This window comes from Microbacterium thalli (assembly GCF_028737325.1).
Classification (GTDB): domain Bacteria; phylum Actinomycetota; class Actinomycetes; order Actinomycetales; family Microbacteriaceae; genus Microbacterium; species Microbacterium thalli.
Genome location: NZ_JAQZCH010000001.1, coordinates 1 through 52,987 on the forward strand (window position 1 = coordinate 1; position 52,987 = coordinate 52,987).

68 protein-coding genes (1 of these 68 cut by a window edge) are annotated in these 52,987 nt (G+C 69.8%); 16 read left to right on the forward strand and 52 right to left on the reverse strand.

Annotated elements, in window-relative coordinates:
* Positions 1–209, reverse strand: a 209-nt coding sequence (locus PUW82_RS00005; protein ID WP_274220343.1) for a class II aldolase/adducin family protein, incomplete at its 3' end; no start/stop codon positions are given.
* An 80-nt stretch (positions 210–289) separates the two neighbouring features.
* Between PUW82_RS00005 and PUW82_RS00010 the strand changes: the two genes are divergently transcribed.
* The 3 genes from PUW82_RS00010 to PUW82_RS00020 are packed head-to-tail and all read left to right on the forward strand — an operon-like array spanning position 290 to position 1,843.
* Positions 290–1,390 carry a VanZ family protein gene (locus PUW82_RS00010; protein ID WP_274220344.1) on the forward strand — a complete coding sequence of 367 codons (1,101 nt, stop codon included), beginning with the start codon at positions 290–292 and terminating at the stop codon, positions 1,388–1,390.
* A gap of 20 nt (positions 1,391–1,410) precedes the next feature.
* The gene (locus tag PUW82_RS00015) at positions 1,411–1,590 is read left to right on the forward strand and encodes a hypothetical protein (protein WP_274220345.1); all 180 of its coding nucleotides are present in this window, start codon (positions 1,411–1,413) and stop codon (positions 1,588–1,590) included.
* Position 1,591: 1 nt separating this feature from the next.
* Complete coding sequence (locus PUW82_RS00020; protein ID WP_274220346.1) at positions 1,592–1,843, forward strand: hypothetical protein; 252 nt, start codon at positions 1,592–1,594, stop codon at positions 1,841–1,843.
* Positions 1,844–1,852: 9 nt separating this feature from the next.
* Here the strand turns inward: PUW82_RS00020 and PUW82_RS00025 are convergent, their stop codons facing one another.
* Positions 1,853–2,833: an alpha/beta fold hydrolase gene (locus PUW82_RS00025; protein ID WP_274220347.1), complete on the reverse strand. Its 981-nt coding sequence runs from the start codon at positions 2,831–2,833 to the stop codon at positions 1,853–1,855.
* A gap of 65 nt (positions 2,834–2,898) precedes the next feature.
* On the opposite strand from PUW82_RS00025, the gene PUW82_RS00030 reads away from it, so the two are divergent.
* The 6 genes from PUW82_RS00030 to PUW82_RS00055 all read left to right on the forward strand — a co-directional run bounded on the left by PUW82_RS00030 (position 2,899) and on the right by PUW82_RS00055 (position 7,988).
* Positions 2,899–4,014: a Gfo/Idh/MocA family protein gene (locus PUW82_RS00030; protein WP_274220348.1), complete on the forward strand. Its 1,116-nt coding sequence runs from the start codon at positions 2,899–2,901 to the stop codon at positions 4,012–4,014.
* 9 nt (positions 4,015–4,023) lie between these two features.
* On the forward strand, positions 4,024–4,956 hold the full coding sequence (locus PUW82_RS00035) for a metal ABC transporter substrate-binding protein (protein ID WP_274220349.1): 933 nt from the start codon (positions 4,024–4,026) through the stop codon (positions 4,954–4,956).
* Positions 4,953–5,723, forward strand: coding sequence for a metal ABC transporter ATP-binding protein (locus tag PUW82_RS00040; protein ID WP_274220350.1), 771 nt, complete (start codon positions 4,953–4,955; stop codon positions 5,721–5,723). The genes PUW82_RS00035 and PUW82_RS00040 overlap by 4 nt, the downstream gene beginning before the upstream one ends.
* Positions 5,720–6,595 carry a metal ABC transporter permease gene (locus PUW82_RS00045; protein ID WP_274220351.1) on the forward strand — a complete coding sequence of 292 codons (876 nt, stop codon included), beginning with the start codon at positions 5,720–5,722 and terminating at the stop codon, positions 6,593–6,595. Before PUW82_RS00040 ends, PUW82_RS00045 begins: the two co-directional genes overlap by 4 nt.
* A gap of 9 nt (positions 6,596–6,604) precedes the next feature.
* Complete coding sequence (locus tag PUW82_RS00050; RefSeq protein ID WP_274220352.1) at positions 6,605–6,853, forward strand: hypothetical protein; 249 nt, start codon at positions 6,605–6,607, stop codon at positions 6,851–6,853.
* Between the two features lie 67 nt (positions 6,854–6,920).
* Complete coding sequence (locus PUW82_RS00055; RefSeq protein ID WP_274220353.1) at positions 6,921–7,988, forward strand: spore photoproduct lyase family protein; 1,068 nt, start codon at positions 6,921–6,923, stop codon at positions 7,986–7,988.
* Here PUW82_RS00055 and PUW82_RS00060 read toward each other — a convergent pair.
* Together PUW82_RS00060 and PUW82_RS00065 are read right to left on the reverse strand one after the other, a co-directional pair.
* Positions 7,942–8,367 carry a VanZ family protein gene (locus PUW82_RS00060; protein WP_274220354.1) on the reverse strand — a complete coding sequence of 142 codons (426 nt, stop codon included), beginning with the start codon at positions 8,365–8,367 and terminating at the stop codon, positions 7,942–7,944. The genes PUW82_RS00055 and PUW82_RS00060 overlap by 47 nt on opposite strands.
* On the reverse strand, positions 8,364–9,056 hold the full coding sequence (locus PUW82_RS00065) for a universal stress protein (protein WP_274220355.1): 693 nt from the start codon (positions 9,054–9,056) through the stop codon (positions 8,364–8,366). Before PUW82_RS00065 ends, PUW82_RS00060 begins: the two co-directional genes overlap by 4 nt.
* A gap of 53 nt (positions 9,057–9,109) precedes the next feature.
* On the opposite strand from PUW82_RS00065, the gene PUW82_RS00070 reads away from it, so the two are divergent.
* Positions 9,110–10,207, forward strand: a complete 1,098-nt coding sequence (locus PUW82_RS00070) for a glycoside hydrolase family 6 protein (protein WP_274220356.1) — start codon at positions 9,110–9,112, stop codon at positions 10,205–10,207.
* Positions 10,208–10,289: 82 nt separating this feature from the next.
* The gene (locus PUW82_RS00075) at positions 10,290–11,375 is read left to right on the forward strand and encodes a response regulator transcription factor (protein WP_274220357.1); all 1,086 of its coding nucleotides are present in this window, start codon (positions 10,290–10,292) and stop codon (positions 11,373–11,375) included.
* A gap of 67 nt (positions 11,376–11,442) precedes the next feature.
* Here the strand turns inward: PUW82_RS00075 and PUW82_RS00080 are convergent, their stop codons facing one another.
* The 3 genes from PUW82_RS00080 to PUW82_RS00090 form a co-directional block, all read right to left on the reverse strand.
* Positions 11,443–12,855, reverse strand: coding sequence for a glycosyltransferase family 2 protein (locus PUW82_RS00080; RefSeq protein ID WP_274221718.1), 1,413 nt, complete (start codon positions 12,853–12,855; stop codon positions 11,443–11,445).
* A 266-nt stretch (positions 12,856–13,121) separates the two neighbouring features.
* Entirely contained in the window at positions 13,122–13,874 is a 753-nt protein-coding gene (locus PUW82_RS00085) for a fructose 1,6-bisphosphatase (protein ID WP_274220358.1), read from the reverse strand.
* A gap of 163 nt (positions 13,875–14,037) precedes the next feature.
* Complete coding sequence (locus PUW82_RS00090; protein ID WP_274220359.1) at positions 14,038–14,658, reverse strand: hypothetical protein; 621 nt, start codon at positions 14,656–14,658, stop codon at positions 14,038–14,040.
* A 70-nt stretch (positions 14,659–14,728) separates the two neighbouring features.
* Here PUW82_RS00090 and PUW82_RS00095 point away from each other — a divergent pair, with 70 nt between their 5' ends.
* From PUW82_RS00095 to PUW82_RS00105, 3 genes are all read left to right on the forward strand, one after another.
* Positions 14,729–16,528, forward strand: a complete 1,800-nt coding sequence (locus PUW82_RS00095; protein WP_274220360.1) for a DUF4012 domain-containing protein — start codon at positions 14,729–14,731, stop codon at positions 16,526–16,528.
* Positions 16,529–16,541: 13 nt separating this feature from the next.
* Positions 16,542–17,096, forward strand: a complete 555-nt coding sequence (locus PUW82_RS00100) for a cell wall protein (RefSeq protein ID WP_274220361.1) — start codon at positions 16,542–16,544, stop codon at positions 17,094–17,096.
* Positions 17,097–17,308: 212 nt separating this feature from the next.
* Positions 17,309–17,869 (forward strand): hypothetical protein, encoded by a 561-nt coding sequence (locus PUW82_RS00105; RefSeq protein ID WP_274220362.1) that lies wholly within the window; start codon positions 17,309–17,311, stop codon positions 17,867–17,869.
* Positions 17,870–17,982: 113 nt separating this feature from the next.
* Here PUW82_RS00105 and PUW82_RS00110 read toward each other — a convergent pair whose 3' ends face one another.
* From PUW82_RS00110 to PUW82_RS00120, 3 genes are read right to left on the reverse strand one after another with little or no spacing between them, the layout of a single operon-like run.
* A complete protein-coding gene (locus tag PUW82_RS00110) occupies positions 17,983–18,651 on the reverse strand; it encodes an endonuclease/exonuclease/phosphatase family protein (protein ID WP_274220363.1) in 669 nt (222 codons plus the stop codon).
* Positions 18,652–18,683: 32 nt separating this feature from the next.
* Entirely contained in the window at positions 18,684–19,517 is an 834-nt protein-coding gene (gene truA, locus PUW82_RS00115) for a tRNA pseudouridine(38-40) synthase TruA (RefSeq protein ID WP_274220364.1), read from the reverse strand.
* A 3-nt stretch (positions 19,518–19,520) separates the two neighbouring features.
* Entirely contained in the window at positions 19,521–20,405 is an 885-nt protein-coding gene (locus tag PUW82_RS00120; protein WP_274220365.1) for a carbohydrate kinase family protein, read from the reverse strand.
* A 122-nt stretch (positions 20,406–20,527) separates the two neighbouring features.
* Here PUW82_RS00120 and PUW82_RS00125 point away from each other — a divergent pair, with 122 nt between their 5' ends.
* Positions 20,528–22,429 (forward strand): acyltransferase family protein, encoded by a 1,902-nt coding sequence (locus PUW82_RS00125; protein WP_274220366.1) that lies wholly within the window; start codon positions 20,528–20,530, stop codon positions 22,427–22,429.
* Here the strand turns inward: PUW82_RS00125 and PUW82_RS00130 are convergent.
* From PUW82_RS00130 to PUW82_RS00325, 40 genes are all read right to left on the reverse strand, one after another.
* Positions 22,423–23,466, reverse strand: coding sequence for a GNAT family N-acetyltransferase (locus tag PUW82_RS00130; protein ID WP_274220367.1), 1,044 nt, complete (start codon positions 23,464–23,466; stop codon positions 22,423–22,425). The two genes, PUW82_RS00125 and PUW82_RS00130, sit on opposite strands and share 7 nt — an antisense overlap.
* Before the next feature lie 92 nt (positions 23,467–23,558).
* Positions 23,559–24,131 (reverse strand): 50S ribosomal protein L17, encoded by a 573-nt coding sequence (gene rplQ / locus PUW82_RS00135; RefSeq protein WP_274220368.1) that lies wholly within the window; start codon positions 24,129–24,131, stop codon positions 23,559–23,561.
* A 29-nt stretch (positions 24,132–24,160) separates the two neighbouring features.
* Positions 24,161–25,150: a DNA-directed RNA polymerase subunit alpha gene (locus PUW82_RS00140; RefSeq protein ID WP_274220369.1), complete on the reverse strand. Its 990-nt coding sequence runs from the start codon at positions 25,148–25,150 to the stop codon at positions 24,161–24,163.
* Between the two features lie 122 nt (positions 25,151–25,272).
* Positions 25,273–25,671 carry a 30S ribosomal protein S11 gene (gene rpsK, locus PUW82_RS00145; RefSeq protein WP_023954078.1) on the reverse strand — a complete coding sequence of 133 codons (399 nt, stop codon included), beginning with the start codon at positions 25,669–25,671 and terminating at the stop codon, positions 25,273–25,275.
* Between the two features lie 34 nt (positions 25,672–25,705).
* On the reverse strand, positions 25,706–26,080 hold the full coding sequence (gene rpsM, locus PUW82_RS00150; RefSeq protein WP_274220370.1) for a 30S ribosomal protein S13: 375 nt from the start codon (positions 26,078–26,080) through the stop codon (positions 25,706–25,708).
* Positions 26,081–26,232: 152 nt separating this feature from the next.
* Positions 26,233–26,349, reverse strand: coding sequence for a 50S ribosomal protein L36 (gene rpmJ / locus PUW82_RS00155; RefSeq protein ID WP_005050492.1), 117 nt, complete (start codon positions 26,347–26,349; stop codon positions 26,233–26,235).
* A 65-nt stretch (positions 26,350–26,414) separates the two neighbouring features.
* Complete coding sequence (infA, locus tag PUW82_RS00160; RefSeq protein ID WP_017201569.1) at positions 26,415–26,636, reverse strand: translation initiation factor IF-1; 222 nt, start codon at positions 26,634–26,636, stop codon at positions 26,415–26,417.
* Between the two features lie 159 nt (positions 26,637–26,795).
* On the reverse strand, positions 26,796–27,482 hold the full coding sequence (locus tag PUW82_RS00165; RefSeq protein WP_274220371.1) for a DsbA family protein: 687 nt from the start codon (positions 27,480–27,482) through the stop codon (positions 26,796–26,798).
* Between the two features lie 11 nt (positions 27,483–27,493).
* Complete coding sequence (gene map, locus PUW82_RS00170; protein ID WP_420792701.1) at positions 27,494–28,327, reverse strand: type I methionyl aminopeptidase; 834 nt, start codon at positions 28,325–28,327, stop codon at positions 27,494–27,496.
* Positions 28,324–28,911, reverse strand: coding sequence for an adenylate kinase (locus PUW82_RS00175; protein WP_274220372.1), 588 nt, complete (start codon positions 28,909–28,911; stop codon positions 28,324–28,326). Before PUW82_RS00175 ends, map begins: the two co-directional genes overlap by 4 nt.
* Entirely contained in the window at positions 28,908–30,233 is a 1,326-nt protein-coding gene (gene secY, locus PUW82_RS00180; RefSeq protein ID WP_274220373.1) for a preprotein translocase subunit SecY, read from the reverse strand. The genes PUW82_RS00175 and secY overlap by 4 nt, the downstream gene beginning before the upstream one ends.
* Positions 30,234–30,365: 132 nt before the next feature.
* Complete coding sequence (rplO, locus tag PUW82_RS00185) at positions 30,366–30,857, reverse strand: 50S ribosomal protein L15 (RefSeq protein ID WP_274220374.1); 492 nt, start codon at positions 30,855–30,857, stop codon at positions 30,366–30,368.
* Entirely contained in the window at positions 30,857–31,042 is a 186-nt protein-coding gene (gene rpmD, locus PUW82_RS00190; RefSeq protein WP_023954062.1) for a 50S ribosomal protein L30, read from the reverse strand. Before rpmD ends, rplO begins: the two co-directional genes overlap by 1 nt.
* Positions 31,042–31,740, reverse strand: a complete 699-nt coding sequence (gene rpsE / locus PUW82_RS00195; RefSeq protein ID WP_420792702.1) for a 30S ribosomal protein S5 — start codon at positions 31,738–31,740, stop codon at positions 31,042–31,044. Before rpsE ends, rpmD begins: the two co-directional genes overlap by 1 nt.
* Positions 31,737–32,096 carry a 50S ribosomal protein L18 gene (gene rplR / locus PUW82_RS00200; protein WP_210006223.1) on the reverse strand — a complete coding sequence of 120 codons (360 nt, stop codon included), beginning with the start codon at positions 32,094–32,096 and terminating at the stop codon, positions 31,737–31,739. The genes rpsE and rplR overlap by 4 nt, the downstream gene beginning before the upstream one ends.
* 2 nt (positions 32,097–32,098) lie before the next feature.
* Positions 32,099–32,635, reverse strand: a complete 537-nt coding sequence (gene rplF / locus PUW82_RS00205) for a 50S ribosomal protein L6 (protein WP_274220375.1) — start codon at positions 32,633–32,635, stop codon at positions 32,099–32,101.
* Positions 32,636–32,639: 4 nt separating this feature from the next.
* Positions 32,640–33,038, reverse strand: a complete 399-nt coding sequence (rpsH, locus tag PUW82_RS00210; RefSeq protein ID WP_274220376.1) for a 30S ribosomal protein S8 — start codon at positions 33,036–33,038, stop codon at positions 32,640–32,642.
* 133 nt (positions 33,039–33,171) lie between these two features.
* Positions 33,172–33,762, reverse strand: coding sequence for a 50S ribosomal protein L5 (gene rplE, locus PUW82_RS00215; RefSeq protein ID WP_274220377.1), 591 nt, complete (start codon positions 33,760–33,762; stop codon positions 33,172–33,174).
* 2 nt (positions 33,763–33,764) lie between these two features.
* On the reverse strand, positions 33,765–34,124 hold the full coding sequence (gene rplX / locus PUW82_RS00220; protein ID WP_178012758.1) for a 50S ribosomal protein L24: 360 nt from the start codon (positions 34,122–34,124) through the stop codon (positions 33,765–33,767).
* Between the two features lie 2 nt (positions 34,125–34,126).
* Positions 34,127–34,495, reverse strand: a complete 369-nt coding sequence (rplN, locus tag PUW82_RS00225; RefSeq protein WP_274220378.1) for a 50S ribosomal protein L14 — start codon at positions 34,493–34,495, stop codon at positions 34,127–34,129.
* Positions 34,496–34,499: 4 nt separating this feature from the next.
* Positions 34,500–34,832 carry a 30S ribosomal protein S17 gene (rpsQ, locus tag PUW82_RS00230; RefSeq protein WP_274220379.1) on the reverse strand — a complete coding sequence of 111 codons (333 nt, stop codon included), beginning with the start codon at positions 34,830–34,832 and terminating at the stop codon, positions 34,500–34,502.
* Positions 34,832–35,140, reverse strand: a complete 309-nt coding sequence (gene rpmC, locus PUW82_RS00235; protein WP_178012754.1) for a 50S ribosomal protein L29 — start codon at positions 35,138–35,140, stop codon at positions 34,832–34,834. Before rpmC ends, rpsQ begins: the two co-directional genes overlap by 1 nt.
* On the reverse strand, positions 35,140–35,559 hold the full coding sequence (gene rplP, locus PUW82_RS00240; RefSeq protein WP_045275476.1) for a 50S ribosomal protein L16: 420 nt from the start codon (positions 35,557–35,559) through the stop codon (positions 35,140–35,142). Before rplP ends, rpmC begins: the two co-directional genes overlap by 1 nt.
* The gene (gene rpsC / locus PUW82_RS00245; protein WP_023954045.1) at positions 35,559–36,317 is read right to left on the reverse strand and encodes a 30S ribosomal protein S3; all 759 of its coding nucleotides are present in this window, start codon (positions 36,315–36,317) and stop codon (positions 35,559–35,561) included. The genes rplP and rpsC overlap by 1 nt, the downstream gene beginning before the upstream one ends.
* Positions 36,317–36,715: a 50S ribosomal protein L22 gene (gene rplV, locus PUW82_RS00250; protein ID WP_274220380.1), complete on the reverse strand. Its 399-nt coding sequence runs from the start codon at positions 36,713–36,715 to the stop codon at positions 36,317–36,319. The genes rpsC and rplV overlap by 1 nt, the downstream gene beginning before the upstream one ends.
* Before the next feature lie 38 nt (positions 36,716–36,753).
* Positions 36,754–37,035: a 30S ribosomal protein S19 gene (gene rpsS, locus PUW82_RS00255; RefSeq protein WP_274220381.1), complete on the reverse strand. Its 282-nt coding sequence runs from the start codon at positions 37,033–37,035 to the stop codon at positions 36,754–36,756.
* A 12-nt stretch (positions 37,036–37,047) separates the two neighbouring features.
* Positions 37,048–37,887, reverse strand: coding sequence for a 50S ribosomal protein L2 (rplB, locus tag PUW82_RS00260; protein WP_274220382.1), 840 nt, complete (start codon positions 37,885–37,887; stop codon positions 37,048–37,050).
* A gap of 24 nt (positions 37,888–37,911) precedes the next feature.
* On the reverse strand, positions 37,912–38,211 hold the full coding sequence (rplW, locus tag PUW82_RS00265; RefSeq protein ID WP_274220383.1) for a 50S ribosomal protein L23: 300 nt from the start codon (positions 38,209–38,211) through the stop codon (positions 37,912–37,914).
* Positions 38,208–38,870: a 50S ribosomal protein L4 gene (gene rplD, locus PUW82_RS00270; RefSeq protein WP_274220384.1), complete on the reverse strand. Its 663-nt coding sequence runs from the start codon at positions 38,868–38,870 to the stop codon at positions 38,208–38,210. Before rplD ends, rplW begins: the two co-directional genes overlap by 4 nt.
* A 2-nt stretch (positions 38,871–38,872) precedes the next feature.
* The gene (rplC, locus tag PUW82_RS00275; RefSeq protein WP_274220385.1) at positions 38,873–39,532 is read right to left on the reverse strand and encodes a 50S ribosomal protein L3; all 660 of its coding nucleotides are present in this window, start codon (positions 39,530–39,532) and stop codon (positions 38,873–38,875) included.
* 8 nt (positions 39,533–39,540) lie between these two features.
* Positions 39,541–39,849 carry a 30S ribosomal protein S10 gene (gene rpsJ / locus PUW82_RS00280; RefSeq protein WP_017201594.1) on the reverse strand — a complete coding sequence of 103 codons (309 nt, stop codon included), beginning with the start codon at positions 39,847–39,849 and terminating at the stop codon, positions 39,541–39,543.
* Positions 39,850–40,325: 476 nt separating this feature from the next.
* Complete coding sequence (locus PUW82_RS00285; protein WP_274220386.1) at positions 40,326–40,541, reverse strand: Rv0909 family putative TA system antitoxin; 216 nt, start codon at positions 40,539–40,541, stop codon at positions 40,326–40,328.
* Positions 40,542–40,673: 132 nt separating this feature from the next.
* Positions 40,674–41,867, reverse strand: a complete 1,194-nt coding sequence (gene tuf / locus PUW82_RS00290) for an elongation factor Tu (protein WP_274220387.1) — start codon at positions 41,865–41,867, stop codon at positions 40,674–40,676.
* A gap of 146 nt (positions 41,868–42,013) precedes the next feature.
* On the reverse strand, positions 42,014–44,128 hold the full coding sequence (gene fusA, locus PUW82_RS00295) for an elongation factor G (protein ID WP_274220388.1): 2,115 nt from the start codon (positions 44,126–44,128) through the stop codon (positions 42,014–42,016).
* 69 nt (positions 44,129–44,197) lie between these two features.
* On the reverse strand, positions 44,198–44,668 hold the full coding sequence (gene rpsG / locus PUW82_RS00300) for a 30S ribosomal protein S7 (RefSeq protein WP_023954027.1): 471 nt from the start codon (positions 44,666–44,668) through the stop codon (positions 44,198–44,200).
* 5 nt (positions 44,669–44,673) lie between these two features.
* Positions 44,674–45,042, reverse strand: a complete 369-nt coding sequence (gene rpsL / locus PUW82_RS00305; RefSeq protein WP_018171438.1) for a 30S ribosomal protein S12 — start codon at positions 45,040–45,042, stop codon at positions 44,674–44,676.
* A gap of 260 nt (positions 45,043–45,302) precedes the next feature.
* A complete protein-coding gene (locus tag PUW82_RS00310) occupies positions 45,303–46,997 on the reverse strand; it encodes a DUF5684 domain-containing protein (protein WP_274220389.1) in 1,695 nt (564 codons plus the stop codon).
* A gap of 40 nt (positions 46,998–47,037) precedes the next feature.
* Positions 47,038–47,700, reverse strand: coding sequence for a spermidine/putrescine ABC transporter substrate-binding protein (locus PUW82_RS00315; RefSeq protein WP_274220390.1), 663 nt, complete (start codon positions 47,698–47,700; stop codon positions 47,038–47,040).
* A 45-nt stretch (positions 47,701–47,745) separates the two neighbouring features.
* Positions 47,746–48,219: a DUF6121 family protein gene (locus PUW82_RS00320; RefSeq protein WP_274220391.1), complete on the reverse strand. Its 474-nt coding sequence runs from the start codon at positions 48,217–48,219 to the stop codon at positions 47,746–47,748.
* Positions 48,219–49,358 (reverse strand): ABC transporter, encoded by a 1,140-nt coding sequence (locus tag PUW82_RS00325; protein ID WP_274220392.1) that lies wholly within the window; start codon positions 49,356–49,358, stop codon positions 48,219–48,221. The genes PUW82_RS00320 and PUW82_RS00325 overlap by 1 nt, the downstream gene beginning before the upstream one ends.
* A gap of 131 nt (positions 49,359–49,489) precedes the next feature.
* On the opposite strand from PUW82_RS00325, the gene PUW82_RS00330 reads away from it, so the two are divergent.
* Complete coding sequence (locus tag PUW82_RS00330; RefSeq protein ID WP_274220393.1) at positions 49,490–50,143, forward strand: hypothetical protein; 654 nt, start codon at positions 49,490–49,492, stop codon at positions 50,141–50,143.
* 34 nt (positions 50,144–50,177) lie between these two features.
* On the opposite strand, the gene PUW82_RS00335 is transcribed toward PUW82_RS00330, so the two are convergent.
* Complete coding sequence (locus PUW82_RS00335) at positions 50,178–50,759, reverse strand: hypothetical protein (RefSeq protein ID WP_274220394.1); 582 nt, start codon at positions 50,757–50,759, stop codon at positions 50,178–50,180.
* Between the two features lie 96 nt (positions 50,760–50,855).
* A protein-coding gene (locus PUW82_RS00340) for a DNA-directed RNA polymerase subunit beta' (RefSeq protein WP_274220395.1) crosses the window boundary here: on the reverse strand, positions 50,856–52,987 show its 3' portion. 1,741 nt of this gene lie beyond the right edge of the window; only the last 2,132 of its 3,873 coding nucleotides appear in the window; its start codon lies beyond the right edge, outside the window; it ends in the stop codon at positions 50,856–50,858.

A 52,987-nucleotide genomic window follows, 5' to 3' on the forward strand; every position in this document is an offset into this window, starting at 1 on the left:
AGATCGCACACGATCATGTTCTCCGGAGCCAGATCGTCATACGACACCCCCGACGGCTTGATCACGAACAGATCAGCACGGGGATCCCCACCGAGCCGAACCCGCCCCGACACGTTCCCCCCGGTCCACACGACCAGCCCGTACCGCACCAACTCCGCGTGCAACGACGCCACCTCGGCCCGAACCCGCGCCACCGACTCGTTCTCCATGGATGCTCCTTCGCTCCGGGATGATGTTACCGGTAACACCTCACCGCACCGAGGACTGACCGCTCTGGAAGACTGGCGGGATGGATGACAGCGTCTTCCTGGGCGCGATCGCGATCGGCCTGGGCGCCCTCGTGGCCGTCGTGCTCTTCGTCCCCTTCGTCGCGATCCAGTACCGCCGCACCGGATCGCTCACCGCGGCGCAGTTCGTGCTGTGGGGCGCAGCCCTCGTCTACTTCTTCGCGATCTGGACCTACACGCTGCTGCCACTGCCCGACCCGACGACTCTGCGCTGCGCCGGGGTCAACCTCGACCCGCTCGCCTTCGTCGACGACCTGCGCGCCGCCGCAGGCCGCGCCGACGGCAGCGCCCGCGCCTTCGCGACCGACGTCGTCGTGCTGCAGCTGGCGCTGAACGTGCTGCTGTTCCTGCCGCTGGGCTTCTTCCTCCGCGTGCTCGCGCGCCGCGGCATCCTCACCGCCCTCCTCGTCGGCTTCGGCATCTCGCTGCTGATCGAGCTGACGCAGCTGACGGGCGTCTGGGGCATCTACCCGTGCGCATACCGCGTCTTCGACGTCGACGATCTGCTCACCAACACCGGCGGCGCCGTCCTCGGCTCGCTCCTCGCCCTCGTCGTGCCCCGTCGCCCCGCCGTGACGACCCCCGACCGACCGCGGCCCGTGACGCGGGGGCGCCGCATCCTCGGCATGGTCTGCGACGTGCTCGCGTACACGCTCGTCGGCATCTTCATGTCGGTCGCGGTGCAGTCGGCCCTGGTGTTCAGCGGCAACCGCGACCTCGCGCTCAGCACCGACATCGCCGGGCAGGCCGGCTCGTTCGCCGCCCTCGGCGTCGTCGCGGCGACCGTCCTCATTACGGGGCGCACGATCGGCGACCTGGCCGTACGGCTGCGCTACGCCGGCGGCCCGCTGCCGACCGTCCTCACCCGCCTCACCCGCTTCGTCGGCGGCATCGGCGGCTACGCCCTGCTCGACCAGCTTCCCGACGGCTGGGGCGTGCTCGGCGGGGCCTTCGTCCTGACCGCCGGCATCCTCACCGTGACGACCCGCGACGGCCGCGGCCTGCCCGGCATCCTCGGCCGCCAGGCACCGCGCGACAGTCGCGAGGATCCTCCGACGGGACCACCCGATATCACCCGTTCGGGGGACGCGCGCCGGCCCTGAACGCCCGTAGCGTCGCAGGCATGGACGTCTCAGCCCTCGCCCACACCGCCACCGGCGCCCTCGTCGGCATCGCCCTCGGATTCATCGTCGGCCTGCTCACCCTCAACCCGATGCTCGGCGTGATCGTCGGCGGCATCGCGATGGTGGTGTTCGCGATCGCCGCACCGATGCTGCTGCCGCGGGTCAGCGCGCGCCGCTGACTTGACCCTCACGCGACGTGAGGGCACACGGTGGTCGTATGACCCACATGTACGACGCTTTCGAGATCAGCCCCGTCCCGGCACCGACGCCGATGCCGTCGCCCCCGAGCTCTACCGCGGCATCTACGGGATGCCGGCCTTCACCGCCCACTACGACGGCATCCGTCCCGGTCTTACGTCGTGGTTGCGGCGGAGCATCGACGCGAGCGCGCGGGCGCACGGCATCGACCCCGACACCGCGGCGTGGGAGTGAGCCCCGGCCTCAGCGCCGCCCGCCGGTGAACGCGCGCCACATGACCGCGGCGTGCGACTCCTTCGCGTGCTCGACGCCGACTTCGTCACCCTCTCGCGCGCTGAACCATTCCTGCACCCGGTAGCGCGCGGCACGCCAGACCAGCGCGATGCCGCCGTACGCGGGATCGGGCACGCGAGCCTCGGCCTCGGACATCTGCCCGCGCCGCGGCAGCGCGTCGGCGACGAAGGCGTTCGTCAGCTCGGCGACGCCGACCGCGCTGCCGTTGATGACCGAGTGCGCCGCGCCGTGGATCTCCCACCGCCATGCGTCACGCGCGGCCCCCACGAGCGCGGAGTGGAACGAGCGCGGCGACGAGAAGTCCCGTGCACCGCGGATGAGCAGCACCCGGGCCTCGGCCTGCGACAGCCGCGCGGCCAGCGGGTAGCGCATCATGTGCGGCAGGACGCGGATGAAGTACGCGAACCCGCACAGCAGGTACGCGCTCACCGCCAGCAGCACGAGACGGAACGGCTCGAAGAACGACGACTGCGCGAAGCGGATCGCCTGCCGCACGAGCGACCGCTCCCGGTCGTTGACGACCGGGCCGATCAGCACGGCGTGACGGATGCCGCGGCGCCGCGCCAGCACCTCGGTCACGATCTGCGTGCCGAACGAGTGCCCGAGCAGCACCGGATCATCGAGCTCGAAGCGCTCGAGCACCGCCTCGACCTGATCGGCGAAGAACGCCACCGACGGATCGGTGCGCGGCGCCCGCTGCCCCGCGAACCCCGGAAGGTCGAGGGCGTACACGCGACCGCGCTGGGCGAGCAGCGGTGCGAGCAGATCGAAGTACGTCGCCGCGACGCCGATCCCGGCGATCAGCACGAACGCACGGCCGGACTCGCGCGACCGCTCGGTCGTCACGCGGGTGACGCGCGTGCGCACCCCGTCGAACTCGACGGTCTCGACGTCGATCTCCGCCGGCTCGCCGTCGCCCTCCGTCATCATCCGTCTACCGTCTCACACGGTCCGTTTCCCGCCGCCCCCGCGCGGCCGTGGGGCAGACTGAGCCGATGAGCGTCACCTTCGGAATCGTCGGCAGCGGCTGGCGCAGCGAGTTCTTCCTCCGCATCGCCGCCGCGATGCCCGACCGCTTCACCGTCACCGGCCTCGTCACCCGCAGCGCCGACACGGCGGCCGACATCGAGGGATCCTGGGGCGTCCGCGCTCACGCCGACCTCGACGGCCTGCTCGCAGCGGGCCCGCCCGACTTCGTCGTCGTCTCGGTGCCCCGCGACGTCGCGCCCGGCATCGTCGTCGACCTCGTCGACCGCGGCGTGCCGGTGCTCACCGAGACCCCGCCGGCGGGCTCGCTCGACGACCTCGTCGCGCTGTGGGAGCGCGTGCAGCGCCCCGGCGCCCCGACGGTGCAGGTCGCCGAGCAGTACCACCTGTCGCCCCTGCTGTCCGCGCAGCTCGCGGTGGCGCACTCCGGCCGCCTCGGCCGCGCGACGCAGGCCCTCGTCGCGCAGTGCCACGACTACCACGGCGTCAGCGTCATCCGCCGCGCGCTCGGCATCGGCGCCGACGACGCCGAGGTGACGGCATCCGTCTTCCGCTCGCCCCTCGTGGCCGGCCCCGGGCGGGGCGGCGACCCCACCGAGGAGCGCACCGTGACGGCGACCCAGACCACCGCGCGCTTCACGTTCGGCGACCGGCTCGGCGTGTACGACTTCGCCGGAGAGCAGTACTTCTCGTGGATCCGCGGCAACCGGCTGCTGATCCGCGGCGAGCGCGGCGAGATCGAGAACACCGAGGTGCGCTGGCTGCGACGGTTCGACGAGCCCGCGTTCGCGTCGCTCCGGCGGGTCATGACCGGCGAGGGCGGCAACCTCGAGGGCATGTTCCTGCGCGGCATCGCGCTCGGCGACGAGTGGGTGTTCGGCAACCCGTTCCGCCCCGCCCGCATCAACGACGACGAGATCGCGATCGCGCGGATGCTCGACGGGATGCCGCGCGCGATCGCCGGCGACGCCCCGGTGTACTCCCTCGCCGAGGCGAGCCAGGACCACTACCTCGCTCTGCTCATGCAGCGCGCCGCCGAGACGGGTAACACCCTGCGATCCACCCGTCAACCCTGGGCCGACGTGATCGACGGCGAATTGCACGCCCGCGGGGTCAGCGGGTAATTTTTCGGCATGCCGAAAAATCCGCGACGCCTCACCGCCCTGGTCTCCCTCGGCGCCGCGGTCGCGCTGCTGGCGGGCTGCGGCACTGCGGCGGACGGCGGCAGCGACCCGGACGGCGGGCGCCCCGTCGTGCTGACGACGTTCACGGTGCTGGCCGACATCGCGCAGAACGTCGCCGGCGATCACCTCGAGGTCCGCTCGATCACCAAGGCCGGGGCAGAGATCCACGGCTACGAACCGACGCCCCGCGACATCGCGGCCGCGTCCGATGCCGACCTGGTCCTCGACAACGGCCTGGGTCTCGAGGCGTGGTTCTCGCGGTTCGTCGACACCGCCGACGCCCCGCACGCCGTCGTGTCGGAGGGCATCGACACGATCGACATCACCGGCGACGCCTACGCCGGCAAACCCAACCCGCACGCCTGGATGAGCCCCCACAACGTGCAGATCTACGTCGCGAACATCGTCGCCGCCTTCAGCGAGCTCGACCCCGGCAACGCCGACGCGTACGCCGCGAACGGCGAGGCCTACGCCGCAGAGCTGCAGGCGATCCACGACGAGCTGGTCGCCGAGCTCGCGACCGTGCCCGAGAACCAGCGGGCGCTCGTCACCTGCGAGGGCGCCTTCTCGTACCTCGCGCGCGACGCCGGGCTGACCGAGGCGTACATCTGGCCGGTCAACGCCGAGCAGCAGGCCACGCCGCAGCAAATCCGCAGAACGATCGAGTTCGTCGACGCCAACGACGTGCCGGCGGTGTTCTGCGAGTCGACGGTGTCGGACCGGCCGATGCAGCAGGTCGTCGAGGCGACGGATGCCGCGTTCGGCGGCGTCCTGTACGTCGACTCGCTCTCGGGCCCCGACGGCCCCGTGCCGACCTACCTCGACCTGCTGCGCCACGACATCGACACGATCACCTCGGCCCTGACGGGCGCCGCCTCGTGAACGCCTCGCCCGCCGCTGCTCCGGCCACGGCTCCAGCCGGCATCCTCGTGTCCGGGGTGTTGGTGCGCTACCGCGACATCGTCGCGCTCGACGACGTGCACCTCGCCGTCGCGCCGGGGCGGGTCACCGCGCTCATCGGCATGAACGGCTCGGGCAAGTCGACCCTGTTCAAATCCATCACCGGCATGGTGCGCCCCACCTCCGGCTCGGTCACGATCGGCGGTCAGTCGCCGGCGATCGCGCGTCGGCGCGGACTCGTCGGCTACGTGCCGCAGAGCGAGGACGTCGACGCGACCTTCCCCGTCTCGGTGCGCGACGTCGTCATGATGGGCCGCTACGGCCACCTGGGCATCACGCGTCGCCCCCGCGCCGCCGACCACGCCGCCGTCGAGGCAGCGCTCGCGCGGGTCGAGCTGTCCGACCTCGGCGAGCGCCAGATCGGCGAGCTGTCGGGCGGGCAGCGCAAGCGCGCCTTCGTCGCGCGCGGCATCGCGCAGGACGCCCGCGTGCTGCTGCTCGACGAGCCGTTCGCCGGCGTCGACAAGAAGTCCGAGGCCACGATCGTGCGGCTGCTGCGCGAGCTCGCCGCCGACGGCCGTACCGTGCTCGTGTCGACGCACGACCTGCACGCGCTGCCCACGCTCGCCGACGAAGCGGTGCTGCTGCTGCGCCGCGTCGTGTTCCAGGGCCCGGTCACCGAGGCCCTCCGGCCCGAGCTGCTCGGCCGCGCGTTCGGCCTCGAGTTCCCGGGAGACGACGCCGCATGAACGTTCTCGACCTCCTCCTCGAGCCGCTGCAGTACGAGTTCATGCTGCGCGCGCTCGGCGCCACCGCGATCGCCGCGATCGTGTGCGCGGTGCTGTCGTGCTGGCTCGTGCTGATCGGGTGGTCGCTCATGGGCGACGCGGTCAGCCACGCCGTCCTCCCCGGCGTCGTGCTCGCCTACGTGCTCGGGGCGCCGTTCGCGCTCGGTGCGCTGGTGTTCGGCTTCCTCGCGGTGGCCCTCATCGGCATCATCCGCGGCACGAGCCGCATCAAAGAGGATGCCGCCATCGGCATCGTCTTCACGACGCTGTTCGCCCTCGGCCTCGTCCTCATCTCGGTGACACCGAGCCAGACCGACCTCAACCACATCCTCTTCGGCAACGTCCTCGGGGTCGGCGAGGCCGACCTCGTGCAGATCGCCATCCTCGCCGCCGTCGCCTTCGCGGTGCTGTTCGTCAAGCGCCGCGACCTGACCCTGTTCGCGTTCGACCCGATCCACGCCTTCGCGATCGGGCTGTCGCCGCGCCGGCTCTCAGCGCTGCTGCTCGGGGTGCTCGCGCTCACCGCGGTGGTCGCCCTGCAGGTCGTGGGCGTCGTGCTCGTCGTGGCGATGCTCATCATCCCCGGCGCGACCGCCCACCTGCTCACCGACAGGTTCGGCCGCATGCTCGTCATCGCCCCGACGCTGTCGGCGGTGTCGTCGCTCGTGGGCATCTACCTCAGCTACTGGGTCGACGCCTCCTCGGGCGGACTCGTGGTGCTCGTGCAGGGCATCGTCTTCGCGATCGTCTATCTGTTCAGCCCGCGCCAGGGAGTCATCGGGCGCCGGATCGCATCGCGCAAGCCCGTCGCCGGATCCGTTTCCGCTGGCTAGCGTGCGGGTATGAAGATCAGGGAGATCCACTGGAACGACGAAGCCCGCCAGAAGGTGCTCGACGATGCCGACCGCGTCCTGCAGGATGCCGTCGCCGCCGTCGCCGCCACCGATGACGCCGCCGACGCCGATAAGGCCTACGCGGCGCTCGTCAGCCACATGAAGGACAAGTTCATCGACTGGGAGCCCGGCCCCGACGTGCGCACGTACGCCGACGCGCTCGCCGCCGGCGAGATCGAGACCGAGTCGCGCGACTGAACGCCGCGGCTCCGATCCCGTGGCCGCCGGCGAAGGCAATGTCGGTGGCCACGGGTACAACGGAATGATGCGCGAACCTGCCCCGCTGCTGCAGATCAGCCGCATCTACGCCGAAGAAGCGGCGCTCGCGCTGCCGCGCGGGCAGCAGATCGTGGCGCGCTGGCCCGACGCCGACATCGTCCCCGTCGACTCGCACTGGCTCATCCCCGAGGTGCACGGCGACGAGACGAACGTGAACCGGTGGGTGCGCATCAAGACCGAGGCCCTCGTCCTGGGCGTGAAGAAGTCCGTCGCGACGCGCCTGAACGGCCGGTCCGCCGACTTCATCGCCCCCTCGACGGCCAACGGGTGCGCCATGGCGTGCGCCTACTGCTACGTGCCGCGGCGCAAGGGGTACAGCAACCCGGTGACGGTCTTCGCCAACATCGACGAGATCAGCCGCCACCTCGCCCGCCACATCTCGCGGCAGGGCGTCAAGGCCGAGCCCAACCAGTGCGACCCCGAGGCGTGGGTCTATGACATCGGCGAGAACAGCGACTGCTCCGTCGACGCCCTCATCAGCGAGAACGTCCGCGACCTGTGCGAGCTGTTCCGGATGTCGCCGACGGCGAAGGCATCGTTCGCGACGAAGTACGTCAACCGCGACCTCCTCGACTGGGATCCGCTCGGGCGCACCCGCATCCGCTTCTCGCTCATGCCGCACGAGACCGCGCGCGTCACCGACATCCGCACCTCTCCGATCTCCGAGCGCATCGCAGCGATCAACGACTTCGTCGACGCCGGCTACGAGGTGCACCTGAACTTCTCGCCCGTCATCCTCACCCCGACGTGGATCGCCGACTGGACGGCGCTGCTACGCGAGCTCGACGACGTGCTGTCGGATCGTGCGAAAGCGCAGCTGGCCTGCGAGATCATCTTCCTCACGCACAACGAAGGGTTGCACGAGGTGAATCTCGGCTGGCACCCGCGCGGCGAGGAGCTGCTGTGGACCCCGCGCCTGCAAGAGCCGAAGCGGTCGCAGAACGGCGCGACGAACGTCCGCTACCGCTCGCCGCTCAAGGGCGACGCGGTGGCCGCGCTGCGCGCCCTCATCGAGCGCGAGCTGCCGTCCTGCCGCGTGCGGTACGCCTTCTGACCGCCGGCAGCGCGAGCAGCCAGCCGAGGGTCGCGCCGGTCGTGTTGGCGACGACATCCAGCACGCTCGAGGTCCGATCCGTCAGCAGCAGCCCCTGCGCGAGCTCGATGCCGACCGAGACGGCGAGCGCGGCGGGCACGACGAACGGATGCCGCCGCGGCCAGCCCCGCGTCGCGCACCATCCCGCGGGTACGAAGAGCAGGATGTTGGCGCCGAACTCGATGCGCGGGTAGGTCAGCCACGGCACGGCCGCCGTCACCTGCTGCAGCAGCCAGCCCGCGTCGCGATCGACCGGCGTGGGCCAGAACGCGATGCCCGCGAGCACGACGACGTAGACGGCCAGCAGCAGTCGTGCGGTGCGCGACCCTGCGGCCGTCACCGCACGATGACGGTCGGCGATGAGACGTGCGCGGCGACGTGCTCGCTGACCGAGCCCAGCAGCAGGCGCGACAGCCCCGTGCGACCGTGCGATCCGACGACCGTGAGCACGGCGCTGCGCGAAGCCTCCTCGATGAGCGTCGAGGCGTCGCCGACGTCGATCTTCGTGCGCACCGACAGGTCGGGGTGCGCCGCCCGCACCGGCTCGAGCGTGCGCTCGAGCATCGCCGCGGTCGCCTCGGTGAGGTCCACGGGCATCGGCCCGGTCCACAGGTCGAGCCCCGGCTCGGTGCCGACGGCTACCGGCTCCCACGCGGCGAGCGCGATGAGCGGCTCACCCGTGCGGATGGCCTCGTCCGCGGCGAACGCGACCGCACGCTGCGAGACCTCGGACGCGTCGACGCCGACGAGGATGCCGTGTCGCTCGGCGTCGCCCGCGGGCTCCTCCGGCACGACCGCGACGGGGCAGTTCGCCCCGGCGATGATGCCGCGATAGGGGTGCCCGTGCTCGGCGGGCAGCACGAGGATCTCGGCGTCAGCGGTGGCCCGCACCGCCTCGTCGATGTCGTCGCGCGACGGGGCGATCAACAGCTCGCGCAGCACGGCGCCCCGGGCGTGCGCCCGGCGCGCGGCCCACTCTCGGGCGCGGGCCGCCGGCGCATCGGTCACGCCGAGGATGACATCGTTCATGATCCCCCCAGGGTAGCGGCCTGGCCCGCAGCGCCACCGATTAGAGTCGACGCGTGAGAAAGCGACCGCGCTCCGACGCGTCGCGACAGTACGTCGTGACCGGGCACTACGAGCCGCCCGCCGACGTCCCCCGCCCGGCCTCCGCGCCGCGACGACGTCGGCGGATGCCGCGCTGGGCGTGGATCGCGCTCATCGTCGCGGGCGTCGCGCTCCTGGTGGCGGCGATCTCCCTCATCGTGTCGCTCGTGATGAACGGCGTGCAGCTGCTCACCGCGCGCCCGCCGGGGGTCGGCACGGCCTTCGTCGCCCCCGACGAGTCGAAGGCGGCGCGCGCCGCCGCCGCGGGCGGATCGGTCGACGAGCTCGCCGCCGCCGAGTACCTCGCGGCGCAGCCGACCGCGTACTGGCTCACGCCCGAGCAGGACCCGATCGGCGCCGTCGGCCAGCGCGTGCTCGACATCGCGCACGAGGCGCGTGAGAGCGACACCGCCCTCGCGGTCGTGGTCTACGGCCTGCCCGGTCGCGACTGCGGCAACCACTCCGCCGGTGGCCTCGACGAGGCCGACTACGCGACCTGGACGACGCAGATCGGCAACGCGCTGCGCTCGGTGCGCGACGTGAAGAAGGTCGTCGTCGTCGAGCCCGACAGCCTCGCGCTCGCGCCGCAGTGCGGCAACGTGGCCGAGCGCGTCGAGCAGCTGCGCGGATCCATCGGCCGGCTCACGGGCACCGACACCTGGGTGTACGTCGACGGCGGCCACTCGAACTGGCTCGGCGCGGACGCGATGGCCGACCTGATCCGACAGGTCGTCGGCCCCGGCGTCCGGGGCTTCGCCACGAACGTCTCGAACTTCAACGACACCTACGACGAGTTCGACTACGCCCATGCCCTGTCGGAACGCCTGGGCGGTCTTCACGCCCTGGTCGACACCTCGCGCAACGGCTCCGGCGCGCCCGCCGACGACGAGTGGTGCAACCCGCCCGGGCGTACCGTCGGCGACCCGAGCGGCACGTACGGCGACGACGTCGTCGACACCAACCTCTGGATCAAGCCGCCCGGCGAGAGCGACGGGCCCTGCAACGGCGGCCCCGCGGCCGGCGTGTGGTGGCCGGCGGGCGCCGTCGAGCTCACACGCGACGCACCGCGGTGATCCCGTCCCCCGTTCGGCTGACACAGGGGCGACCCCCGCGTGTGGCAAAATGTCCCGAACCTGAGCGAGAGAAGTGACGATCATGGCGTCGGAGCAGCTGAAGACCGCGGTCATCGTCGAAGACGACCCGGACATCCGGCATCTGCTCGTCGAGGTCCTCGAGGCCGCGGGATTCTCGACCGTCTCGGTGGGCAACGGCATCGACGGCATCCAGGCGGTCCTGTCGTACCGGCCGCTGCTGACGACCCTCGACGTCAACATGCCGGGCATCGACGGGTTCGAGGCCGCGCGCCGCATCCGGGCGCAGAGCGACACCTACATCATCATGCTGACGGGCCTGTCCGAAGAGGCCGACGTCGTGCTGGGTCTCGGCGCCGGAGCCGACGAGTACATCGTCAAGCCCTTCCGTCCGCGCGAGTTCCGTGCGCGCGTCGATGCCCTGCTGCGCCGTCCGCGCGCCGCGGCACCGCAGCAGCAGGCTCCCCGTCAGGACTCGGTCGGCCCCTCGTTCCCCGGCGCGCGTCCCGCCGCCGGCCCCGCCGCCCCGACCCCCGGCGGGCCGACGCCCGGCGCGCCGCTGTCGTACGAGGAGTACCTCGCACAGTTCCCGGGCGCCGCGCAGCCGGCCGCACCGGCCGCACCGACGCCCGCACCGCAGCAGCCCGTGTACGCCCCGCCGCCGCAGCAGCAGCCCGCTCCGCCGGCGCAGCAGCCGGTGCAGCAGCCGATCATCGTGCACCACCCGAGCGAGTCCGCGGCCGTCGTGCCGGTCTCCGGCTCGGAGCTCGTCGTGCACCAGCCCGCGGGCGAGCTCGTCGCCACCGGCGAGAACTGGCTCGTCCACCGCGACCTGCAGGTCGACACCGACACGCGCCTGGCCTACATCGCCGGCCACGAACTCGACCTCACGCGCACCGAGTTCGACCTGCTGTCGACCCTGATGGCCTCCAAGCGCCGGGTCCGCTCGAAGGCCGACCTCACGCTCGTCCTGCGCGGCGAGTCCTACGTCACGAGCTACTTCGTCGGCGAGGCCGACAAGCGCGCGATCGAGGCGCACATGACGAACCTGCGACGCAAGCTCAGCGACAACCCGACGACCCCCCGATACATCGAGACCGTGCGCGGCGTCGGCTACCGGATGACCTCCGAGGTCGCGGCCCCGGCCTGACCCGCGACCGGGTCGTCAGACCCGGCCGTCGGAACGTGTCGTCAGACCCGGCCGTCGGAACGGGTCGTCAGACCTGGAAGCCGTGCTGGCGACGCACCAGCTTGGTGAACATCAGGAGCGTCTGCAGCACCGTCACGACGCCGACGATCGGCCAACCGATCCAGAGGATCGACGACTGCGCCACCGGGCCGATGAGGTTCCAGACGACGGCCATCGCCAGCAGCACCGCCGCGAGGATGAGCATCGGCACCCAGTGGCCGATGCTGCCGCCGCCGCTTTCGGCCTTGGCCTGCATCGCCCAGTTGTCGACCTTCTTCTTCGAGAGGAAGCGCGACCACGAGCGCATGAAGTGGCCCAGCCGGATCCACATGAACGCTTCGGCCGGGAACACGAGCAGGGCGAACAGCACGTCGCGCTTGTTGTGGTCCTTGATGCTGCGCGCCATGCGCAGGTTCAGCAGCACGGCCACGAGCGGCGGCAGCAGCCACAGCGGCGAGAAGACGAAGGCGCTGATCGAGAGCGACCCCGCCAGGAGGATCAGGAACGCGACGCGCACGAACAGGTTCGTGAGCATGCCGAAGTTCTCGAACCAGCGCAGGCGCAGGTTGGGGTGGAAGGGCTGGCCCTTGGTGTCGCCGCGCTGGCCGGGCCACATCAGCTCGATGGCGCCGTAGGTCCACTTCACCTGCTGCGCGTCGTAGCCCTTGAGCGTCGTCATGCCGCCCACGTTGGCGCGGGCGTAGGGGCTGATCTTGGTGAGGTAGCCGGCGCTCTTGATCTGCAGCGAGAGCAGGGAGTCCTCGACCTCGGAGTCCTTGACCCACGGGGTGGACTGGTGGTTCTGCTTCATCGCGTCGCGCAGGGCGTTGGTCGAGAAGATCGAGAACTGTCCGCCGAGCACCGCCATGTTGCGACCGCGCAGCAGGTTCTGCATGTTGAACGCGGCGAACTGCGTGCGCTGTCCGGCGATGAGGAACTTGCCGATCGTGCCGGTGATGGGCTTGTCGTCGATCGAGTAGATCGCCGAGATGCCGCCGATGCGCGAGTCGCCGACGGCTTCGGCCTCGAGGTACTCGACGGCCCGCGAGTCGGCGATGGTGTCACCGTCGACGCCGAGCAGGTAGTCGTAGCCCTCGACGAGCGAGTAGCCGTAGTTGAGCGCACCGACCTTCTTGTCGGGGTTCTTGCCGATGTCGTGGACGAACACCTCGGTGAACTGCGTGCCGAGCTCGGTCGTGACCTCGTGCGGCCCGGCGTACTCGGCGGCGATCTTGACGGTGTTGTCGGAGGTGTTGTTCGCGATGACGTGGATGACGTCGGGCACGCGGCTCTGCGCGAGCAGGCCCTCGATCACCGCGGCGATCGATTCCTCCTCGTTGTAGGCCGGGATGATGCAGCCGATCGTGGAGCGGTGGACGGTCGTGCTCTCGAGCACCGACTCGAAGTCGTCCTCGTACGCGCCGTCGAAGTGCTCGGGCATCTGCAGCGGAGCCGGCTGCACCGACTGCACCGGACGCGAGGGGTGCGCGAACGCCGGAGTCGTGGGAAACGGCGTCTGGGTCATGCGATCACGTCCTGAGCGAGTGCGAAGCGGCGAAGTGTGCCGCAATCCATCGAAGCGGCGAAGTGTGCCGCAATCCATCGAAGCGGCGAAGGGTGCCGCAATCCATTCTGCGACGGCCCGTGTTCAGGCGGGTTGAAGGCAACCGCAATTTCTGCGCAAGGATCCGGGCCGCCGGGCGCGCGTCAGGGGGTCGTCGAGGGCGTCGTCGACGGGGCCGGTGCGGCCGCCTCAGCCTGATCCGCGGTCGAGATCGCCACCGGCAGGTACTGGTAGACGGTCTGCTGCGTGAAGCTGGTGTCGTCGTTCGCGTTGCCCTCGACCCATACGGTCATCGCGAACTCGAGCGTCATGCCGTACGTGTCGGCCGGCAGCCCGTGGATCACGGTCTCGGGAACGTACAGCCCGCCCTGGAAGCTGTTGAGCAGCAGACCGCGGTCCGAGCGGATGGTGTCGCTGGGGACGAGGGTCCGCGGGTCGGCGCTGAACTGGAACGGGCTCTGCACCTGACCCGACGTCTGCGCGGTCTGCGAGGTGATCGAGATCGACGAGATGAACACGCGGCGCTTCTGCGACAGCACCGACTTCTCGTCGACGCGGTTGTCGTGGACGTTCACGGCGAAGCCGAACGTCTTCTCGGCGTCGGGGGTCCACTCCTGCGTGCGCTTGGGGTTCTGCGCCCACACGTCCAGGCGCAGCTCGAGATCTTGCGCGACGTCGGACGACAGCGCTACCGAGCCGTCGTAGGTGAACTGCGAGTTGAACGCCATCGCGGCGGACGGCGACGCGGCGGGCGCGGGCACGGCGGAGACCGGCTCGCCCTGCACGGTGTTGATGATGTCGGCCACCTGGCCGCAGCCGCTGAGCGCGACCATCGAGAGGGCGAGACCGCCCGCGGCGACGGCGGTGCGGAGGCGGAGGGAGCGGCGCGGAGACATGCGAGACCAGGGCTTTCGAGACGGGAGGCCGGCGTCGGGTGTCCGCGGGCTCGGCCATACAATCACCCGCCGCGGCGCGGCGCCGGCGACTTGGGCGACTCTTCAGTCGCTCTTGCGGCGACCTTGAGCTTTCGCCCCGCCCGCGCCTTACTCCGGCCGCGCCTTACTCCGCCTGCGCCGCGATCGCGACGGTCAGGCTGTCGCTCGCGGTCTGCTTGGCGTACTCGCTCGACGTCGGCGTCGTCTGCACCAGGAAGTCATACGTGAACCGCAGCGTGACGTACGTCGCCTCCGGCGGCACCTCGCCGACGTAGAACGTCTGCGAGTAGCTGTACGGCGCGAGCACGAGGTAGCCGGGGTTGGTCGCCGACTGGTCGGCGCTCGGCTCGAGCGGACCGAGGTCGCCCTCGGCGTTGCCCGGCACCGCGATCATGGTGGCCTTCTGCAGGTAGACGCGCTGACCGTCATCGGGAGACACCGTCGTGACGAGCGACAGGCTGACGGGTTTGAGCGCGGTCGCCGACCAGCGGTCCATCGACAGATCCGACCAGTAGTTGAGGGATGCCGTCACAGCCCCGGCCGTCACCTGACGCTCGGTCGACCCGCTGGACAGATCGTTGGGAACGGGCGGCGGCACGGCCGAACGCGAGACGCTCGGCGATGGCGCGGGGTCGGCGGATCCGCCGTCTCCACCCCCGGAGGGGAGGTTCCACGGCGCGGGCCCGCAGCCCACGAGCGCCACGGCGGTCACCGTCATCGCGGCGGCCGTCGCCCAGCGTCGCATCATCGTTCCTCCCGGTCCCCGTAGCAAAGTGTACGCACGCGCTCGCAGGCGGGACGCCTAGAGTGTTCGGGTGCCAGACGCCGTCTCGTCCCGGCCCCTGCGGAGGGCGCAACTCGCGCTGATCGCCGTGGCCGCCGCATTCCTGCTCGCCGTCATCGTCCTCGCCGCGTGGGTCGGCGTTCGCGCCGCCCTCGCGTACGGCGAGTTGCGCGAGGTCGAGTCCTCGGCCCGCACCGCCGTCGACCTCATCGCCGACCCCGCCGCGGCAGCACCGCACATCGCCGATGTCGCCGACCATGCCGCGAGCGCCCGCGACCTCACCTCCGATCCGCTGTGGCGGCTGGCGGAGGGGGCGCCGTGGATCGGCCCGCAGCTGAGCGCGGTGTCCACCATCGCCGCGGCGGCCGACGATGTCGCGCGCGACGGGCTCCTGCCGCTCGCCGACGTCGCCTCGGCGTTCTCGGCCGACGCCTTCCGTCCCGTCGACGGCCGCATCGACACCGCGATCTTCACCGAGATCGCCGGCCCCGCGCGGGCCGGCGCCGACACCGTGGCCGCCGCGGCGGCATCCGTGTCCGCGCTCGACGACACCCCGCTGCTCGGCCCCGTTCGCTCGGCGGTCGACGAGGTCGCGACCCTGCTCGACACCGGCGCCACGGCGACCGATGCGCTCGCCCGCGCCGCCACCCTGCTCCCCGCGATGCTCGGCGCCTCCGGCGAGCGCACCTACCTCGTGGCGTTCCAGAACAATGCCGAGTGGCGCTCGATGGGCGGCATCGTCGGTGCCATGGCCGTGATCCGCACCGCCGACGGGCGCATCGAGCTCACCGGGCAGGGCTCGTCGTCGGACTTCCGCAACTTCGGCGAGCCGGTGCTGCCCCTCGACTCCGAGATCGAGCGGATCTACGAGACGCGCCCGGCCCGCTACATCCAGAACGTCACCCAGGTCCCCGACTTCACGGTCGGCGCACCGCTGGCCCGCGAGATGTGGCTGCGCGAGACCGGCCAGTCCGTCGACGGCGTCATCGCGACCGACCCCGTCGCCCTGTCGTACATCCTCGAGGCGACCGGCCCCGTCGAGCTGCCGACGGGCGACGTCCTGTCGGCCGAGAACGCCGTGGCTCTGCTGCTCAACGACGTCTACGCCCGCTACGAGGACCCGCGCGCGCAGGATGCCTTCTTCGCGGCGGCCTCGGCTGCGGTCTTCGAGCGCCTCGCCGCCGGCGCCGCCGACCCCGCCACGCTCATCAGCGCCCTCGGCCGTGCGGGCGACCAGCGGCGACTCCTGCTGTGGAGCGCCGTCCCCGAGGATCAGGCCGTCCTCGCCGACACGACCCTGGCGGGCACTCTCCCCGCGGGCGACGACGACACCGCGGCGTTCGGGGTGTTCCTCAACGACGGCACCGGCTCGAAGATGGACTACTACCTCACCGCCGACACCCGTCTGGCCTGGCAGTCGTGCACCGCCGACGGCCGGGGCGTGGCGGCCGCACCGCTCACCCTCGACGTGACCGTGACCAACAACGCTCCCCCGGATGCCGCCACCTCCCTTCCCGAGTACGTCACGGGCGGCGGCGCGTTCGGCGTGCCGGCGGGCGTGGCGCGGACGGTCGCCTACCTGTACCTCCCCGAGGGATACGCGCTGTCGTCCGCGACCCGGTCCGACGGCGCCGGGTTCGGCGGCGGATCGCACGCCGGCCGGCAGGTGATGGTGTTCTCGTCCGACCTCGCCCCGGGGCAGTCCGTGACCGCGACGCTCACCGTCACGCCCGACGGCGGCGCGGGTGCCGCAAGCGCTTCCGCCGCTGTGACGCCCACCATCGACGCGAATCGGCCCACGATTGTTGTCGCCGGGTGCGGCGGGGCATAGACTCAGCCCCATCATGCGCCGCACCGCCTCTTTCGCCGCCGCTGCGGCCCTCGCCGCCGCCATCGTCGCGCTTCCCGCCGCGGCATCCGCGTCGACGACCGGTGCGACCATCTACCCGCCGACGAACTCGTGCACGACGACGCCGAGCGCCTTCGTCGCCGGCAGCACCGTCGAGTTCGCCTGCGCCGACGGCACGTTCGGACCCGACGAGGCCATCACGATCACCGTCCGGGGCGAGAACGGCGCCGGCGTCTCGTTCGCCCGCGCCTCGTTCGCCGTCACCACGGGCACCACGGTCCGCGAGTCGACCGCCAGCGGCGCGCTCGAGCCGGTCGCGCTGACCTTCCCCGCCGACGCCGTCGGCGTGTACAACGTCGAGGCGATCTCCGCGACGTCCGCGGGCGGTACCGCGAGCGCGTCGGTCACCACCGAGGCGGGCCTCCCGGCCACCGGTGGCGACGCGCGCACGGCTCTCGGCCTGTGGGTCGGCGGCGGTTCGCTGGTCGCAGCCGGTGCCACGATCGCCCTCGCTGCGGCGGTCCGCCGCGCCCGCGACGCGCGCGTCTGACCTGACGTCAGCCACCTTCGGCACGTTCTGCGTGCAGCCGCGGCGCGTCGCTTCCGATCCGGATCACGAAATGTTAACGCGATCGAAATCTGGGAGCTTGCGCCTGGGAGCGGTTTCCCTGGATACTTGCTGGGACCACTCCTGACGTAATCCTTAGATTTTCGTTTCCGTTGGGTGTGAGCCCTTTGGACATCCCCAGGAAAGCAGGACTCATGAAGAACCGTTTCGTCAAGGCGGCGGCTGGCACGGCCCTCGCCGCAGCGGCTGTCCTCGCAGCCCCCGCGATCGCCAACGCCTACACGCCGGAGCCGGTCGGCGGTTCGTCCGCAACCATCGCTCCCGGTGGCAGCGCGACGATCTCGTTCGACGACTTCGCCCCGGGCGAGGCCGTCACCGGCACGCTGACGGGTGAGAACGCCGCCGCGGGCAGCGTTGCATTCGTCAAGTTCGCGGTCACCTCGACCAGCACCACCAAGACCGCCAACGCGTCCGGTGACGTCTCCTTCGTGGTGACGCTCCCCGCCAACGCGACCGGCACCTACACCCTCGTGGCCGACGGCGCCGTCTCCGACGCCGCCACCGTCACGATCGCTGTCCCGGCTGCGGCCGGCGGCGGCAGCACCGGCGGCTCGGGCACCCTGCCCGCCACCGGTGGCGACAACGCTGCTCTCCTCGGCCTGTGGATCGGCGGTGGCGCTCTCGCCCTCGCCGGTGGCAGCATCGCCGTCGCGAGCACGGTTCGCCGCCACCGCAACGCGGAGGTCGCTGCCTGATCAGGCGCAACGCAGAGAGGGATGCCCCGGAGCTTCGGCTCCGGGGCATCCCTCTTTTGTACGCGGCCCTGGCCCGGTCGCGGCGCGGCCCGGGCTCGGGCCCGGGCTCGGGCTCAGCCGGCCTCGGCGGTCACGAGGATCGGCAGGTGGTCGCTGCGCCCCTGCGGCAGCGTCTGCACGCGGGCGATGTCGAACCCGACGCTCGTCGCGAAGTCGTAGTGTCCGCGGAAGAACTTGTACCGCGTGTACGTCCGGGAGTCGCTCAGCGTCAGCTCGTAGCCCTGCTGACGGACGACCTGCCCGAGGTTCTCCTTGAACACCGGGTAGTTGTAATCGCCGACCATGAGAATCGGCAGCCCCTCCCCCAGCTCGCTGAGCGATGTCAGCGCCGCCTGGATCTGGTTGCGCCGCAGCGAGTTCAGCGCCGTCAGCGGCGCCGCGTGGAAGCTCGCGACGATCAGGTCGCGACCGTGGTCGATGTCGCGCAGGCGCACGCCGAGCATGCGCTCCTCCGCCGGCTTGAGCACGCGGTCGTGCAGCGACTTCTTCAACGAGAGCGACCGGACCTCGACCGCGCGGTAGGTGTTCTCGCGGTAGTACACGGCGAGCCCGAGCCGGTTGCGTGCGGTCGCCTCCGCCAGGCGCAGGCCGCTGATCTCGTCCGGGATGCCGGCGGTGTCGGCCTCTTGCAGGCAGAGCACGTCGGCGGAGTGCTGTTCGACGAGGTCGGCGAGTTCGGATGCCGCGCGGTGCTTGCGCAGGTTGTACGAGATGACCTTCATGGTCTGGTCAGGCTACGCCCGCAATCTTTCGGTCAGGTGTCGCTTGCGCGGCGCGCACGGGTCTGCTCCGCTCGCGCCGCGAGCAGGTCGTCGGCGGGGTAGCCGACCTCCGTCAGCGTGAGGCCGCGCGCCGCCAGCACCGGGAAGGCGCTCGTGCGGGTGCGGGCATCGCGGAGGGCGGCGACGTCCGCCACCTGCAGGCGACCCTCGCCGACCCCGACGCACGCGCCCACGAGCGCGCGCACCATGCTGTGGCAGAAGGCGTCGGCCTTCACGTTCGCCACGAGGACGCCGCTCTCGTCGCGTCCCCAGTCGAACTCCAGCAGCGTGCGGATCGTCGTGGCTTCGGGCCGCGGCTTGCAGTAGGCCGCGAAGTCGTGCAGCCCGGTGAGGCTGCGGGCGGCGGCATCCATCGCCGCGACGTCGAGACTCGCCGGCACGAATGTCGTCCGGAACCGCTCGAGCGGGTCGTAGCCGGTATCGCGGTCAGCCACCCGGTAGGCGTACCGCCGCCAGACAGCCGAGAAGCGCGCGTCGAACCCGTCGGGGGCGACCGAGGTGGCGCGCACGTGCACGTCGGCGTAGCGGCCGAGCACACCGTTCAGCCGCGCGGCGAGCGCCGCCGGCTCGGGGCTGCGCCCGCGACCGAGCCGCGCCTCCTGCGCGTCGCTCAGATCGAGATGCGCGACCTGCCCCGAGGCGTGCACGCCGGCGTCCGTGCGCCCCGCGACCACCAACTGCGCCTCGCCGCCCAGCACGCGCGTGACGGCCGCCTCGATCGCGCCCTGCACGGTCCGCAGCTGCGGCTGCCGCGCCCAGCCCGAGAACGCGGTGCCGTCGTAGGCGATGTCCAGTCGCAGACGCACCCGTCAGGCTTCCAGCTCGTCGCGGGTCGGCGGATTCGCGCCGGGACGGGAGACGGTGATCGCGGCGGCACGCACAGCGCGCTCCAGCGCCGCGTGCAGCGCCTCGGCGTCGCCCGGCACGCCGCGCTCGACGAGCGTCGCGATGAGGCTCGCCATGAACGAGTCGCCCGCGCCGATGGTGTCGGCGACGGCGACCGTCGCACCCGGCACCGTCACGAGCGCGCCGTCGGCTGCTCGCCCGATCGCGCCGTCGGCGCCCCGGGTCATCACCACCGCGCGAGGCCCCCACGCGGCGATCGTCTCGAGCACCTCGGATGCCGCGGCACCGGGCCACAGCCACCCGGCATCCTCGTCGCTCAGCTTCACCAGGTCGGATGCCGCGGCCGCACGGGCGAAGCGTGCGAGCGCGGTGTCGTGGGCCCCGACGAGCGCGGGGCGGATGTTCGGGTCGACCGTCACGATCGCCCGACCGCGTGCGGCCTCGAGGGCCGCGAGACACGTCTCGCCGCCCGGGTCGAGGAACAGCGCGATCGAGCCGGTGTGGACGAGGGCGGTCTCGTCGCCGGCGTCGGGGGCGACGACCCCGGCGACGGCGAAGGTGTACTGCGCCGAGCCGTCGGGCTGGATGCGCGCGTGGGCGCTGTCGGTGGCGGCATCCGTCCACGCCGTGTCGGCGATCGTCACGCCCGCTGACCACAGGTGGTCGGCGATGCGCTCACCGCGGGCGTCGCGACCCAGGCGGGTGGCCAGCCGCACGGGAACACCCAGTCGTGCGACGCCGACCGCGACGTTGGCGGGGCTGCCTCCCACGTGCTCACTGACGCTGCCGGCCGACTCGACGACGTCGACCAACGCCTCGCCCAGCACGAGGACCTCCGCAGAGCCCATGATCCACCTCTCGCCGAACGCGATCTGCGCTCCACAACCGGTCTACCACATCGCCTCGCGGGCGCCGTCTACACTGGGAGGCCGCCGACGCCCGTCCCCCCGACGCCCCCGGACATCGCCGTATGACTTCACCTCCTCTTCCGCGCGCCCGCATCGCCGGGCTCGACGGCCTGCGCGCCCTCGCGGTGCTGCTCGTCGTGCTCGCCCACCTGTTCCCCACCGGCCCGCTGCGCAGCGGCTACGTCGGCGTCGACGTGTTCTTCGTCCTCTCGGGCTTCCTCATCACGAGCCTGCTGCTGCGCGAGAACGCCCGGCACGGCCGCATCCGGCTCCGGCGATTCTGGGCGCGCCGCGCCCGGCGACTGCTGCCCGCGCTCGCGGCCGTCGTCACCGTGAGCGCGTCGCTGGCCTGGGTGGTCGGCGGCGACATCCTCGTCGACATGGGCCGGCAGGTCGTCGGCGCCGCGACCTTCTCGTACAACTGGGTGTCGCTCGCCGGCGGCTCCGGCTACTTCGCCGCGACCGACCCCGAGATCTTCCGCAACCTCTGGTCGCTCGCCGTCGAGGAGCAGTTCTACGTCGCCTGGCCGCTCGTGCTGCCGTTGTTCCTGCTCCTGCCCGGGCGTCGCTCGCGCACCGCCCTTGCGGCGCTCCTCGCGGTCGCTTCCGCGGCCTGGGCGGTGGTGAGCCTGTCGTCGGGCGCCGACCTGACGCGGGTATATTTCGGCACCGACACCCACGCTTTCGGGCTGCTCCTCGGCGTCGCCCTGGCGTTCCTCCTGCACGGGACGGTCGCCCGCCGCGCCTCCATCGCCGGCGTCGGCCCGGTCTGGGGCGTCGTGGTCGGCGCCCTCGCGGTCGCGGGGCTCGTCGTCACCGCCCTCATCGGCGGCGACGGCAGCGGTGCCGGCGGCGGGGTCGGCGGGGTCGCCTTCCCCGCCTCGAGCATCGTCGCGTCGCTTCTCACCGCGATCGCGGTGACCGTGGCGGCGTGGCCCGGCTCGTGGTTCGGCCGCGCCCTCGACGTCGCTCCCCTGCGGTGGATCGGCGAGCGCTCGTACGCGATCTACCTCTGGCACTGGCCCCTCGTCGTCCTGGCGACCTTCCAGCTCACCGGCGTCGGTCCCGACGTCGCGGTGCCCGTCAGTGTCGGGCTCGCGGTCCTCGTCGCCACGCTCGCCCTCGCGGCCGGCTCGTACCGCTGGCTCGAGCAGCCCGTGCGCCGCCACGGCTTCCGCGGCGCGCTCCGCCTCGCGCGCGCGAACCTGCACGCACGGCCGGCACGCCGCCTCGCGACCCTCGGCGTCGCGGCGCTGGCCGCGCTCGCGCTCGGCGGCACGACGGCGGCGGTGGCCGCGGCTCCGCGCGAGACCACGAGCGAGACGGCCGTCGACGCGGGCCGCGCCGCGCTCGAGCAGGCGCGGCGCGACGCCGAAGCCCGCCCGGCGCCCGCCGCGCAGGACGTCGACGGCTCTCAGGTGACGGCCGTGGGCGACTCGGTCATGCTCGCCTCGGCGCCCGGCCTCCTCGCCGAGATGCCGGGCATCGCCGTCGACGCCGAAGTATCGCGTTCGCTGGCCGCGGGCGCCCACATCATCGAGGACCTCGCGGCGTCGGGCGCGCTGCGTCCGGTCGTCGTCGTGGGCCTGGGGACCAACGGCCCCGTGTCGACCGAGACGCTGCAGCGCATCGTGGATGCCGCCGGCCCCGAGCGGTCGGTCATCCTCGTCACCGCGTTCGCGCCGCGCGCCTGGATCCCCGGCGTCAACCGCGACCTCACCGCGTTCGCCGCCGCGAACCCGCACGTCGTGATCGCCGACTGGGCCGGCGCGATCGCGGGCCGCACCGACCTGCTCGCCGCCGACCAGTTCCACCCGGGCGCGGAGGGCGGCGCGGTCTTCGCCCGCACCGTGCGCGAGGCGATCGTCGGCGCCGAGACGCAGCGCGCTACCGCGGCATGGGCCGCCGAGCGCGCCCGCACCGTCCTGCTCGACCTGTTCGAGGGGCGCGGCTCCCCTCAGTAGTGCCGTACGAGCACCCGATCGCGCTCGTACGCCTCGAAGCCGAGGGCGCCGTAGAGCGCGGTCGCGCCCGTCGGGCTCTCGGTGTCGACATCGAGCACGGCGAGCCCGAGGCCCGCGTCCCGCATCGCCGCGAGCGAGCGCGAGATGACGCGCGGCGCGAGGCCCCGACGCCGGTGCGACCGCACGACGCCGACCAGGTCGATGTAGGCGTTCGGACCGAGCACGTCGAAGTCCTCGTCGTTGACCGAGACCAGGCAGAACGCGACGATCCGTCCGTTCTCGAGCGCGAGGGTGCAGAGGTCGGGACGCAGCAGCGGACCGCCGATGAACTGCTGCCAGCGCTCGGGCGTGCTCGGGAGGCTCCCCCAGTGGTCACGGAACGCGTCGTTCCGGGCAGCCCGCGCGTCTTCGGCACGGTCGGACGTGAAGGGCACCAGCTCGATGCCGGCCACGGGCTCGAGCGCGGGGATCGGCGCGCCCAGGTCGCGGTGCATCGTCGAGAACCACCGCTCGGTGCGGTAGCCGTGCGACTCGGCGATGCGCTCGAGGGCCGCATCCTTCTCGGACGCGTAGATCTGGATCTGCGCCGGCAGCGTCGCCGCAGCATCCGATGCCGCCACCTCGATCAACTGCTGCTCGGCGCGGGCGTGCTGCCACGCGAAGAGCGCCGCTCCGATGCCCCGACCGCGGCGATCGGGACGCACCGCGCCGCTGAGGTACACGTGCAGATGCTCGTCGCGCGAGGGGTGCAGCGTCACGGTGCCGACGGCCACCGCCTCGCCCTGCGCGTCGAACGCGATCAGGGTGTCGCGGGAGTGGTCGACGTGCGACAGCTCGAACGTCTCGGCGACCTCGTGCCGCGGCGTGGTCCACGTCGGGTGGTCGACGCGGTCGGCGGCGGCTTGCACACCGTGGATCGCGTCGATGTCGGCCGCGGTGGCGCCCCGCCACTGCGCGACCTCGGGGTGCGTGGGCACGACCGGCTCGGATGCCGTGCCGACGCGTTCTGCCAGGCTTCTCGCGTTGTTCTCGCTCACCGCTCCAGCCTGGCACACGCACCCCGCGAACGAGAACGGGCCCGCACCCTCTGAGCGAGAGGTGCGGGCCCGTCGGACGCGGTGACGCGTCGTTACTTCTTGTCGTCCTCGGCGGGAGCCTCAGCGGCGTCCTCGGCCGCAGCCTCGGCGGCTGCGCCCTCTTCCGGCGACTCGGCGCCGGCGTCGGCGGCCGTGTCGTCGGCGGGAGCCTCGGTGGTCTCCTCGACAGGAGCCTCCTCGACAGGAGCCTCCTCCGCGGCGGGAGCCGCGGCAGCCGACTTCTTGGCCGACTTCGGCTTCGGGCTCACCGGCTCGAGCACGAGCTCGATGACGGCCATGGGGGCGTTGTCGCCCTTGCGGTTGCCGATCTTCGTGATGCGGGTGTAGCCACCCTCGCGCTCCGCGACGAGCGGGGCGATCTCGGCGAACAGCTCGTGCACGACGCTCTTGTCGCCGATGACCGAGGCGACGCGACGGCGCGCGTGCAGGTCGCCGCGCTTCGCGAACGTCACGAGACGCTCGGCGTAGGGACGCAGGCGCTTGGCCTTGGTCTCGGTCGTGGTGATCGACTTGTGCGTGAACAGGGCCGCGGCGAGGTTCGCGAGAAGCAGGCGCTCGTGGGCGGGGCCGCCTCCGAGGCGGGGACCCTTCGTGGGCTTAGGCATGTCTTGTTACTCCAGAAGAAAAAGGGGGCTCAGAGGTTCTCGTCGTCGTATCCGCCGTAGAAGTGCGCACCGTCGAACCCGGGGACCGAGTCCTTCAGCGACAGGCCGAGCGAGACGAGCTTGTCGCGCACCTCGTCGACCGACTTCTGACCGAAGTTGCGGATGTTCATGAGCTGCGTCTCCGAGAGGGCGACGAGCTCGGACACCGTGTTGATGCCCTCGCGCTTGAGGCAGTTGTACGAGCGGACCGACAGATCGAGGTCTTCGATCGGCATCGACAGCTCGTTGGTGAGAACCTCGGCGACCGGCGCGGGGCCGATCTCGATGCCCTCGGCCTCGACGTTCAGCTCGCGGGCGAGGCCGAACAGCTCGGTGAGGGTGCGACCGGCCGACGCGACAGCGTCGCGGGGCGAGATCGACGACTTCGTCTCGACGTCCAGCACCAGCTTGTCGAAGTCGGTGCGCTCACCGGCACGGGTCGCCTCGACGCGGTAGCTGACCTTGAGCACGGGCGAGTAAATCGAGTCGATCGGGATCTGACCGGCCTCGGCGTACTCGTTGCGGTTCTGCGTCGCCGAGACGTAGCCGCGGCCGCGCTCGATGACCAGCTCGAGCTCGAACTTGGCGCTGTCGTTCAGCGTCGCGATGACCAGATCGGGGTTGTGGACCTCGACACCGGCGGGAGCCGAGATGTCGGCGGCCGTGACCTCACCGGCGCCGGTCTTGCGCAGGTACGCCGTGATGGGCTCGTCGCGCTCCGACGAGACCACGAGCTGCTTGATGTTGAGGATGATCTCGGTGACATCCTCCTTCACGCCCGGGATGGTGCTGAACTCGTGCAGCACGCCGTCGAAACGGATGCTGGTCACGGCGGCGCCGGGGATCGACGACAGCAGGCTGCGGCGCAGCGCGTTGCCGATCGTGTAGCCGAAGCCGGGCTCGAGCGGCTCGACGACGAACCGGCTGCGGAATTCGCCGATCTTCTCCTCGGTCAGAGTGGGACGCTGTGCGATGAGCACTATGTGTTCCTTTCGATCACGTGACCGCTATATGACACGTGCAATTCAGTGAGGTGTTGAGTTTTCAAGGAAACGACGGAAGTCCGGATGCCGCGTGGTGCGGCATCCGGATCCGTGTCGGCTCAGACGCGGCGGCGCTTGGGGGGACGGCAGCCGTTGTGCGCCTGCGGGGTGACGTCCTGGATGGACCCCACCTCGAGGCCGGCGGCCGTCAGCGAGCGGATCGCGGTCTCACGGCCCGAACCCGGGCCCTTGACGAAGACGTCGACCTTCTTGACGCCGTGCTCCTGCGCCTGACGCGCAGCGGACTCGGCGGCCATACCGGCGGCGTAGGGGGTCGACTTGCGCGAGCCCTTGAAGCCGACGCCACCCGAGGAGGCCCAGCTGATGACGGCGCCCGACGGGTCGGTGATCGAGACGATCGTGTTGTTGAACGTCGACTTGATGTGGGCGTGGCCCAGCGCGATGTTCTTCTTCTCCTTGCGGCGCGGCTTGCGCGCTGCGGACTTGGCCTGTGCCATGTGCGTGTTCTCCTAAACCTGTGGGGGCCGCGCCTTAGCGCGCCTTCTTCTTGCCGGCGACGGTGCGCTTGGGACCCTTGCGCGTACGCGCGTTGGTCTTGGTGCGCTGACCGCGCACGGGCAGGCCACGGCGGTGGCGCAGACCCTCGTAGGAACCGATCTCGACCTTGCGGCGGATGTCGGCGGCGACCTCGCGGCGCAGGTCACCCTCCACCTTGTAGTTGCCCTCGATGTAGTCGCGGAGCGCGACGAGCTGGTCGTCGCTGAGGTCCTTGACGCGGATGTTCTCGTCGATCTCCGTCGCAGCGAGGATCTCGTTCGAGCGGGTACGGCCCACGCCGAAGATGTACGTGAGGGCGATCACCACGCGCTTGTCGCGCGGGATGTCAACGCCGGCAAGACGTGCCATGCGGTTCTCCTAGGAGTAATCGAAGGTGTGGAGCAGGATCGGTGCTCGGGCCTTCGTCCCGAGGTGTCCCCCGCCGGCGCGCCGGTGGGTTCTGATCTGCCTGAAGTGTGTTGAGTTGTGGATGCCGGATGCCGCGCGGACGCGGCATCCGATCAGCCCTGGCGCTGCTTGTGACGCGGGTTCGACTTGCAGATGACCATGACGCGACCGTGGCGACGGATGACCTTGCAGTGGTCGCAGATGGGCTTGACGGAGGGGTTGACCTTCATGATGTTCCTGATTCGCTGTCTTCGCCGACGAGCCGGAGGCTCGGGGCGTTACTTCTCGACCGGTCTCAGCGGTAGCGGTAGACGATGCGCCCGCGGGTGAGGTCGTAGGGGCTGAGCTCCACGACGACGCGGTCTTCGGGGATGATGCGGATGTAGTTCTGTCGCATCTTCCCGGAGATCGTGGCGAGGACCTTGTGTCCGTTGCTCAGCTCGACGCGGAACATCGCGTTCGGCAGAGCCTCGGAGATCACGCCCTCGATCTCGATGACACCGTCTTTCTTGGCCATACGCTCGCTTACAGTTGTGCAGACCGGTCGGTCTGCGTTGGATGGGATTTTCGGTGACACGCCAATGACGGCGCAACGCACCAAAGAGCAAGCATACGCGCTACCGCACGCCCCGGCAACTCACGGGATCTCCCCCGGCGCGTCGCCTCTCTCGGGCGCTCAGTCGAAGAGCGTCGCGAACGAGCCCTGCGCGGGGATCGTGCTGTTCGAGATGACCTCGCCGTTGACCGCGAGGGTCGGCGTGCCGATGCCGCTCGACCCGGGCTGAACGGGGGTCTCCTGGGTCATCGCAGCGACGTACGACGCGTACGTGCGGTCCGCGACGCAGGAGTCGATGCCGGTGACGCCGGCCTCCGAGGCGATCTGCAGGATCTGCTCATCGGTCAGGCCCGGCGACTGTTCGGCGGGCTGCTGCTCGAACATGGCCTGCATGAACGGCACGGCGGCGTCGGGGTCGGCCTCGGCGACGCAGTACATCGCGTTCGCTGAACGAGTCGAGAACTCGGTGCCCTGCGAGAAGCGGTCGAGGATCGAGACGGGGTGGATCTTGAGCGTGAGCGTGCCCTCCTCGACCATGTCGAGGATCTCGGGGCCGTAGGTCGTCTCGAACTGGCCGCAGATCGGGCACATGAAGTCGACGTAGGTGTCGAGCGTCTGCGGACCATCACCGACGACGATCGCGCCCGTCTCCTGCTCGATGCCCGAGCCGGTCGGCGGGGTGCCGGGGTCGGTCGCGCTGTTGTTCATCCAGACGACCAGACCGATGATCAGTGCCACGACGACCACCACGGCCGTCGACACCCAGATCGCGAACCAGTTGGTCTTGCCCGTCGCAGCAGTAGCCATCGCTTCTCTCCTCAGCCGATCTCCGTCGGCACGATTCCATACGGAGCGAGCCCCGCGGCGCCACCATCGGGGGCCGTGAGAACCCAGATGCCTCCATCATGCACGGCGACGCTATGTTCCCAATGAGAGCCGTCCGTGCCGTCCACGGTTGAGACCGTCCAGTCGTCGTCCTCGACGAACGTCGCCTCCGACCCCGCCACGACCATCGGCTCGATGGCCAGCACGAGCCCGGGCTTGACCTCGGGGCCGAGGTCGGCCACGCGGTAATTGAACACCGACGGCGCCTCGTGCATCTTGCGGCCGATGCCGTGACCGACGTAGTCGCGCAGAATGCCGTAGTCCTCGCCCGACGCCTCGATCGACGTCTGAATCGCATCCCCGATCTCGGCTATGTGACGCGCATTCGCGAGCGCCGCGATCCCCGCCCACAGCGACTGCTCGGTGACCTCCGACAGGCGCTCGCGTGCGGCGACGACGTCGGGGCGCGACGGGTCCGGGAGCACGATCGTGAAGGCCGAGTCGCCGTTCCAGCCGCGGTACTGCGCGCCGGCGTCGATCGACAGGATGTCGCCCGGCTCGAGCGGACGGTCGTTCGGGATGCCGTGAACCACCTGCTCGTTGACCGAGGCGCACACCGTGTGGCGGTACCCCCGGACGAGCTGGAAGTTCGACTCCGCTCCGCGCGAGCGGATGACCTCGGCGGCGACGGCGTCCAGCTCGAGCGTGGTCACTCCGGGGGCCACGCGCTCGCGCACCGCCTGCAGCGCAGCCGCCGTGATCAGGCCCGGCTCGACCATCGCCCGCAGCTGCGCGGGCGATTTGTAGATGGAGCGGCGGCCGATCACGCGGTGATGCCGCGAGCGGCCAGCGCCGCCGTGATGCGCTCGGTGATCTCGTCGAGCGAGCCCACGCCGTCGATCTGGTCGACGATGCCGCGCTGGCGGAAGACGTCGAGGATCGGCGCCGTCTCGCGCTCGTAGATCGCGAGACGCTTCGCGATGGACTCCTCGTTGTCGTCCGCGCGCCCCTGCTCGGCGGCGCGCTTGGACAGCCGCGCGATCGACTCGTCGCGCGGGACCACGAGCTCGATGACGCCCGTGAGCTCCTCGCCGCGCGCCTGCAGGAACGCGTCGAGGTCGCCCACCTGCGCGAGGTTGCGCGGGTACCCGTCGAGGAGGAATCCGCCGGCGGCATCCGCCTGCTCGAGTCGGTCGCGCACGATCGCGCTGGTCAGCTCATCGGGGACGAGGTCTCCCCCGGCGATGATGGCCTGCACCTGCTGGCCGAGCTCGGTTCCCTCCGCCACGTTGGCGCGGAACACGTCGCCGGTCGAGACCGCCGGAATGCCCAGCGCTTCGGCGATGCGGACGCCCTGCGTGCCCTTACCGGACCCCTGGGGGCCGACGATCAACAGACGTGCAGCCGTCATCGCAGCAGCCCTTCGTAGTGGCGCTGCTGGAGCTGCGCATCGATCTGCTTCACGGTCTCGAGGCCGACACCCACGATGATGAGGATCGAGGCCCCGCCGAACGGGAAGTTCTGGTTGGCGCCCACCGTCGCCAGCGCGATCAGCGGAAGCAGGGCGATCAGACCGAGGTAGATCGACCCGGGCGCGGTGATGCGGGTCAGGACGTAGTCGAGGTACTCGGCCGTCGGGCGCCCCGCACGGATGCCGGGGATGAACCCGCCGTACTTCTTCATGTTGTCCGCGACGTCGACCGGGTTGAACGTGATCGCGACGTAGAAGTACGTGAAACCGATGATCAGGAAGAAGTACACCGCCATGTAGAACGGGCTGTCGCCGGTGGTGAAGTACTGCTGGATCCACGCCACCCAGCCGGGAACGTTGCCGTCGGCATCGGGGTTCTGGTTGAACTGCGCGATGAGCGCCGGGATGTAGAGCAGCGACGAGGCGAAGATGACGGGCACGACGCCGGCCATGTTCACCTTGATCGGGATGTAGGTGTTGGTGCCGCCGTAGGTGCGGCGACCGACCATGCGCTTGGCGTACTGCACGGGGATGCGCCGCTGGGACTGCTCGACGAAGACGACGAGCGCGACCACGGCGATGCCGACGGCGAGCACGAGGAGGAAGACCTCGAAGCCGCGGGCGATCGCGATCGACCACAGCGCGGCGGGGAACGTCGCCGCGATCGAGGTGAAGATGAGGATCGACATGCCGTTGCCGACGCCGCGCTCGGTGACGAGCTCGGCGAACCACATGATGAGGCCGGTGCCGGCGGTCATGGTGATGATCATGAGGAGCTGGGCGTACCAGGCCTCGGAGGTCACGAGCTGCTCGCACTCGGGCACGCCGGCGACGGGGATCAGCTGGCCCGAGCGGGCGACCGTGACGAGGGTCGTGGACTGCAGCAGCGCGAGCGCGATCGTCAGGTAGCGCGTGTACTGCGTGAGCTTCGCCTGCCCCGACTGGCCCTCCTTGTAGAGGGTCTCGAAGTGCGGGATGACCACGCGCAGCAGCTGCACGATGATCGTCGCGGTGATGTACGGCATGACGCCGAGCGCGAAGATCGACAGCTGCAGCAGGGCGCCGCCCGAGAACAGGTTCACGAGCGAGAGCAGGCCCTGCGCGGTGCCGCTCTGGTCGAGACAGCTCTGCACGTTCGGGAAGTTCACGAACGGCGTCGGCACGTGCGCGCCCAGGCGATAGATGGCGATGATCGCCAGGGTGAAGCCGATCTTCCGCCGGAGATCCGGGGTGCGGAAGACCCGCGCAATGGCGCTGAACAAGTGGATTCCTCCCAGGGGATGGGCGGCGTCTCGGGACGACACCGTCAACCAGGGTATCCCAGCGCGTTCACAGACGCGCCCCGGGATACGACGAAGCGAGGGCCGGAGTGAACTCCGGCCCTCGCTGGCGCATTACTTGATGGAACCGCCGGCGGCGACGATCTTCTGCTCGGCAGAGCCCGAGACCTTGTCGACCGACACGTTCAGAGCCACCGAGATGTCGCCGGTGCCGAGCACCTTGACCTTCTCGTTCTTGCGGACGGCACCCTTGGCGACGAGGTCGCCGATGGTGACGTCGCCGCCCTGGGGGTAGAGCTCCGCGAGCTTGTCCAGGTTCACGACCTGGTACTCGACGCGGAACGGGTTCTTGAACCCGCGCAGCTTCGGCGTACGCATGTGGAGCGGCATCTGGCCACCCTCGAAGCCGGCCTTGACCTGGTAGCGAGCCTTCTGGCCCTTGGTACCACGGCCTGCGGTCTTACCCTTCGAGCCCTCACCGCGACCGACACGGGTCTTCGCGGTGTTGGATCCGGGGACGGGACGCAGGTGGTGAACCTTCAGCACACCGGGGCGGGTGGCCGAGGTCTCGGCCTTCGCCTTCTTGTCGTCCTTCTTCTCAACCATCAGTCGATCTCCTCAACCTTCACGAGGTGCGCGACGGTCTTGACGTAGCCGCGCGTCTGCGCGTCGTCGGGACGGACGACCGAGTCGCCGATCCGCTTGAGACCCAGCGAACGCAGCGTGTCACGCTGGTTCTGCTTCTCGCTCACCTTGGACTTGACCTGGGTGACCTTCAGTCGAGCGGCCATCAGGCACCTACCTTCTGTGCAGCGTTCGCCTCGGCCTCGGCACGCACGAGGCGAGCCGGTGCGACCTGGTCGAAGTCCAGGCCACGGCGTGCGGCGACCGCACGGGGCTCCTCGAGCTGCTTCAGCGCCTCGACGGTCGCGTGCACGATGTTGATCGTGTTCGACGAGCCGAGCGACTTCGACAGGACGTCGTGGATACCGGCGCACTCGAGCACGGCGCGGACCGGGCCACCGGCGATGACACCGGTACCGGCGGCAGCCGGACGCAGGAGCACGACACCAGCGGCGGCCTCACCCTGCACGGGGTGCGGGATGGTCGAGCCGGTGCGGGGAACGCGGAAGAAGTTGCGCTTGGCCTCTTCGACGCCCTTCGAGATGGCGAGGGGGACCTCGCGGGCCTTGCCGTAGCCGACACCCACGAGACCGTTGCCGTCGCCGACGACGACGAGAGCGGTGAAGCTGAAGCGACGACCACCCTTGACGACCTTCGAGACGCGGTTGATCGTGACGACGCGCTCCAGGAACTGGCTCTTGTCGGCGTCGCGCGAACCGCGGTCGCGGTTGTTGGAACGCTCACGGCTGCCGCGACGGGGCTCGCGGGCCTCGCGCTCGACGGGAGCGGTGGCCGCAGCCTGCTCGGTCGTAGCCTGTTCGGTCACAGGGTTCTCTCCGTTGTTGTTGGTCACTGCATCGCTCACAGGTTCAGACCTCCCTCGCGAGCGCCGTCGGCGATCGCTGCGACACGGCCCGCGTAGCGGTTGCCACCGCGGTCGAACACGACGTCGGCGACGCCGGCGGCCTTGGCGCGCTCGGCGACGAGCTCGCCGACCTTGCGAGCCTTGGCGGTCTTGTCACCGTCGAACGTGCGCAGGTCGGCCTCGAGGGTCGACGCCGAAGCGACCGTGTGGCCCTTGGCGTCGTCGACGAGCTGCACGAAGACGTGGCGGGCCGAGCGGGTCACGACCAGGCGAGGCCGCGACTCGGTGCCCACGATCTTCTTGCGAAGGCGGGCGTGGCGACGCGCACGCGCGTCGGACTTGCTCTTCAGAGCCATGCTTACTTACCAGCCTTTCCGGCCTTGCGGCGGACGACCTCGCCCGCGTATCGCACACCCTTGCCCTTGTAGGGCTCAGGCTTGCGGATCTTGCGGATGTTGGCCGCGGTCTCGCCGACCGCCTGCTTGTCGATGCCACTGACCGTGAGCTTGTTGTTGCCCTCGACGGTCAGGGTGATGCCGGCGGGCGCGTCGACGGTCACGGGGTGCGAGAAGCCGAGAGCGAACTCGACGGACGAGCCCTTCTGAGCGACGCGGTAACCGGTGCCGACGACCTCGAGGCCCTTGGAGTAGCCCTGGGTCACGCCGATGATGTTGTTGCTGATCAGGGTGCGGGTCAGGCCGTGCAGGGCACGCGACTCGCGCTCGTCGTCCGGACGGGTGACGAGAACCTGGTTCTCCTCGACCTTGGCCTCGATGGGCTTGGCGACGGTCAGTCGCAGCTCGCCCTTGGGGCCGGAGACGACGACGTCCTGGCCGGAGACCTCGACGGTCACACCGGCAGGGATGTCAATGGGAAGACGTCCAATACGCGACATCAGATCACCACACGTAGGCGAGGACTTCCCCGCCGACGCCCTTCGACTCGGCCTGGCGGTCCGTGAGGAGGCCAGAGGAGGTGGACAGGATCGCGACGCCCAGGCCACCGAGGACCGTGGGCAGCTCGGTCGACTTCGCGTACACGCGGAGACCGGGCTTGGAGACGCGCTTGATGCCGGCGATCGACCGCTCGCGGTTCGGGCCGTACTTCAGGGTCATGGTGAGGGTCTGGCCGACGCGGGCGTCGGTGACCTCCCAGCCGGAGATGTAGCCCTCCTGCTGGAGGATCTCGGCGAGATGGGTCTTGAGCTTGGAGCTCGGCATCGACACGGAGTCGTGGTGCGCCGAGTTCGCGTTGCGCAGACGGGTCAGCATGTCTGCGACCGGGTCTGTCATCGTCATAGGTTTTATCCTTCGATCATGAGGTTTCGGAAGCCGTTACACGACAGCCGACCTTCGATGAATGTCCATATTCAGTTGTGCAGTCGTTCGGCCCCGGAGCACGCCCCGAGGCCGAACGATCGATTGTACCGGATTACGCCTGGGCGTCCGTCGAGGTGAACGGGAAGCCCATCTGACGCAGCAGCGAGCGACCCTCGTCATCCGTCTTCGCCGTGGTGACGATCGTGATGTCGAAACCGCGGACGCGGTCGATGCGGTCCTGGTTGATCTCGTGGAAGACCGCCTGCTCCTGCAGACCGAAGGTGTAGTTGCCGTGACCGTCGAACTGCTTGGGCGACAGACCGCGGAAGTCGCGGATGCGGGGCAGCGCGAGGTTCACGAGACGGTCGATGAACTCCCACGCACGGTCACCGCGGAGGGTGACGTGCGCGCCGATGGCCTGACCCTCGCGCAGCTTGAACTGCGCGATGGACTTGCGGGCCTTCGTGACGATGGGCTTCTGACCGGTGATCTTGGTCAGGTCGTCCACGGCGCCGTCGATCACCTTGCTGTCGCGAGCTGCCTCGCCGACACCGGTGTTCACGACGACCTTCACGAGACCGGGGATCTGCATGACGTTGGCGTAGCCGAACTCGTCCTGCAGAGCCTTCTTGATCTCGCTCTGGTACTTCTGCTTCAGGCGGGGCTGGATCTTGCCAGCCGCCGCGGCAGTGGTGCTGCTCATATTCAGAGGTCCTTGCCGCTCTTCTTCGCGTAACGCACGCGGACGGTGCGCTTCACGCCGTCCTTCGTCTTCTCCTCGACGCGGTGACCGACGCGAGTCGGCTTCTTCGTCTCGGGGTCCACGAGCTGGACGTTCGAGATGTGGATGGGGGCCTCGAGGGTCTCGATGCCGCCCGTCTTGGTGCCGCGCTGGGTCTGACCGACGCGGCTGTGCTTGGTGACGTAGTTGACGCCTTCGACGATGACGCGGTTCTGCTCGACGAGGACCTCGAGGACCTTGCCCTGCTTGCCGCGGTCGCCGCCACGCTCGGGCTTCGCACCCGTGATGACCTGAACCAGGTCACCCTTCTTGATGTTCGCCATGATCAGATGACCTCCGGGGCCAGCGAGACGATCTTCATGAACTTCTTGTCACGAAGCTCACGGCCGACCGGTCCGAAGATACGGGTGCCGCGGGGCTCCCCGTCGTTCTTCAGGATGACGGCGGCGTTCTCGTCGAACTTGATGTACGAGCCGTCGGGACGGCGCGTCTGCTTGACGGTGCGGACGATGACGGCCTTGACGACATCACCCTTCTTGACGTTGCCGCCGGGGATCGCGTCCTTGACGGTCGCCACGATGATGTCGCCGACACCGGCGTAGCGACGGCTGGAGCCGCCGAGCACGCGGATGGTGAGCAGCTCCTTGGCGCCGGTGTTGTCGGCGACCTTGAGGCGGGATTCGGTCTGAATCATGAGATCACTTCGCCTTCTCGAGGACCTCGACCAGACGCCAGCGCTTGGTGGCGCTCAGCGGGCGAGTCTCGTTGATGAGGACGAGGTCGCCGATGCCGGCGGTGTTGGCCTCGTCGTGGGCCTTGACCTTCGAGGTGCGGCGGATGACCTTGCCGTAGAGCGGGTGCTTCACGCGGTCCTCGACCTCGACGACGATCGTCTTGTCCATCTTGTCGCTGACGACGTAGCCACGGCGGGCCTTGCGGTAACCGCGGGCGTTCTCGTCGCGGACGTCGTGAGCGGCCGACTCGTGGCCGGCGGCCGCGACTGCCGTAGCGGCATCCTTCTTCTCAGCCATTACTCGGTCTCTTCCTTCGCGGCCTCGGGGGCGTCATCCGCCTTCTTGGCCTTGGTCTTCTTCGCCTTCGGCGCCTCGGCGACGGGCGTGGCACGAATGCCCAGCTCGCGCTCGCGGATCACCGTGTAGAGCCGCGCGATGTCGCGCTTGACAGCACGGATGCGACCGTGGCTCTCGAGCTGGCCGGTAGCCGACTGGAAGCGCAGGTTGAACAGCTCTTCCTTGGCCTTGCGCAGCTCCTCGACGAGGCGCTGGTCTTCGAACGTATCGAGCTCGCTCGGTGCGAGCGTCTTGGTGCCGACAGCCATTACGCGTCGCCCTCCTCGCGCTTGATGATGCGTGCCTTGAGCGGCAGCTTGTGAATGGCACGGGTCAGGGCCTCGCGAGCGAGCTCCTCGTTGACACCGGCGACCTCGAAGAGGACGCGACCCGGCTTGACGTTGGCGACCCACCACTCCGGCGAACCCTTACCGGAACCCATGCGGGTTTCGGCCGGCTTCTTGGTCAGCGGTCGGTCGGGGTAGATGTTGATCCACACCTTGCCGCCACGCTTGATGTGACGCGTCATGGCGATACGAGCGGACTCGATCTGACGGTTGGTCACGTAAGCGGGGGTGAGGGCCTGGATACCGAACTCGCCGAAGGAGACCTTCGTGCCGCCGGTGGCCTGGCCATCGCGCTTGGGGTGGTGCTGCTTGCGGTACTTGACCTTGCGGGGGATAAGCATCAGGCCGACGCTCCTTCTGCCACGGGGGCCTCGTTGCGGGGGCCGCGACGGCGGTCACCGCGGTCATCGCGACCACGCGAGGTCTTCGGCGCGTTCGCCTGCTCGCGAGCGAGCTCCTTGGCCGTCAGGTCGCCCTTGTAGATCCAGACCTTCACGCCGATGCGACCGAAGGTCGTCTTGGCCTCGTAGAAGCCGTAGTCGATGTTCGCGCGGAGCGTGTGCAGGGGCACGCGGCCCTCGCGGTAGAACTCCGAGCGGCTCATCTCCGCGCCGCCGAGGCGGCCCGAGACCTGGATGCGGATGCCCTTGGCGCCGGCGCGCTGCGCGCCCTGCAGACCCTTGCGCATCGCGCGGCGGAAGGCCACGCGAGCCGAGAGCTGCTCGGCGATGCCCTGGGCCACCAGCTGAGCGTCGGCCTCGGGGTTCTTGACCTCGAGGATGTTCAGCTGGATCTGCTTGCCGGTGAGCTTCTCGAGGTCGGCGCGGATGCGCTCGGCCTCGGCGCCGCGGCGACCGATCACGATGCCCGGGCGGGCGGTGTGGATGTCGACGCGGACGCGGTCACGGGTGCGCTCGATCTCGATGTTGCTGACACCGGCGCGGTCGAGCGACGTGGTCAGCAGGCGACGGATCTTGATGTCCTCGGCGACGTAGTCGGCGTAACGCTGGCCCGGCTTGGTCGAGTCCGAGAACCAACGCGACACGTGGTCCGTGGTGATGCCGAGGCGGAAGCCGTACGGGTTGACTTTCTGTCCCATTACTTGCTCGCCTTCTTGCTCGTACCGGCGGTCGCGGCATCCGCGTCCTCCGGCGTCGACAGCACGATCGTGATGTGGCTCGTGCGCTTCTTGATCTGGAAGGCGCGACCCTGGGCACGCGGGCGGAAACGCTTGAGCGTCGTGCCCTCGTCCACGTACGCGTTCTTCACGTACAGGTCGGCCTCGTCCAGGAACTCGTTGTCCTTGTCGGCCTTCACGCGAGCGTTGGCGACCGCCGAGGCGACGAGCTTGTAGATGGGCTCGCTGGCGCTCTGCGGGGCGAACTTCAGGATGGCGAGAGCCTCCTGAGCCTGCTTGCCCTTGATGAGCGCGACGACACGACGAGCCTTCTGAGGGGTCACGCGGATGTGCTTCACGCGTGCGGTGGATTCCACCATGTCTCTCCTCCTCTGTCCTCTCTAGAACTGCCCCCGCGTCAGCGGCGGCGGCCCTTCTTGTCGTCCTTCACGTGGCCGCGGAAGGTGCGGGTGGGCGCGAATTCGCCCAGCTTGTGGCCGACCATGGTCTCGGACACGAACACGGGGATGTGCTTGCGTCCGTCGTGCACGGCGATCGTGTGGCCGAGCATGGCCGGGATGATCATCGAACGGCGCGACCAGGTCTTGATGACGTTCTTGGAGCCGGCTTCGTTCTGCGCGATCACCTTGCGAAGCAGGTGCTCGTCGACGAAGGGGCCCTTCTTCAGGCTGCGAGGCATCTTCCTCTACTCCTACTTGCGCTTCTTGCCGGCGTTGCGACGGCGGACGATGTACTTGTCGCTCTCCTTGTTGGGGTGGCGGGTACGACCCTCAGCCTGGCCCCAGGGAGTGACGGGGTGACGACCACCAGAGGTCTTACCCTCACCACCACCGTGCGGGTGGTCCACCGGGTTCATGGCGACACCACGAACCGTCGGGCGGACGCCCTTCCAACGCTTGCGGCCGGCCTTGCCCCAGTTGATGTTCGACTGCTCGGCGTTGCCGACCTCGCCGATGGTCGCGCGGCAGCGCGCATCGACGTTGCGGATCTCGCCCGAGGGCAGACGCAGCTGGGCGTAGGGGCCGTCCTTCGCGACCAGACGCACGCTCGCGCCGGCCGAACGAGCCATCTTCGCGCCGCCGCCGGGGCGGAGCTCGATGGCGTGGATGACCGTACCGGTCGGGATGTTGCGCAGCGGCAGGTTGTTGCCGGGCTTGATGTCAGCGCCGGCACCCGACTCGACGATGTCGCCCTGCTGCAGCTTGTTCGGGGCGATGATGTAACGCTTCTCGCCGTCGAAGTAGTGAAGCAGCGCGATGCGCGCGGTGCGGTTGGGGTCGTACTCGATGTGAGCGACCTTGGCGTTGACGCCGTCCTTGTCGTTGCGACGGAAGTCGATCACGCGGTACTGGCGCTTGTGGCCACCACCGATGTGACGGGTCGTGATGCGGCCCTGGTTGTTACGGCCGCCGGTCTTGGCCAGCGGGCGGAGGAGCGACTTCTCCGGCGTCGATCGCGTGATCTCGGCGAAGTCGGCCACCGACGAACCGCGGCGACCCGGGGTCGTGGGCTTGTACTTGCGAATAGCCATGTTCGTTGTCCTCTATCCCGACCGTCAGCCGACTGCCGTGAAGATGTCGATGGTGCCCGACTTCAGGGTGACGATGGCGCGCTTGGTGTCCTTGCGCTTACCGGCGCCGAAGCGGGTGCGACGGGACTTGCCCGCGCGGTTGAGCGTGTTGACCGAGGCGACCTTGACGCCGAAGATCTTCTCGATCGCGAGCTTGATCTCGGTCTTCGACGCGCGGGGGTCCACGAGGAACGTGTACTTGCCCTCGTCGATGAGCCCGTAGCTCTTCTCCGAGACGACCGGCTTCAGGATGATGTCGCGCGGGTCCTTGTTGACGGTGGTCATGCCGAGACCTCCTCGATGACGCCGGCCTTGGACGCGACGAACGCGTCGTAGGCGGCCTTGGTGAAGACGATGTCGTCCGAGACGAGCACGTCGTAGGCGTTGAGCTGGTCGAACGACAGCACGTGGACGTACGCGAGGTTGCGGACGCTCTTGACGGTGACCTCGTCACCGCGCTCGATCACGACGAGGACGTTCTTGACGGCGCCGAGGCCCGTGAGGACGGCAGCGGCGGCCTTCGTCGAGGGGGCTCCCTCGACGCCGAACGAGTCGACGATGTGCAGACGCTGGCCGCGTGCCCGGTCGCTGAGCGCGCCCAGCAGAGCGGCGGCGACCATCTTCTTGGGGGTGCGCTGCGAGTAGTTGCGCGGCTTGGGGCCGTGCACGATGCCACCACCGGTCATGTGCGGTGCGCGGATCGAGCCCTGACGGGCGTTACCCGTGCCCTTCTGCTTGAAGGGCTTGCGGCCGGCACCGGAGACCTCACCGCGACGCTTGGTCGAGTGGGTGCCCTGGCGAGCCGCGGCGAGCTGCGCGACGACGACCTGGTGGATGAGGGGGATGTTCGTCTTGACGTCGAACAGCGCGGCGGGCAGCTCCACGGAGCCGGCCTTGTTGCCGTCTGCCTTCAGGACGTCGAGCGCGAGAGTCGAGTCAGCCATGATCAGGCACCCTTCACTGCGTTGCGGACGTAGACGATGCGGCCACGAGCACCGGGGACGGCGCCCTTGACGAGCAGCAGACCCTTCTCGGCGTCGACGGCGTGCACCGTGAGGTTGAGGACGGTGACGCGCTCGCCACCCATGCGGCCGGCCATGCGCATGCCCTTGAAGACGCGGCTGGGCGTCGACGAGGCACCGATGGAACCGGGCTTGCGGTGGTTGCGGTGCGCACCGTGCGAGGCCGAGACGCCCTTGAAGTTGTGGCGCTTCATGACACCCGCGGTGCCCTTGCCCTTGCTGGTGCCGACGACGTCGACCAGCTGGCCGGCCTCGAACGTGCCACCAGCGGTGAGCTCCTGCCCGAGCGTGTAGTCAGCGGCATCCGCGGTGCGGATCTCGGTGACGTGACGACGGGGGGTCACACCGGCGGCCTCGAAGTGGGCCGTGAGGGGCTTGTTGACCTTGCGGGGGTCGATCTGACCGGCGGCGATCTGAACGGCCGAGTAGCCGTCCTTCTCGGGCGTGCGGAGCTGCGTGACCACGTTCGGCGCGATCTCGATGACCGTGACGGGGACGAGCTTGCCCTGCTCGTTCCAGACCTGGGTCATGCCGAGCTTGGTGCCGAGGAGGCCCTTGGAAACCTTGGAGTTGATGTCAGCCATGTCGAACCTCAGAGCTTGATCTCGATGTTGACATCAGCCGGCAGGTCGAGACGCATGAGCGAGTCGACGGCCTTCGGCGTCGGGTCGACGATGTCGATCAGACGCTTGTGGGTGCGCATCTCGAAGTGCTCGCGGCTGTCCTTGTACTTGTGGGGCGACCGGATGACGCACACGACGTTCTTCTCGGTCGGCAGCGGCACGGGGCCGACGACAGTCGCGCCCGCACGGGTCACGGTGTCGACGATCTTGCGTGCCGAGGTGTCGATGACCTCGTGGTCGTACGACTTCAGGCGAATGCGGATCTTCTGTCCCGCCATTTGTCTGCTCACTCTCTTTATCGCGTCTTACGTCTCGCTGGTCGCGAGCGCATTGGACGCCCGGTGGCGCGGATCGCGCCGGGCACTTCTCACCGCCGAGGCGGTGATGCTGCACCACTGTTCTGATGTCAAACCCGCGGGTTGCCCTGCGGTTCCACACCGTGCGCGCACGCGCGCATCCTGTCTTCAGGGGTGGTGTGGGGTTCGATGTTCGTCTGCCCGTGGCCTAGGACTCTGCGCTGCGCGCCGCCTATGCACTGTCGTGACAGTGATCCGGGATGCCAGGCACCCGTCGGAATGTGGAACCTGTACAGTCTACGTGCCGCCCGGGCGTGTCGCAAACCCGGGCGTGTCGGGCGGCTCGCGCCACCCCGCGCCCCACTCGATCGCTCCCGCACGCGAGAACGCACCGCCCCGCGAGCGGGTACCCGTGGCGGTGCACTCTCGCGGTGGCGGTGCGCTCTCGGCGCTGCGGCCTATTGGTTGCCGATGTTCTTGTCGACGTTCGCGCGAACGTCATCGACCTTGCCGTGGTGCTGCTCGGGCACGACCTTCTTGACGGCATCCGCCGCGCCCTGCAGGAACTTGTCGCTGACGTCCTCGGCCTTCTCGGTCTTGAGCGCTTCCTCGATCTTGTCGCGGTTCTGCTCGAACATCTGCTTGCCCTTGTTGATGATGTCGTCGACGCCCATGGTCGTCCTTTCGCCGGGTCGGTGTACCGCTATGACAGCGCGCCACGCCACCCGCCGTCAACCGCTTGCGCCCCACGACAGAACCCCCCGGATCCGAAGATCCGAGGGGTTCTGCGAAGGAAGTCGGAAGACTTACTTGATGATCTTGGTCACCGTGCCGGCGCCGACGGTGCGGCCACCCTCACGGATCGCGAAGCCGAGGCCCTCTTCCATGGCGATCGGCTGGATGAGCTCGACCGACATGTCGGTGGTGTCGCCGGGCATGACCATCTCGGTGCCCTCGGGCAGCGAGATGACGCCGGTGACGTCCGTGGTGCGGAAGTAGAACTGCGGGCGGTAGTTCGTGTAGAAGGGGTTGTGACGGCCACCCTCCTCCTTCGAGAGGATGTAGGCAGTGCCCTCGAAGTTGGTGTGCGGGGTAACCGAACCGGGCTTCACGACGACCTGGCCGCGCTCGACATCGTCACGCTTGGTGCCGCGCAGGAGCAGACCACAGTTCTCGCCGGCCCAGGCCTCGTCGAGCTGCTTGTGGAACATCTCGATACCCGTGACCGTGGTCTTCTGCGTCGGGCGGATGCCGACGATCTCGACCTCGGAGTTGATCGCGAGGGTGCCGCGCTCGGCGCGGCCCGTGACGACGGTTCCACGACCGGTGATCGTGAAGACGTCCTCGACGGGCATGAGGAACGGCTTGTCCTTGTCGCGCACCGGGTCCGGGATCGACTCGTCGACGGCGTCCATGAGCTCGACGATCTTGTTGACCCACTTCTCGTCGCCCTCGAGCGCCTTGAGGCCCGAGACCTGCACGACGGGAGCGTTGTCGCCGTCGAAGTCCTGCGACGACAGCAGCTCGCGAACCTCGAGCTCGACGAGCTCCAGGATCTCCTCGTCGTCGACCATGTCGGACTTGTTCAGCGCGACGAGCAGGTAGGGAACGCCGACCTGCTTGGCGAGCAGGACGTGCTCGCGCGTCTGAGCCATCGGGCCGTCGGTGGCGGCGACCACGAGGATCGCGCCGTCCATCTGAGCGGCACCGGTGATCATGTTCTTGATGTAGTCAGCGTGACCCGGGGCGTCAACGTGAGCGTAGTGACGCTTCGGGGTCTCGTACTCGACGTGCGAGATGTTGATCGTGATGCCGCGCTGGCGCTCTTCCGGCGCCGAGTCGATCGACGCGAAGTCACGCTGCACGTTGGTGGCCGACGGGTACTTGTCGGCGAGCACCTTCGAGATCGCCGCGGTGAGCGTCGTCTTGCCGTGGTCAACGTGACCGATCGTTCCGATGTTGACGTGCGGCTTGGTCCGCTCGAACTTGGCCTTAGCCACTGGGTCCTCCTCAGGACTGTCGTTGTAGATGCCCGGGCGCTGGATTGCGACCGGATCTCTACGGGGTTGTTTTCACTCTAGTAGAGAGGTCGATATTCAGTTTGAGTGGATGCCGGGAGCTTGACGCCCCCGGCATCCGTCCGGGCTTACTCGCCCTTGTTCTTCTGGACGATCTCGTCGGCCACCGCGCGGGGGACCTCGGAGTAGCTGTCGAACTCCATGGAGTAGACGGCACGGCCCGAGGTCTTCGACCGCAGGTCGCCGATGTAGCCGAACATCTCCGACAGCGGGACGAGAGCGCGGACGATCTTGATGCCCGAGCCGTCCTCCATCGACTGGATCTGACCGCGACGCGAGTTCAGGTCGCCGATGACGTCGCCCATGTACTCCTCGGGCGTACGCACCTCGACCGCCATCAGCGGCTCGAGGATGACCGGGTTGGCCTTGCGCAGCGCCTCCTTGAAGCCCATCGAGCCGGCGATCTTGAACGCCATCTCGGACGAGTCGACGTCGTGCGATGCACCGTCGAGGAGGATCGCCTTGACACCCACGATGGGGTAGCCGGCGAGCACGCCGACGTTCATCGCGTCCTGGAAGCCCTGGTTGGTCGGCTCGATGTACTCGCGCGGGATGCGGCCACCGGTGACCTTGTTCTCGAACTCGTACGTCTTGTCGGCCGTGACCTCGAGGGGCTCGATCGCGAACTGGATCTTCGCGAACTGACCCGAACCACCGGTCTGCTTCTTGTGGGTGTAGTCGTGACGCTCGACGGTCTTCTTGATCGTCTCGCGGTACGCCACCTGGGGCTTGCCGACGTTCGCCTCGACGCGGAACTCGCGCTTCATGCGGTCGACGAGGATGTCGAGGTGCAGCTCGCCCATGCCCTTGATGACCGTCTGGCCCGTCTCGGGGTTGAGCTCCGTGCGGAACGTCGGGTCCTCTTCGGCGAGCTTCTGGATGGCGACACCCAGCTTCTCCTGGTCGGCCTTGGTCTTCGGCTCGATCGCGACCTCGATGACGGGCTCGGGGAACGTCATCGACTCGAGGACGACGGGCTGCGCCGGGTCGGCGAGGGTGTCACCGGTGGTGGTGTCCTTCAGGCCGATGACGGCGTAGATGTTGCCCGCGGTGAGCGAGTCGACCGGGTTCTCCTTGTTGGCGTGCATCTGGAAGATCTTTCCGATGCGCTCCTTCTTGCCCTTGGTCGAGTTGACGACCTGCGCGCCCGAGTCGAGGTGACCCGAGTACACGCGGACGTAGGTGAGGCGACCGAAGAAGGGGTGCACGGCGACCTTGAAGGCCAGCGCGGCGAACGGGTCGTTGGCGTCGGGGTGACGCTCGATGACCTTCTCTTCGTCCTTCGGGTCGTGCGCCTCGATGGCGGGCACGTCGAGGGGCGACGGGAGGAAGTCGACGACCGCGTCGAGCATCGGCTGGACGCCGCGGTTCTTGAAGGCCGAGCCGCAGAGCACCGGGTAGAGCTCGCCGGCGACGGTGAGCTTGCGGATGGCGCCCTTGATCTCGGCGACGGTGAGGTCCTCGCCACCGAAGAACTTCTCGAGCAGCGCGTCGTCGGACTCGGCGACGGCCTCGAGCAGGCGCTGACGGTACTCGGCGGCCTTGTCGGCGAGGTCGGCCGGGATCTCCTGGATCTCGTACTTCGCGCCCATGGTCACGTCACCCTTGGCATCGCCGGGCCAGACCAGTGCGCGCATCTCGACGAGGTCGATGACGCCCACGAAGTCGTTCTCGGCGCCGATCGGCAGCTGCAGCACGAGCGGCTTGGCGCCCAGGCGGCTGACGATGGTGTCGACGGTGAAGTAGAAGTCGGCGCCCAGCTTGTCCATCTTGTTGACGAAGCAGATGCGGGGGACGTCGTACTTGTCGGCCTGACGCCAGACGGTCTCGGACTGGGGCTCGACGCCCTCCTTGCCGTCGAAGACCGCCACGGCGCCGTCGAGGACGCGCAGCGAACGCTCGACCTCGACCGTGAAGTCGACGTGGCCGGGGGTGTCGATGATGTTGATCTGGTTCTTGTTCCAGAAGCAGGTGACGGCGGCCGACGTGATCGTGATGCCGCGCTCCTTCTCCTGCTCCATCCAGTCGGTGGTCGAGGCGCCGTCGTGCGTCTCGCCCAGCTTGTGGTTGACGCCCGTGTAGAACAGGATGCGCTCGGTCGTCGTCGTCTTGCCGGCATCGATGTGCGCCATGATGCCGATGTTGCGGACCTTGTTGAGGTCGGTGAGCACTTCTTGTGCCACGGGCTGTTCCTTACGTTTTGTCGGGTGCGCCGGCCGGGAGGGGTCCCCCGGCCGGCGCCGAGAAGCTGTTTACCAGCGGTAGTGCGCGAACGCGCGGTTGGACTCGGCCATCTTGTGCGTGTCCTCGCGGCGCTTGACCGCGGCACCGAGGCCGTTCGAGGCGTCGAGGATCTCGTTCTGCAGACGCTCGGTCATCGTCTTCTCACGACGGCCCTTCGCGTAGGAGACGAGCCAGCGCAGCGCGAGGGTGTTCGCGCGGTGCGGCTTGACCTCGACCGGCACCTGGTAGGTCGAGCCACCGACGCGGCGGCTCTTGACCTCGAGGGTGGGGCGGACGTTGTCGAGCGCCTTCTTCAGCGTGGCGACGGCGTCCTGGCCGTTCTTGGCCTCGACGCCCTTGAGGGCGGTGTAGACGATCGACTCGGCGATCGACTTCTTGCCGTCGACGAGGATCTTGTTCACGAGCTGCGTGACGATCGGAGCACCGTAGACCGGGTCGTTGACGACGACGCGGCGGGGTGCGGGTCCCTTACGAGGCATCTAACTCAACCCTTCTTCGCGCCGTAGCGGCTGCGAGCCTGCTTACGGTTCTTGACGGCCTGGGTGTCGAGCGCACCGCGGACGATCTTGTAGCGGACACCGGGGAGGTCCTTGACACGACCGCCGCGGACGAGCACGAGCGAGTGCTCCTGCAGGTTGTGGCCCTCGCCGGGGATGTACGCGGTGACCTCGGTGCCGTTGCGGAGCTTGACACGAGCGACCTTGCGCATAGCCGAGTTCGGCTTCTTGGGCGTGGTCGTGTACACGCGGGTGCAGACACCCGCCTGCTGGGGGTTCGCCTTCAGGGCGGGAGCCTTGGTCTTCGAGACCTTCGGCGAGCGGCCCTTGCGAACCAACTGCTGAATGGTTGGCACGTTCTCTCCTTGTTGTGCTGCACGGTGACAGCGTCGTGGTTTCACCACAGATCCACCGGCGCGTCACGAATGCTGCGTTTTCAGGGGGTGGATATGCCGTGGGGGCGCCCTGTTCGCAGGACGATCCCGGTTCGCGTGCGTCGCGCCGACCTGATCGGACCGAGGCACGACGCAGGGAGCGCACGAGCGCACACCCGCCCAATGATACGCCTCTGCGGCGAGGCGGGCAAACGGTGATCGGAGCCGGTGGTATCGGGGGCTCAGGCGCCGGGGCGCTCGATCCGCAATTCGGCGTCGCCCAGGAGGAACCGCTCCCCCGCGGGCGCATCGGATCCGGGCTCGAGTTCGATCTCGGTGCCGAGGAAGTTCGTCAGCACGACGCCGTTCGTCGAGTGCAGATCGGTGATGTGCCACAGGCCCGAGCGCAGCTCGAGGCGGGCGTGCGTCTTCGAGACGGTGCGCGTCCGGTCCTCGATCGGCACGAGCTGGGCACGGGGGAACGCCGGGTCGGGCGCCGGCTGACGGCCGACGATCGCGATGTCGGCGGTGAGCGGCACGGTCTCGCCCTCGGGGAGCACGAGCTGCCAGTACACGCGGCGCCGCGCGACGACGACGGTGTGGTCGACCTCGGCCTCGTCGTCGTTCGCCTCGGCGCGACGCAGCTGTGCGGGGACGGCGCCGGCCGCGGTGCGCGGCGCACCGGCCGCCGGCGCGCCGATCACCGCCGACACCTCGCCCGAGAGCTCGGGGAACTCCTCCGGCGTGCCGGCGAACGCCCGCCGCGCGATGGGATTCGCCGAGACGGCATCCCACGTGCGGCGTCCCGCGTGCGGCGAGCCTGCGGCATCCGGATCGGCGAGGGAGGGCACGACGCCGGGGCGGTCGGAGGCTGCGCGCGAGGGGAACGGCGAGGGCGAGAGCGCCGAGACGTCGTCGATCTCGGAGGGCCAGCGCGCGTCGGTGTGCTCGTTCTCCGGCTCGTCGACCTCGGCGGCTGCAGCAGGCACAGCGGCGGGACGGACGGATGCCGCCGGCGCCGGCGCCGGCGCCACGGTCCCGGCGGGCTCCGCGGGTGCGGGCTCGGCCGGTACGGGCGCTGCGGCAGCCGCGGGGGCCGCGGGCGCGACGGGCTCGGCCCATACTGCGGGCTCCGGTGCGACCGGCTCCGCGGCGCGGGCGGGCTCGGGCGCCACGACGGGCTCGGAGCTGACGGGCGCCGCCGGCGCCGGGGCCCTCGGCGCCGCAGGAGCGGATTCGCCGGCCGGAGCGAACGGCGACGGCGGGGCCCAGGGCGAGGGCTGCAGGCCCGTCGGCGCCTGCTCGCGCGCGGGCGCCACCGGCTCGGCGGGGGCTGCGGGAGCGGCATCCTCGCCCGGAGCGCCCGAGGCATCCGCAGCGTCCTCACCGCTCGAGGCCAACGGGGCCGGGCGGAAGTGGTGGGGCGACAGCACCGGCGACGCGAGTGTCGGCGGCGCGACGGGCTCGTCGGTGCGACGCGGGATCGCGATGGTGTCGTCGACGTCGAGGTCCGACATCGGCGGGGAGAACGTCCACGGCGGCGGCGTCACGACCGGCCGCTGACCGCGCCACGACGCGGGGCCGAGACCCAGGATGCTGGCCCACACGACGAACAGGAACGCGGCGAGCACGGTCATGGCCGGTCCGACGCCGAAGTCACGGCCGATGCGGTGCGCCGCGACGACGATCAGCACGTACAGCGCGATCCACCCGGCGAAGGGCACGAGGCCGACCAGCACGAGCCACGGGCTGAACCCGCCGAGCCGGAGGACGACGGCCATGTTCAGCACCGGCACCCACCCCTGCCAGGGCTGCTCGTCGGTCTTGCGGAACAGCCCGGCCAGCGCGAGCGCCGTCCAGACATAGAGGACCGCACCGAGCACCGTCGAGAGCACGACGAGCAGGATGAGGAGCGAATCGTTGGCGGAGGTGGTCATCGCATCCCACGATAGGGCCAGGCGCGCCGCCTCCCCGCGGTCACGGCTGCCGGCCCGGGTCGGCGCCGGGTTCGAACGGGGCGTCGAGCGATCGCGTCAGGTCGGCGAGCATGGCCTCGATCTGAGGCTCGACGTGCTGCGCGATCTCGGCCTGCACGCGGAGGCGGTGGTGGAGCAGCAGCGAGCAGATCTCGCGACCGACCATGTTGGCGTAGTCGTCGGCCAGGGCGACCTCCTGGCGCAGGGCCGACTTGGCCTCGTCGCTGAGCGGCGGCAGGTCGGGCACGGCGGCATCCGATTCCTGGGCCAGCCCGGAGATCGTGAACAGGAACGGCGCCCCCGGGACGGGGTCGGGGTCGAGGGGCAGGCCTTCGAACTCCGGCTCGAGCCCCTCGGCAGGACGGTACGAGCGGGCGCGGTTGCGCGCGGCCTGCTGATCGAGCTCGGCCTGAAGCATGGGGAGGTTGCGGGCGGTGTACGCGGCGACGGCCTGATCGACGATCGTCTTCATCCGCGTCGAGAGCCCGTGCTGCACGCCGTGCGGCACGTCCGACCCGAGACCCGCGGCCGACAGGAGAGGCGAGCCGAAGCACCGCCGGCAGGGCGCGACGCGACCACGATGCGTCGCGGGCTGCCACCGGGGCAGCCAGCGCAGCCAGGCATCCACCGCCTGGCTCACCTGGGTCTCGAGCGACCGCTCCACGGCCCTATTGTCGCCGATCCGCGCCCGCGAGAGCGGGATTGCCGGTCATTCGTCCTCGTCGCGTTCCCAGCGCCAGCGCGGCGCCTGCGCCCGCGTGCGGACGAGGGCGACGCCCGTCCACGCGGCGACGGCGCCGCTCGCGGCCAGCACGAGGGCGAACCACGACAGCGCGAACGCTCCGGCCGCGGCGATCGCCCGTGCCGGGTCCACCCCGACGACGACCGCTGCCACCACCAGTCCGGCGAGGTAGGCGAGCACCACCGCGAGAGCGGCCACCGCGGCAAGCGAGTACGACGGATGCGGCCGGCGCAAGCCGCCGCCGAGCACGAGGGCCAGCGCGGCGACCGCCAGCGCGAAGCCCACCGCGCCCGGCAGGGCGCCGAGGCCCCGCACCGCGACGACATCCGCTCCCGTGGCGAGGCTCAGCACACCGAGCCCGCAGATGGCGAGCGCCCCGAACCCGACGACCGAGAAGAGGGTCGCGAGTCCGGGGCGCAATCCGCCGGTGTCGGCGTCCATCAGTACCGGTGCAGCTGGGGTCCCGCTTCGAGAGTGCGCTCGTACTCGCGCTGCGCCTCGGCGTTGAGCTCGGTGACGCGCTTGCCGCGCGCGGCGACCCAGGCGCCGAACCAGATCGTCAGCTCGCGTCCGGCGACGAGGGCCACGAGAGCGAGCGGCGCGAAGGCCTGCTCGCCCACGAGGCGCAGCGCCTCGCTGGGAGCGATGTTCCAGAACGGCGCCTGGAAGAGCTGCCCGAGGATGTGGCCCGCGTACGAGGCGATGCCCACGAGCAGGCCGAGGAGCACCCACAGGCCCCAGCGTCCGCGGTTGATGAAGGCACCGAGGATCCAGAACGCCAGGAAGAACACCACGACGGGAACCCAGAGCCAGAACGAGGTGACGGCGGCCAGCGCCTCGTCGCCGATGTTGGCGAGCGTGACGTCGCCGCGCACGGCGCCGATGCCGAGGTGCGCGCCCAGGTAGATGATCGCGAAGGCGATCGCCGCGAGCAGGCCGATGGCACCCGCCGCGCCGCGGTTGCCGCGGGGCGTGGGCGCCTCGGGCGCCTGGACGAAGATCGGCTGGGGCTGCGGTGCGGCCGCGGCGGCGCCGGAGGACTCGCCGACGGGCTCGCTCGGGCTGACGGTCGCCGTGCGCGACGCGTCGTCGGAGCGGTAGGCACGGGTCGCGGTCTCGCTGGCCTCCGGCCGCGCATCGGCGTCGGCGCGGTAGGCGTCGGTGGCGTCGCGCCGCGTGTCTGCGTCAGAGGTGGTGTCGCCGTCGCGGGGCGTGTCCCACTCGCTCGGCGAGTTCCACGTGTCATTGCTGCCGGACGCGGCGGTGGCGGATGCCGCGGGGGCGGCCGCGGCGTCGTACGAGGTCGTCGATCGTTCGGTCACGCCGCGATCGGCGTCGCCGTCGCGGTCAGCGCGATCGGTCGAGGCCGCGTCGGTCGCGGCGTAGTCGTTCGTCGCGGAGTCGTTCGTCGCGGAGCGCTCGGGAAGCGCGCCCGAGCCGGCGTACGCGCTGTCCCAGTCATCGGCCGTGACGGCGCCGCGCGACGCCTCTGCATCGGCGAGCCCGGCACGGGCGCTGCCCACGACATCGTCCACCGGCTTCGGCTCGTCGACCGGCTCGCCGTACTTGGGGTCGCTCATGCGGTGCTGCTCCTCACGCGATGGCCGGCGCCACCGCAGTCGTGAGGATATCCCGGGGATGCGGAGACGCGGCGCAGGCGTGCCGACGTGTCTGCGCACCCGTGTCGATCCGCCGACGTATCGTCGAAGCCATGACCTCGCGTGCCCTCACCCGCTCCGCCCCGGCCGCGCTGATCCTGACCGTCGCGCTGCTGGCGGGATGTGCGCCCGAGCCCGGCTCCGGCCCCGCGACGAGCTCCCCCGAGCAGACTGCGCCCGCCGCGACCGCGACACCCACGCCCCTCGAGACCCGGTCGGTGCAGGCGGGGGGCCCGCCGCCGGCGGCATCCGGCTCGGTGGGGTCGACGACCGTGATCCCGCGCGACTGCGCCGGCATCCTCGGCCCGGCGGCGCGCACCGCGCTGGCGAACGTCCCGCTCAACGACCCCGCGTTCGGCGAGGCGGGGTCGCTTCCCGACGGCTCGCTGCGGTGCGTGTGGGCGGACCCGGGCGCCGACACCGCGAAGATCGTCACCACGATCGCCCACGCGGCCGAGAACCCCGTCATCGACTTCATGAACGAGCTGACCGCCATCGGGTTCACCTGCTACGAGCCCGATGCCGGTGTGCGCTGCGAGAAGACCTGGGAGAACGAGCGCTACCCCGTCACCGACGGCCGCACCCTGTACTTCCGCGACGGCGTGCTCATCGACACGCAGTTCTCGCACCTCGCGCCCGAGGGCTTCACGAACGGCGTCATCGGGTCGGTGTGGCCCGCGGGCGCCGCGACGCCCGTGGCCCCCTGACCCCGCGCCCGCCCCCCGCTCGAGCTCCGCGGACTCACTCGGCGACGAAGACCGCGTTTCCAACCCGCCGCGCGTAGCCCTCGGGGTGCCAGGCGGTCTGGAATGTCGAGACCCAGTGCCCGCCGCCGGCCTCGATCGTCTCGATGAGGTCGCCGTCTGCCCGGGTGCAGAGCACGCGCTGGCCGTCGTCGGAGCACGAGAAACCCTGACCCGGCAGAGCGGATGCCGCGATCGAACCGGCATCCGTTCCCACCTCGGCCACGGTCGTCGCGATCGAGCCGATGTCGGACGACCACGTGCACGTGAACCGGACGGTGGGCGCGAGAGCGTCGACGAAAGCGCCGGCGGTGGTGGCGGGCGCATCCGTCGAGGCGGCCAGCTCCGCGCCCGGGGTGTACTGCAGCGCGCCCCACAGGGCCTCGGGGTACAGGTCGCGGCATTGGTCGGGGCCGTCGCCCTCCGCCGTCGCCTCGGCCGCGGGCCCGCTGCCGCCGAGCAGGCCCATGCCGGTCGTCACGAGCGGCAGCGTCAGCACGGCCAGGGTGCCGACGACGGCGATGCAGACGACGCCGACGACCCAGGCGAAGACGACGTTACGACCCCCGATGCGCGACACCCCTCCACGCTAATCGGCTCGCGGGCCCACTCCCGCCCGACACACGACGAAGGGCCCCGGGACATGCCCGGGGCCCTTCGCGAGATCAGCGATCGATCAGTTGTAGCTGGTGAAGTCGCCGTCCGTGGAGAAGCTGTCGAAGTCGACGTAGCTCAGGTCGGCGTCGCTGTACGCGCCGTCCGACGCGAAGATGCGGTTGGGGTACCGCTCGCTCTTCGCTTCCTCCGTCGCCTCGACGGCGACATTGCGGTACTTCGTCAGGCCCGTCCCGGCGGGGATGAGCTTTCCGATGATGACGTTCTCCTTGAGGCCGACGAGCGGGTCGCTCTTGCCCTCCATGGCCGCCTGCGTGAGGACGCGGGTGGTCTCCTGGAACGACGCGGCCGACAGCCACGATTCGGTCGCGAGCGACGCCTTCGTGATACCCATCAGCTCGGGGCGGCCCGACGCGGGGCGCTTGCCCTCGGCCACGGCCTCGCGGTTGATCTGCTGGTACTTCTTGAAGTCCACCAGCTCACCCGGGAGCAGCGTCGTGTCGGCGTGGTCGACCACGGTGACCTTCCGCAGCATCTGACGGACGATGACCTCGATGTGCTTGTCGTGGATCGGCACACCCTGCGACCGGTAGACACCCTGCACGCCGCCGACGAGGTACTTCTGCACCTCGCGGGCACCCTGCACGCGCATGATGTCCTTCGGGTCGAGCGTGCCCACCTGCAGCGGGTCGCCGACCTCGACGTGCTGGCCGTCCTCGACGAGGAGGGTCGCACGCTTGAGCACCGGGTAGACGAAGGGCTCGTCGCCGTTGTCCGGCGTGATGATGACCTTCTTGGCCTTCTCGGTCTCGTCGATCGTGATGCGGCCGCTGGCCTCGGCGATCGGCGACGCACCCTTGGGGGTACGGGCCTCGAAGAGCTCCTGCACGCGGGGCAGACCCTGCGTGATGTCATCGGCCGAGGCCGAACCACCGGTGTGGAAGGTACGCATCGTCAGCTGGGTACCGGGCTCACCGATCGACTGGGCCGCGATGATGCCGACGGCCTCGCCGATGTCGACGATCTTGCCGGTGGCCAGCGAACGGCCGTAGCACTTCGCGCAGACACCCACGGCCGAGTCGCAGGTCAGGACCGAGCGGACCTTGATGGAGGTCACCCCGCCCTCGACGAGCTTGTTGATGAGCACGTCGCCCACGTCGTCACCGGCAGCCGCCAGCACCTCGCCCGAGGGCGAGACGGCGTCGGCGGCCAGCGTACGAGCGAACACCGAGTTCTCGACGTTGGCGTCCTTGATGAGCACGCCGTCGGCGCCGGGAGCGGCGATCGGAAGCTCGAGACCCTTGGAGGTGCCGCAGTCGTCCTCACGGATGATGACGTCCTGCGAGACATCCACCAGACGACGGGTCAGGTAACCCGAGTCGGCGGTACGCAGAGCGGTGTCCGCCAGACCCTTACGAGCACCGTGCGTCGCGGTGAAGTACTCCGCGACCGACAGCCCCTCTCGGTACGAGGAGATGATCGGACGGGGCATGATCTCGCCCTTGGTGTTGTTGACCAGGCCTCGGATACCGGCGATGTTCCGGATCTGCAGCCAGTTACCACGGGCGCCCGATGACACCATGCGGTTGATGGTGTTCTCGGCGGGGAAGTTCGCCTTCATCGCGGCCTGCACCTCGTCGGTGGCCTCGGTCCAGATCTTGATCTGCTCCTGGCGACGCTCGGCGTCGGTCACGAGACCCTTCTCGAACTGGCCCTGGACCTTCGACGCGAGCTTCTCGTACTTCGAGATGATCTCGGCCTTGTTCGGCGGCGTCAGGACGTCGCTCAGCGCGACGGTGACACCCGAACGGGTCGCCCAGTGGAAGCCCGCGTCCTTGATGCGGTCGAGGGATGCCGCGACCTCGGTCTTCGGGTACTCCTCGGCGAGCTTGTTGACGATCTGCGACAGCTTGCCCTTGTCGGCCTGCTCGCGCACGAACGGGTACCCCTTGGGCAGGGTGTCGTTGAAGATCGCCTGGCCGAGCGAGGCGTCCACGAGGCCGTGGCGCTCGTAGCCCTCGGGGGCGTCGCCCTCGAGGAAGGTCAGGCCGGGGATGCGGATGCGGACCTTGGCCTGCAGGTCGAGGGTGCCCTCGTCCTTCGCCAGGATCGCCTCGCCGACCGAGCCGAACACGCGACCCTCACCGGCAGCACCCTCGATGACCGTGGTCAGGTGGTGCAGACCGATGATCA

What these genes read in the sequence shown, in the direction of transcription:
- PUW82_RS00010 (WP_274220344.1), top strand. Translation starts at nt 290, where the DNA reads ATGGATGACAGCGTCTTCCTGGGCGCGATCGCGATCGGCCTGGGCGCC.
- PUW82_RS00015 (WP_274220345.1), top strand. Translation starts at nt 1,411, where the DNA reads ATGGACGTCTCAGCCCTCGCCCACACCGCCACCGGCGCCCTCGTCGGC.
- PUW82_RS00025 (WP_274220347.1), bottom strand. Translation starts at nt 2,833, where the DNA reads ATGATGACGGAGGGCGACGGCGAGCCGGCGGAGATCGACGTCGAGACC.
- PUW82_RS00030 (WP_274220348.1), top strand. Translation starts at nt 2,899, where the DNA reads ATGAGCGTCACCTTCGGAATCGTCGGCAGCGGCTGGCGCAGCGAGTTC.
- PUW82_RS00035 (WP_274220349.1), top strand. Translation starts at nt 4,024, where the DNA reads ATGCCGAAAAATCCGCGACGCCTCACCGCCCTGGTCTCCCTCGGCGCC.
- PUW82_RS00045 (WP_274220351.1), top strand. Translation starts at nt 5,720, where the DNA reads ATGAACGTTCTCGACCTCCTCCTCGAGCCGCTGCAGTACGAGTTCATG.
- PUW82_RS00050 (WP_274220352.1), top strand. Translation starts at nt 6,605, where the DNA reads ATGAAGATCAGGGAGATCCACTGGAACGACGAAGCCCGCCAGAAGGTG.
- PUW82_RS00055 (WP_274220353.1), top strand. Translation starts at nt 6,921, where the DNA reads ATGCGCGAACCTGCCCCGCTGCTGCAGATCAGCCGCATCTACGCCGAA.
- PUW82_RS00065 (WP_274220355.1), bottom strand. Translation starts at nt 9,056, where the DNA reads ATGAACGATGTCATCCTCGGCGTGACCGATGCGCCGGCGGCCCGCGCC.
- PUW82_RS00075 (WP_274220357.1), top strand. Translation starts at nt 10,290, where the DNA reads ATGGCGTCGGAGCAGCTGAAGACCGCGGTCATCGTCGAAGACGACCCG.
- PUW82_RS00080 (WP_274221718.1), bottom strand. Translation starts at nt 12,855, where the DNA reads ATGCCCGAGCACTTCGACGGCGCGTACGAGGACGACTTCGAGTCGGTG.
- PUW82_RS00085 (WP_274220358.1), bottom strand. Translation starts at nt 13,874, where the DNA reads ATGTCTCCGCGCCGCTCCCTCCGCCTCCGCACCGCCGTCGCCGCGGGC.
- PUW82_RS00090 (WP_274220359.1), bottom strand. Translation starts at nt 14,658, where the DNA reads ATGCGACGCTGGGCGACGGCCGCCGCGATGACGGTGACCGCCGTGGCG.
- PUW82_RS00100 (WP_274220361.1), top strand. Translation starts at nt 16,542, where the DNA reads ATGCGCCGCACCGCCTCTTTCGCCGCCGCTGCGGCCCTCGCCGCCGCC.
- PUW82_RS00105 (WP_274220362.1), top strand. Translation starts at nt 17,309, where the DNA reads ATGAAGAACCGTTTCGTCAAGGCGGCGGCTGGCACGGCCCTCGCCGCA.
- PUW82_RS00110 (WP_274220363.1), bottom strand. Translation starts at nt 18,651, where the DNA reads ATGAAGGTCATCTCGTACAACCTGCGCAAGCACCGCGCGGCATCCGAA.
- PUW82_RS00120 (WP_274220365.1), bottom strand. Translation starts at nt 20,405, where the DNA reads ATGGGCTCTGCGGAGGTCCTCGTGCTGGGCGAGGCGTTGGTCGACGTC.
- PUW82_RS00125 (WP_274220366.1), top strand. Translation starts at nt 20,528, where the DNA reads ATGACTTCACCTCCTCTTCCGCGCGCCCGCATCGCCGGGCTCGACGGC.
- rplQ (WP_274220368.1), bottom strand. Translation starts at nt 24,131, where the DNA reads ATGCCTAAGCCCACGAAGGGTCCCCGCCTCGGAGGCGGCCCCGCCCAC.
- rpsK (WP_023954078.1), bottom strand. Translation starts at nt 25,671, where the DNA reads ATGGCACAGGCCAAGTCCGCAGCGCGCAAGCCGCGCCGCAAGGAGAAG.
- rpsM (WP_274220370.1), bottom strand. Translation starts at nt 26,080, where the DNA reads ATGGCACGTCTTGCCGGCGTTGACATCCCGCGCGACAAGCGCGTGGTG.
- rpmJ (WP_005050492.1), bottom strand. Translation starts at nt 26,349, where the DNA reads ATGAAGGTCAACCCCTCCGTCAAGCCCATCTGCGACCACTGCAAGGTC.
- infA (WP_017201569.1), bottom strand. Translation starts at nt 26,636, where the DNA reads ATGGCCAAGAAAGACGGTGTCATCGAGATCGAGGGCGTGATCTCCGAG.
- PUW82_RS00165 (WP_274220371.1), bottom strand. Translation starts at nt 27,482, where the DNA reads ATGGCTACTGCTGCGACGGGCAAGACCAACTGGTTCGCGATCTGGGTG.
- PUW82_RS00175 (WP_274220372.1), bottom strand. Translation starts at nt 28,911, where the DNA reads ATGACGGCTGCACGTCTGTTGATCGTCGGCCCCCAGGGGTCCGGTAAG.
- rplO (WP_274220374.1), bottom strand. Translation starts at nt 30,857, where the DNA reads ATGGTTGAGAAGAAGGACGACAAGAAGGCGAAGGCCGAGACCTCGGCC.
- rpmD (WP_023954062.1), bottom strand. Translation starts at nt 31,042, where the DNA reads ATGGCCGCTCGACTGAAGGTCACCCAGGTCAAGTCCAAGGTGAGCGAG.
- rplR (WP_210006223.1), bottom strand. Translation starts at nt 32,096, where the DNA reads ATGGCTCTGAAGAGCAAGTCCGACGCGCGTGCGCGTCGCCACGCCCGC.
- rplF (WP_274220375.1), bottom strand. Translation starts at nt 32,635, where the DNA reads ATGTCGCGTATTGGACGTCTTCCCATTGACATCCCTGCCGGTGTGACC.
- rpsH (WP_274220376.1), bottom strand. Translation starts at nt 33,038, where the DNA reads ATGACGATGACAGACCCGGTCGCAGACATGCTGACCCGTCTGCGCAAC.
- rplE (WP_274220377.1), bottom strand. Translation starts at nt 33,762, where the DNA reads ATGAGCAGCACCACTGCCGCGGCGGCTGGCAAGATCCAGCCCCGCCTG.
- rplX (WP_178012758.1), bottom strand. Translation starts at nt 34,124, where the DNA reads ATGGCGAACATCAAGAAGGGTGACCTGGTTCAGGTCATCACGGGTGCG.
- rplN (WP_274220378.1), bottom strand. Translation starts at nt 34,495, where the DNA reads ATGATTCAGACCGAATCCCGCCTCAAGGTCGCCGACAACACCGGCGCC.
- rpsQ (WP_274220379.1), bottom strand. Translation starts at nt 34,832, where the DNA reads ATGGCTGAGAAGAAGGATGCCGCTACGGCAGTCGCGGCCGCCGGCCAC.
- rpmC (WP_178012754.1), bottom strand. Translation starts at nt 35,140, where the DNA reads ATGGCTGTCGGCACCAAGACGCTCGCACCGAGCGAGCTCGATACGTTC.
- rplP (WP_045275476.1), bottom strand. Translation starts at nt 35,559, where the DNA reads ATGCTTATCCCCCGCAAGGTCAAGTACCGCAAGCAGCACCACCCCAAG.
- rpsC (WP_023954045.1), bottom strand. Translation starts at nt 36,317, where the DNA reads ATGGGACAGAAAGTCAACCCGTACGGCTTCCGCCTCGGCATCACCACG.
- rplV (WP_274220380.1), bottom strand. Translation starts at nt 36,715, where the DNA reads ATGGTGGAATCCACCGCACGCGTGAAGCACATCCGCGTGACCCCTCAG.
- rpsS (WP_274220381.1), bottom strand. Translation starts at nt 37,035, where the DNA reads ATGCCTCGCAGCCTGAAGAAGGGCCCCTTCGTCGACGAGCACCTGCTT.
- rplB (WP_274220382.1), bottom strand. Translation starts at nt 37,887, where the DNA reads ATGGCTATTCGCAAGTACAAGCCCACGACCCCGGGTCGCCGCGGTTCG.
- rplW (WP_274220383.1), bottom strand. Translation starts at nt 38,211, where the DNA reads ATGACCACCGTCAACAAGGACCCGCGCGACATCATCCTGAAGCCGGTC.
- rplD (WP_274220384.1), bottom strand. Translation starts at nt 38,870, where the DNA reads ATGGCTGACTCGACTCTCGCGCTCGACGTCCTGAAGGCAGACGGCAAC.
- rplC (WP_274220385.1), bottom strand. Translation starts at nt 39,532, where the DNA reads ATGGCTGACATCAACTCCAAGGTTTCCAAGGGCCTCCTCGGCACCAAG.
- rpsJ (WP_017201594.1), bottom strand. Translation starts at nt 39,849, where the DNA reads ATGGCGGGACAGAAGATCCGCATTCGCCTGAAGTCGTACGACCACGAG.
- PUW82_RS00285 (WP_274220386.1), bottom strand. Translation starts at nt 40,541, where the DNA reads ATGGGCGTCGACGACATCATCAACAAGGGCAAGCAGATGTTCGAGCAG.
- rpsG (WP_023954027.1), bottom strand. Translation starts at nt 44,668, where the DNA reads ATGCCTCGTAAGGGACCCGCACCCCGCCGCGTCGTCGTCAACGACCCG.
- PUW82_RS00310 (WP_274220389.1), bottom strand. Translation starts at nt 46,997, where the DNA reads ATGACCACCTCCGCCAACGATTCGCTCCTCATCCTGCTCGTCGTGCTC.
- PUW82_RS00320 (WP_274220391.1), bottom strand. Translation starts at nt 48,219, where the DNA reads ATGGACGCCGACACCGGCGGATTGCGCCCCGGACTCGCGACCCTCTTC.
- PUW82_RS00325 (WP_274220392.1), bottom strand. Translation starts at nt 49,358, where the DNA reads ATGAGCGACCCCAAGTACGGCGAGCCGGTCGACGAGCCGAAGCCGGTG.
- PUW82_RS00330 (WP_274220393.1), top strand. Translation starts at nt 49,490, where the DNA reads ATGACCTCGCGTGCCCTCACCCGCTCCGCCCCGGCCGCGCTGATCCTG.